At 69.4% G+C, this 57,262-nt stretch carries 50 protein-coding genes and 2 pseudogenes (1 of these 52 cut by a window edge); 23 read left to right on the top strand and 29 right to left on the bottom strand.

The annotated features are described in order from the left end of the window. The first annotated feature begins 23 nt into the window (after nt 1–23). Nucleotides 24–851, top strand: a complete 828-nt coding sequence (locus tag J7F03_RS25775) for a polysaccharide deacetylase family protein (RefSeq protein ID WP_214953452.1) — start codon at nt 24–26, stop codon at nt 849–851. A gap of 60 nt (nt 852–911) precedes the next feature. On the opposite strand, the gene J7F03_RS25780 is transcribed toward J7F03_RS25775, so the two are convergent. Continuing rightward, entirely contained in the window at nt 912–2,051 is a 1,140-nt protein-coding gene (locus tag J7F03_RS25780; protein ID WP_214953454.1) for a serine hydrolase domain-containing protein, read from the bottom strand. Nucleotides 2,052–2,246: 195 nt separating this feature from the next. Between J7F03_RS25780 and J7F03_RS25785 the strand changes: the two genes are divergently transcribed. Next, a complete protein-coding gene (locus tag J7F03_RS25785) occupies nt 2,247–2,876 on the top strand; it encodes a hypothetical protein (protein ID WP_214953457.1) in 630 nt (209 codons plus the stop codon). A gap of 85 nt (nt 2,877–2,961) precedes the next feature. Here the strand turns inward: J7F03_RS25785 and J7F03_RS25790 are convergent, their stop codons facing one another. From J7F03_RS25790 to mgrA, 4 genes are all read right to left on the bottom strand, one after another. Continuing rightward, nucleotides 2,962–4,254, bottom strand: a complete 1,293-nt coding sequence (locus J7F03_RS25790) for an extracellular solute-binding protein (RefSeq protein ID WP_308379965.1) — start codon at nt 4,252–4,254, stop codon at nt 2,962–2,964. Nucleotides 4,255–4,568: 314 nt separating this feature from the next. Next, on the bottom strand, nt 4,569–5,186 hold the full coding sequence (locus J7F03_RS25795; protein ID WP_214953459.1) for an SMI1/KNR4 family protein: 618 nt from the start codon (nt 5,184–5,186) through the stop codon (nt 4,569–4,571). 59 nt (nt 5,187–5,245) lie between these two features. Continuing rightward, nucleotides 5,246–5,689 carry a DUF192 domain-containing protein gene (locus J7F03_RS25800; RefSeq protein ID WP_214953461.1) on the bottom strand — a complete coding sequence of 148 codons (444 nt, stop codon included), beginning with the start codon at nt 5,687–5,689 and terminating at the stop codon, nt 5,246–5,248. A gap of 351 nt (nt 5,690–6,040) precedes the next feature. Next, on the bottom strand, nt 6,041–7,078 hold the full coding sequence (gene mgrA, locus J7F03_RS25805; protein ID WP_214953462.1) for an L-glyceraldehyde 3-phosphate reductase: 1,038 nt from the start codon (nt 7,076–7,078) through the stop codon (nt 6,041–6,043). Between the two features lie 127 nt (nt 7,079–7,205). On the opposite strand from mgrA, the gene J7F03_RS25810 reads away from it, so the two are divergent. The 5 genes from J7F03_RS25810 (at nt 7,206) to J7F03_RS25830 (ending at nt 13,340) form a co-directional block, all read left to right on the top strand. Next, nucleotides 7,206–7,967 carry an isoprenyl transferase gene (locus tag J7F03_RS25810; RefSeq protein WP_214953541.1) on the top strand — a complete coding sequence of 254 codons (762 nt, stop codon included), beginning with the start codon at nt 7,206–7,208 and terminating at the stop codon, nt 7,965–7,967. 415 nt (nt 7,968–8,382) lie between these two features. Continuing rightward, nucleotides 8,383–9,699 carry a PhoH family protein gene (locus tag J7F03_RS25815; RefSeq protein WP_214953464.1) on the top strand — a complete coding sequence of 439 codons (1,317 nt, stop codon included), beginning with the start codon at nt 8,383–8,385 and terminating at the stop codon, nt 9,697–9,699. A 408-nt stretch (nt 9,700–10,107) separates the two neighbouring features. Beyond that, entirely contained in the window at nt 10,108–10,824 is a 717-nt protein-coding gene (locus J7F03_RS25820; protein ID WP_214953543.1) for a transglycosylase SLT domain-containing protein, read from the top strand. A gap of 134 nt (nt 10,825–10,958) precedes the next feature. Beyond that, nucleotides 10,959–12,362 carry an AI-2E family transporter gene (locus tag J7F03_RS25825; RefSeq protein ID WP_214953466.1) on the top strand — a complete coding sequence of 468 codons (1,404 nt, stop codon included), beginning with the start codon at nt 10,959–10,961 and terminating at the stop codon, nt 12,360–12,362. Nucleotides 12,363–12,626: 264 nt separating this feature from the next. Further along, nucleotides 12,627–13,340, top strand: coding sequence for a hypothetical protein (locus tag J7F03_RS25830; protein WP_214953467.1), 714 nt, complete (start codon nt 12,627–12,629; stop codon nt 13,338–13,340). Between the two features lie 64 nt (nt 13,341–13,404). Here J7F03_RS25830 and J7F03_RS25835 read toward each other — a convergent pair whose 3' ends face one another. Both J7F03_RS25835 and J7F03_RS25840 read right to left on the bottom strand, forming a co-directional pair. Next, a complete protein-coding gene (locus J7F03_RS25835) occupies nt 13,405–13,944 on the bottom strand; it encodes an alkyl hydroperoxide reductase (RefSeq protein WP_214953469.1) in 540 nt (179 codons plus the stop codon). 3 nt (nt 13,945–13,947) lie between these two features. Next, nucleotides 13,948–14,502, bottom strand: a complete 555-nt coding sequence (locus J7F03_RS25840; protein ID WP_214953472.1) for a peroxiredoxin — start codon at nt 14,500–14,502, stop codon at nt 13,948–13,950. A 135-nt stretch (nt 14,503–14,637) separates the two neighbouring features. Here J7F03_RS25840 and J7F03_RS25845 point away from each other — a divergent pair, with 135 nt between their 5' ends. Next, on the top strand, nt 14,638–15,585 hold the full coding sequence (locus J7F03_RS25845) for a hydrogen peroxide-inducible genes activator (protein ID WP_214953474.1): 948 nt from the start codon (nt 14,638–14,640) through the stop codon (nt 15,583–15,585). Nucleotides 15,586–15,762: 177 nt separating this feature from the next. Here J7F03_RS25845 and J7F03_RS25850 read toward each other — a convergent pair. Both J7F03_RS25850 and J7F03_RS25855 read right to left on the bottom strand, forming a co-directional pair. Then, nucleotides 15,763–16,047 (bottom strand): annotated as a pseudogene (locus J7F03_RS25850) (ATP-binding cassette domain-containing protein); the annotation flags it as partial. After that, nucleotides 16,044–16,568, bottom strand: coding sequence for a PadR family transcriptional regulator (locus J7F03_RS25855; protein WP_214953476.1), 525 nt, complete (start codon nt 16,566–16,568; stop codon nt 16,044–16,046). The pseudogene J7F03_RS25850 and the gene J7F03_RS25855, both read right to left, overlap by 4 nt. A gap of 140 nt (nt 16,569–16,708) precedes the next feature. Between J7F03_RS25855 and J7F03_RS25860 the strand changes: the two genes are divergently transcribed. Next, nucleotides 16,709–18,196, top strand: a complete 1,488-nt coding sequence (locus tag J7F03_RS25860; RefSeq protein ID WP_214953479.1) for a DUF2079 domain-containing protein — start codon at nt 16,709–16,711, stop codon at nt 18,194–18,196. Between the two features lie 53 nt (nt 18,197–18,249). Here J7F03_RS25860 and J7F03_RS25865 read toward each other — a convergent pair whose 3' ends face one another. The 3 genes from J7F03_RS25865 to J7F03_RS25875 all read right to left on the bottom strand — a co-directional run bounded on the left by J7F03_RS25865 (nt 18,250) and on the right by J7F03_RS25875 (nt 20,464). After that, complete coding sequence (locus J7F03_RS25865) at nt 18,250–19,188, bottom strand: peptidylprolyl isomerase (protein WP_214953481.1); 939 nt, start codon at nt 19,186–19,188, stop codon at nt 18,250–18,252. Nucleotides 19,189–19,250: 62 nt separating this feature from the next. Further along, entirely contained in the window at nt 19,251–19,466 is a 216-nt protein-coding gene (locus tag J7F03_RS25870) for a hypothetical protein (protein ID WP_214953545.1), read from the bottom strand. Nucleotides 19,467–19,549: 83 nt separating this feature from the next. Further along, nucleotides 19,550–20,464 carry an SPFH domain-containing protein gene (locus J7F03_RS25875; protein ID WP_214953483.1) on the bottom strand — a complete coding sequence of 305 codons (915 nt, stop codon included), beginning with the start codon at nt 20,462–20,464 and terminating at the stop codon, nt 19,550–19,552. 240 nt (nt 20,465–20,704) lie between these two features. Between J7F03_RS25875 and J7F03_RS25880 the strand changes: the two genes are divergently transcribed. After that, nucleotides 20,705–22,945: a transglycosylase domain-containing protein gene (locus tag J7F03_RS25880; protein ID WP_214953485.1), complete on the top strand. Its 2,241-nt coding sequence runs from the start codon at nt 20,705–20,707 to the stop codon at nt 22,943–22,945. A gap of 89 nt (nt 22,946–23,034) precedes the next feature. On the opposite strand, the gene J7F03_RS25885 is transcribed toward J7F03_RS25880, so the two are convergent. From J7F03_RS25885 to J7F03_RS25895, 3 genes are all read right to left on the bottom strand, one after another. Continuing rightward, nucleotides 23,035–25,113, bottom strand: coding sequence for a serine/threonine-protein phosphatase (locus J7F03_RS25885; RefSeq protein WP_308379966.1), 2,079 nt, complete (start codon nt 25,111–25,113; stop codon nt 23,035–23,037). A 251-nt stretch (nt 25,114–25,364) separates the two neighbouring features. Continuing rightward, a complete protein-coding gene (locus tag J7F03_RS25890) occupies nt 25,365–26,108 on the bottom strand; it encodes a DUF402 domain-containing protein (protein ID WP_214953487.1) in 744 nt (247 codons plus the stop codon). A gap of 111 nt (nt 26,109–26,219) precedes the next feature. Then, nucleotides 26,220–27,635 (bottom strand): aspartate ammonia-lyase, encoded by a 1,416-nt coding sequence (locus J7F03_RS25895; RefSeq protein WP_214953489.1) that lies wholly within the window; start codon nt 27,633–27,635, stop codon nt 26,220–26,222. A 107-nt stretch (nt 27,636–27,742) separates the two neighbouring features. On the opposite strand from J7F03_RS25895, the gene J7F03_RS25900 reads away from it, so the two are divergent. Next, entirely contained in the window at nt 27,743–29,272 is a 1,530-nt protein-coding gene (locus J7F03_RS25900) for a ricin-type beta-trefoil lectin domain protein (RefSeq protein ID WP_214953491.1), read from the top strand. A gap of 129 nt (nt 29,273–29,401) precedes the next feature. On the opposite strand, the gene J7F03_RS25905 is transcribed toward J7F03_RS25900, so the two are convergent. Beyond that, entirely contained in the window at nt 29,402–30,175 is a 774-nt protein-coding gene (locus J7F03_RS25905) for a glycerophosphodiester phosphodiesterase (protein WP_214953494.1), read from the bottom strand. 100 nt (nt 30,176–30,275) lie between these two features. On the opposite strand from J7F03_RS25905, the gene J7F03_RS25910 reads away from it, so the two are divergent. Next, entirely contained in the window at nt 30,276–30,752 is a 477-nt protein-coding gene (locus J7F03_RS25910) for a hypothetical protein (RefSeq protein WP_214953496.1), read from the top strand. A 43-nt stretch (nt 30,753–30,795) separates the two neighbouring features. On the opposite strand, the gene J7F03_RS42090 is transcribed toward J7F03_RS25910, so the two are convergent. Further along, on the bottom strand, nt 30,796–30,918 hold the full coding sequence (locus tag J7F03_RS42090) for a hypothetical protein (RefSeq protein WP_285440491.1): 123 nt from the start codon (nt 30,916–30,918) through the stop codon (nt 30,796–30,798). Here J7F03_RS42090 and J7F03_RS25915 point away from each other — a divergent pair. Continuing rightward, entirely contained in the window at nt 30,911–32,479 is a 1,569-nt protein-coding gene (locus J7F03_RS25915) for a recombinase family protein (protein ID WP_214953498.1), read from the top strand. The genes J7F03_RS42090 and J7F03_RS25915 overlap by 8 nt on opposite strands. 2,227 nt (nt 32,480–34,706) lie before the next feature. Further along, complete coding sequence (locus tag J7F03_RS25920) at nt 34,707–35,111, top strand: hypothetical protein (protein WP_214953551.1); 405 nt, start codon at nt 34,707–34,709, stop codon at nt 35,109–35,111. On the opposite strand, the pseudogene J7F03_RS42740 reads toward J7F03_RS25920, so the two are convergent. Next, nucleotides 35,066–35,176, bottom strand: a pseudogene (locus J7F03_RS42740) (transposase); the annotation flags it as partial. The gene J7F03_RS25920 and the pseudogene J7F03_RS42740 sit on opposite strands and share 46 nt — an antisense overlap. 1,451 nt (nt 35,177–36,627) lie before the next feature. Between J7F03_RS42740 and J7F03_RS42095 the strand changes: the two are divergent. Together J7F03_RS42095 and J7F03_RS25935 are read left to right on the top strand one after the other, a co-directional pair. Continuing rightward, nucleotides 36,628–41,214, top strand: a complete 4,587-nt coding sequence (locus J7F03_RS42095) for a DUF6531 domain-containing protein (RefSeq protein ID WP_214953500.1) — start codon at nt 36,628–36,630, stop codon at nt 41,212–41,214. A 9-nt stretch (nt 41,215–41,223) separates the two neighbouring features. After that, nucleotides 41,224–41,556, top strand: a complete 333-nt coding sequence (locus J7F03_RS25935) for a hypothetical protein (RefSeq protein ID WP_214953502.1) — start codon at nt 41,224–41,226, stop codon at nt 41,554–41,556. 317 nt (nt 41,557–41,873) lie between these two features. Here J7F03_RS25935 and J7F03_RS25940 read toward each other — a convergent pair whose 3' ends face one another. From J7F03_RS25940 to J7F03_RS25950, 3 genes are all read right to left on the bottom strand, one after another. Continuing rightward, nucleotides 41,874–42,398 (bottom strand): DUF6879 family protein, encoded by a 525-nt coding sequence (locus tag J7F03_RS25940; protein WP_214953504.1) that lies wholly within the window; start codon nt 42,396–42,398, stop codon nt 41,874–41,876. Further along, nucleotides 42,382–42,588: a hypothetical protein gene (locus J7F03_RS25945; protein WP_214953506.1), complete on the bottom strand. Its 207-nt coding sequence runs from the start codon at nt 42,586–42,588 to the stop codon at nt 42,382–42,384. The genes J7F03_RS25940 and J7F03_RS25945 overlap by 17 nt, the downstream gene beginning before the upstream one ends. A gap of 235 nt (nt 42,589–42,823) precedes the next feature. Then, entirely contained in the window at nt 42,824–44,518 is a 1,695-nt protein-coding gene (locus J7F03_RS25950; protein WP_214953507.1) for a fumarate hydratase, read from the bottom strand. A gap of 150 nt (nt 44,519–44,668) precedes the next feature. On the opposite strand from J7F03_RS25950, the gene J7F03_RS25955 reads away from it, so the two are divergent. From J7F03_RS25955 to J7F03_RS25965, 3 genes are all read left to right on the top strand, one after another. Continuing rightward, the gene (locus tag J7F03_RS25955) at nt 44,669–45,334 is read left to right on the top strand and encodes a DUF1707 domain-containing protein (protein ID WP_214953508.1); all 666 of its coding nucleotides are present in this window, start codon (nt 44,669–44,671) and stop codon (nt 45,332–45,334) included. A gap of 71 nt (nt 45,335–45,405) precedes the next feature. Then, nucleotides 45,406–46,005 carry a TIGR03086 family metal-binding protein gene (locus J7F03_RS25960; protein ID WP_214953510.1) on the top strand — a complete coding sequence of 200 codons (600 nt, stop codon included), beginning with the start codon at nt 45,406–45,408 and terminating at the stop codon, nt 46,003–46,005. Between the two features lie 161 nt (nt 46,006–46,166). Beyond that, nucleotides 46,167–46,541: a WhiB family transcriptional regulator gene (locus J7F03_RS25965; protein WP_374104390.1), complete on the top strand. Its 375-nt coding sequence runs from the start codon at nt 46,167–46,169 to the stop codon at nt 46,539–46,541. A gap of 80 nt (nt 46,542–46,621) precedes the next feature. Here the strand turns inward: J7F03_RS25965 and glpX are convergent, their stop codons facing one another. Then, complete coding sequence (gene glpX / locus J7F03_RS25970) at nt 46,622–47,653, bottom strand: class II fructose-bisphosphatase (protein WP_214953512.1); 1,032 nt, start codon at nt 47,651–47,653, stop codon at nt 46,622–46,624. A gap of 211 nt (nt 47,654–47,864) precedes the next feature. Here glpX and J7F03_RS25975 point away from each other — a divergent pair, with 211 nt between their 5' ends. Beyond that, nucleotides 47,865–48,389 (top strand): DUF4245 domain-containing protein, encoded by a 525-nt coding sequence (locus tag J7F03_RS25975; protein ID WP_251072499.1) that lies wholly within the window; start codon nt 47,865–47,867, stop codon nt 48,387–48,389. Nucleotides 48,390–48,488: 99 nt separating this feature from the next. Here J7F03_RS25975 and J7F03_RS25980 read toward each other — a convergent pair whose 3' ends face one another. From J7F03_RS25980 to J7F03_RS25995, 4 genes are all read right to left on the bottom strand, one after another. Further along, complete coding sequence (locus tag J7F03_RS25980; protein WP_214953516.1) at nt 48,489–49,079, bottom strand: malonic semialdehyde reductase; 591 nt, start codon at nt 49,077–49,079, stop codon at nt 48,489–48,491. Between the two features lie 94 nt (nt 49,080–49,173). Then, complete coding sequence (locus tag J7F03_RS25985) at nt 49,174–49,410, bottom strand: exodeoxyribonuclease VII small subunit (protein ID WP_214953518.1); 237 nt, start codon at nt 49,408–49,410, stop codon at nt 49,174–49,176. A gap of 69 nt (nt 49,411–49,479) precedes the next feature. Then, nucleotides 49,480–50,718 carry an exodeoxyribonuclease VII large subunit gene (xseA, locus tag J7F03_RS25990; RefSeq protein ID WP_214953520.1) on the bottom strand — a complete coding sequence of 413 codons (1,239 nt, stop codon included), beginning with the start codon at nt 50,716–50,718 and terminating at the stop codon, nt 49,480–49,482. A gap of 9 nt (nt 50,719–50,727) precedes the next feature. After that, nucleotides 50,728–52,140, bottom strand: coding sequence for an APC family permease (locus J7F03_RS25995; RefSeq protein ID WP_214953522.1), 1,413 nt, complete (start codon nt 52,138–52,140; stop codon nt 50,728–50,730). A gap of 98 nt (nt 52,141–52,238) precedes the next feature. Here J7F03_RS25995 and J7F03_RS26000 point away from each other — a divergent pair, with 98 nt between their 5' ends. After that, nucleotides 52,239–53,243: a 4-hydroxy-3-methylbut-2-enyl diphosphate reductase gene (locus J7F03_RS26000; RefSeq protein WP_214953524.1), complete on the top strand. Its 1,005-nt coding sequence runs from the start codon at nt 52,239–52,241 to the stop codon at nt 53,241–53,243. 49 nt (nt 53,244–53,292) lie between these two features. Then, a complete protein-coding gene (ppgK, locus tag J7F03_RS26005) occupies nt 53,293–54,039 on the top strand; it encodes a polyphosphate--glucose phosphotransferase (protein ID WP_214953526.1) in 747 nt (248 codons plus the stop codon). Between the two features lie 49 nt (nt 54,040–54,088). On the opposite strand, the gene J7F03_RS26010 is transcribed toward ppgK, so the two are convergent. After that, nucleotides 54,089–54,559, bottom strand: coding sequence for a DUF6542 domain-containing protein (locus J7F03_RS26010; protein WP_374104391.1), 471 nt, complete (start codon nt 54,557–54,559; stop codon nt 54,089–54,091). 169 nt (nt 54,560–54,728) lie between these two features. Between J7F03_RS26010 and ychF the strand changes: the two genes are divergently transcribed. Then, complete coding sequence (ychF, locus tag J7F03_RS26015; protein WP_214953528.1) at nt 54,729–55,817, top strand: redox-regulated ATPase YchF; 1,089 nt, start codon at nt 54,729–54,731, stop codon at nt 55,815–55,817. A 108-nt stretch (nt 55,818–55,925) separates the two neighbouring features. Here the strand turns inward: ychF and J7F03_RS26020 are convergent, their stop codons facing one another. Together J7F03_RS26020 and J7F03_RS26025 are read right to left on the bottom strand one after the other, a co-directional pair. After that, entirely contained in the window at nt 55,926–57,047 is a 1,122-nt protein-coding gene (locus tag J7F03_RS26020) for a site-specific integrase (protein ID WP_214953529.1), read from the bottom strand. A 22-nt stretch (nt 57,048–57,069) separates the two neighbouring features. Then, a protein-coding gene (locus tag J7F03_RS26025; RefSeq protein ID WP_214953531.1) for an HAD domain-containing protein crosses the window boundary here: on the bottom strand, nt 57,070–57,262 show its 3' end. The gene runs 329 nt beyond the window's last position; the window shows 193 of its 522 coding nt (coding positions 330–522); its start codon lies off the right edge, out of view — the gene reads right to left on this strand; it ends in the stop codon at nt 57,070–57,072.

Raw genomic sequence — 57,262 nt, forward strand, 5'->3', positions numbered from 1 at the left:
CTTGATGATCAAAGCAACGGTTCATGGCGCGCACGCACATGCAGGGCATACGGGCACGGATGGCCGTCGTCGGGGCGGCCGTGGCGGTGGCCGCGACGGTGTGGGGAGTGACGGCGATCGTCGATCCGGGCCGCGACACCAACCACGAGAACGTCTCCCGGCAGACGGACGACCCCGCGCCGGGAGGCGGCGCCACCGACCCGCAGGCGCCCGGCAATCCGGGGCGTCAGGTCCCGGACGGCATAGCCCACGCGTCGGAGAGCGGCGGCGACGCGGTCAACATAACCATCGACGACGGACCCGACCCCAAGTGGACGCCGAAGGTGCTCGAGGTCCTCGCGAAGTACGACGTGAAGGCGACCTTCTGCATGATCGGCCCGCAGGCCGAGGCCCACCCCGACCTGGTCAAGAAGGTCGTCGCGGGCGGCCACCGGCTCTGCGACCACACCATGGACCACGACACGGCGATGGACAAGAAGCCCCTCGACTACCAGCGCCGGCAGATCCTCGACGCGAAGAAGCTGATCGAGGACGCGGCGGGCGGCGGGGCCAAGGTGGAGTACTACCGGGCCCCCGGCGGCGCGTTCACCCCCGAGAGCAGGGCCCTGGCCGCCGCCAACGGCATGCGCCCGCTGGGCTGGAACATCGACAGCAAGGACTTCGAGAAGCCGGGGGCCGCGACGATCGTCAACACGGTCAAGGGCGAGATGAAGAACGGCCCGACCGTCCTCTTCCACGACGGCGGCGGCAACCGCACCCAGACCGTGGAGGCCCTCGACCAGGTGCTGGCCTGGCTGAAGGAACAGGGCCGGCCCACCGGCTTCCCGGTGGTCACCGGCCCCAGCTCCTGAGCCGGCCTCAGGGCCCCAGCGGACCCGGCACCCTGAGCCACCATCAGCCGCTGGCCGCCCTCAGCCCCGCGCCACCTTCAGGACCGCCGCCGTCAGGGGGCCGTTCTCCCCGGCGGCACCGCCGGGGAAGGCGAAGCGGCGGCGGGTGTAGCCGTACGCGACGCCCGTCACCGGGTCGGCGAAGCCCTGGGCGCCCGCCGCGCCCGAGTGCCCGAAGGCCTCCGGGCCGACCGCCGGCTGCCGCTTGAAGCCCAGGCCGAAGTGGTCGGCCTCACCCGTCACCAGGTCGGGGCCCAGCTCCGCCCCGTGCGAGCGCGCCACCTCGGCCGCCGTCCGCGCGGTCAGCAGCGCGGGCCGGCCGTCCAGGACGCCGATCGCGGCCGCGTACATCCCCGCGACGGCCCGCGCGGAACCGATGCCGCCGGCCGAGGCCGGGCCGAGGGCCCGTACCCGCGGGTGATTGGCGAAGGCGACCAGGTCCGCCGGCGGATCGCAGTGCAGGTTGAAGGCCACCGGCAGCAGCTCCGGAGCAGTCGCCGCGCCCTCGGCGCCCTCGGCCTCCTGCTCCGGCGTGGGCACCATCTCCAGGACCGGCCGCCAGCGCCCTTCGTGCGCCTCGGGCAGTCCCATGTACAGGTCCAGCCCGAACGGCGTGCGGATCCGCTCCTCGTACAGCTCCTGGATCGAGCGTCCCGTCGCCCGGCGCACGACCTCGCCGGTCAGCGCGCCGATGACGTAGGCGTGGTAGCCGTACGCCGTCCCCGGCTCCCAGTACGGCCGCTGCCCGGCCAGCCGCTCCGCGATCAGCGCGTCGTCAGCGAGCTCGTCGTAGTCGAAGCCCTCGGCGGTGTTGACCAGTCCGGACTGGTGCGCGACCAGCTGCCGCACCGTCAGCCGCTCCTTGCCGTCCCCGGTGAACTCCGGCCAGTACGCCGACACCGGCCGGTCCAGCTCCAGTACGCCGTCCTGCGCGAGCAGGGCCACCACCAGGTGGGCCGCGCCCTTGGTGACCGAGAAGACCCCGCTCAGGGTGTCCGCGCCGGTGTCCTCGCCCGCCCAGAGGTCGACCACGCGCCGGCCCCGGTGGTGCACCGCGAGCTGCGCCTCCGGCGAGATCCGCTCGGCGGCCACGAAGGCCTCGAACTCCTCGCGCACCGGCTCCCAGCCCGCCGCCACCGTGCCGCTCACGTCCACAGTCATCGTCTTCTTCCCCCCGGTCGGGCCGGTGCTGCGGACCGGCTTCCGCACACGCCAACACGGAGTCGATCACCGGATATTCCGGCCCGCGCGGCGGCCCCGGTACCGGCCCGCGCGGCGGACCGCGCCGCCGATCTCGTACGGGTGAAAGGGCGCCCGGCGTCGTTCCGGCCCGCCGGAGGCCCCGTTGGGCCGGGCATGAAGCGCACCCGCATTGCCGCTCTCGCCCTCGCCACCGCCGCGGCGGCCCTCGCCCCCGCCCTCTGCCAGGGGTCCGCCACCGCCGCCGACGGCACGGCGTACCTCCAGGACCCGAGTGGAGGGGAGAAGGCGATGAAGTCGATGTGGACGAAGGACGACATGCACAAGGTGGAGGCGCAGTTCCGCTTCCAGCCGGGCATCCGGTACAAGACGGTGACCCGGCCCGGCCCCAAGGGTGCCGAGGACTTCGAGCGAAAGGTCCCCGACCCCAAGACCCTGGCCTGGGAGCCGGGGTACGAGTTCGCGTGGTCGGTCGCGGACTCGCAGGGGGTGAAGAAGATGCTGACCACCAAGGACGGCAAGCACCCGATCGTCGTGCACGCCGTGCTGCGGAGCGCGAACCGCGCCAAGGCCGCCGAGGTGCACCAGGAGCTGACGAACCGGCCGGCGACGGGCCGGGCGAAGGTGCCGGGCGGCAAGCGCATCGCATGTGACACCGGGAAGTACACGGTGGAATGGTCGGTGACCCGCACCGGCTACGGCACCCTCACCGGTTCTCTGGCCTGGGACTCCGACTGCGAGCAGTACCGCACGGCGTTCACCCCGCACAACCAGGGCGCCGGCTGAGGGCTGTCCGGGCGGTGGGCCGGCCGCCCCGCGCACCTTGTGGGTGCGCGGCGGGCGACGGGGCCGCGGCTCGGAGAAGGAGGGCTCAGTGCTTCTTGGAGGCCTCGCCCGCCTTCGAGGCGATCTCCTCCAGGACGGTCTTCGGGTCGCCGCTCGGGTCCACGGCCCGCCCGATGTTGCGCTTGATGGTGTCGCTGACGGTCACCCAGGACGGGTCGTTGACCGGGTAGAGCTGGGCGCCGCGCAGGGCGGTCAGGAACTCGGTGTCGGTCTTGTCCATGCCGCCGCTGCCGGCCAGGGTGCGGGAGGCGGAGACGGTCGACGGCAGCAGGTGGTAGCGGCCGGCGAAGTCCGAGAGGTTCTTGTCCTGGTAGAGGAAGTCCAGGAACGTGCCGATCTCGGCGCGGTGGCCGCGCTGCTTGAACGCCATCATCCAGTCGGCCACGCCGACGGTCGGCGTGCTCTCCCCGGAGCCGAGCATGTCCGAGATGGGCATCGCGACGGGACGGACCTCGATGCCCTTGGCGCGCGCCTCGTGGGCGAGCGACGGGTAGCCGTTGACCATGCCGACCTCGCCGCGTGTGAAGGCCGCGAAGGCGTCGGCGCGGTTGAGCTGGGACGGCGGGGTGGGGCCGAGCAGGCCGGGGGCGACCAGGTTGTCCTTGATCCACTTGAAGGTCTGGATGTTCTGGTCGGAAGCCAGGCTGTAGTTCCCGCTGTTGTCGGCGTAGCCGCCGCCGTTGCTGAGCTCCCAGATCATCGCCTCGGCGTGGGCCTCCTCCGGGCCCAGGGGCATGGCGTACGGGTACTTCACGCCCTTGTCCTTGAGCGCCTTGGCGGCGGCCTTGAGGTCTGACCACGTCTTGGGGGATTCCTTGAGGCCGGCCTGCTTGAACAGGGCCTCGTTGAGGAAGAGCAGGCGGCTGCTCGCGACGAAGGGCAGGCCGTAGAGGGTGTTGCGGACGGATCCGGCCTCGGCGAGCGGCTGGAGGAAGTTCGCTTCGGCGGTGACCGAGAGGAGTTCGTCGGCGGAATAGAGCTTGCCCTGCGCCGCGAAGTCCGAGTAAGCGCCCATGAGGGCCATGTCCGGCGCGTTGCCGGCCTTGACCATACGGGAGACTTCGCGGTCGATGTCGGCCCACGGAAGCAGCTGGACCTGGACCTTGATACCGGGGTTGGCGGCGGTGAAATCAGCCGTCACCTTGTCCCAGAACTCCTTGGAACTGTTGGCGGTGCCGTCGCCGTATTCGGCGGCGACGAGGCGGAGCGTGTTGCCGTCACCTGCGTCGCTTCCGTCCGAGCCGCCGCAGCCGGCCAGCGGTATCAGCAGACCGAGCACGACCGTGGTGGCGGCCGTGCCGAAGATTCTTCGTCGCACGGGTGTATTCCCCTGATTTTCTTTTGAGGCGCGTTATTACTTATGAGTCACTCCGGGCTGTGGTGTCCCTCCGTGGCCCGTTGGCCGGAATTCTCTCCCGGGCAAGGGTGATTGGTTCCATTGGGTCGGCACTTGTGGTCAATGCTCCAAGTACGGCATTTCCGAATGGTGTTTTCCGATATGTGATCACCAATTCGGACGCGCGTAGACATGCCGAAACGCCCGTTTCCGGCCGCGGAACGGGTTGAAGGGGACTCGGGGGAGCGAGGGGGGAGCGGGAGGAGCGGGTGGCGGGAGCGGGGGAGGGTCCGGCGTCAGTCGGAGAAGTCGCCCGCGTACGGGTCGGGCTCGCCCGTCTCGGGGTTGCGGCCCTCCTGCCAGCGCCGCTGGGCCTTCTGCCAGTGCACGAAGCTGAGGTGGCCGCCGTCCCAGAAGGTGATGCTGACCGGGCTCACGTCGAACTCGTCGGAGCACAGCCGGTACAGGAACTCGCCCATGCCGTACGGGTACACGGCGAAGGAGTCGGCGGTGTGGCGGCCCACCACCAGGACGGGCCAGCTGTCCGGGTCCGGATCGGTCGTCAGCCAGCACAGGATGTCGGAGCCGCCCGTGACTCCCCAGGCGAGGATCGACTCCGGGTCCACGTCGAAGGCGGCCCGGCCGCCCTCGGCCTCCCAGATCTGGCGGGCGTTGGCGGTCTCCTCCGCCATCTGCGCCGGGTCCCACTGGAGCCCGGGCTTGGGCAGCGGCAGCAGCACGCTCGCCTCGCCGTTGATGGAGCCGGCGCCGAAGCGGCCCATGAAGGCGATGAAGTCGGCGGGGAATCGGCTGCCCCAGACGGCCTCGGCCGCCTGCCAGTCGATGTCCTCGTCGGCTCCGTGAGTCGCCGGCATGATCTGCTCCAGCGCTTTGATGCGCGCGTTCTCCGTCATGCCGCTCCCCTGCCACCCCAGCTCAACCGCCCCAACCTACCGCCGGGGCGGGACCCCGCCTAGCGCGAGTCGAGACGGACCCGGAGGGTGGACCCTACGCGCAGCCCCCAGGCGGCCATGGCCCCGGCCTCGGCTTCCAGGACGTGGCGGGAGCGGAGCCGGGGGAGTCCGAGCCGGCCGGGGGGCATGGTGGTCAGCGCGATGACCCTGAGCCGTCGGTCCAGATAGGCCACGTCGATGGCGAAGCGCATCCGGAACGTGTGCACGCTCGCGGCCGGGGTGAGGAGCATCGCCCCGTCGATCCCGTCCCGTCCGAGCAGCCCCCGCGTCCGGGCCGCGTAGGAGGCGGCCACCTCCACGCGCACCTCCGCGCGCACCTCCGCGGGCACCTCCACAGGGGCGCCGGCCGGCGCTCCCGGTACTGCCCCCGCCCCCGCCGGCCCCGGCGCCGGGCCGAGGTCGAGCGTGGCCCCGCCGTCGCGCCAGTGCCCCCTGATCCGCATGCCGGTCAGCGTAGGGGGTGTCCCGCCGATCAGGCCGGGTCCGCGGCTGATCCGGCCTGAGCGGCAGGACACCCCTGGGCGTCAAGCCGGCGCCCGGACCCGAGGTCCCTCCTGGGGGGTACGGCCGCCCAGGGCCGAGTACCGGCTCAGGCCGGGCCCCGCATGCCTCGTAGGGCGGTTTCGGCTCACCGGAGTGCTGCTGGACGGCTCCGGAGCGTAATCGTGTCGCGGCAATGCACGCAGCGGGCTTTACGAAGGGTTATGGTGGAACCCCCCCCTCGGGCCGGTCCGTATCCCCCCCACGGACCGGCCCGTTTTTTGTGCCCCGGACCCGACGGGCAAAGCCGCAGGTCAGTCCCGCTGGGCCCAGATGTTGGCGCCGGGGGTGGACACCGCGAAGGAGTCGATCTCCTTCAGCTCGTGCTCCGACAGCGGTGCGCCGGACAGGGAAGCCACGTTCTCCTCGAGCTGCTTCACGCTCGACGCGCCGATCAGCGCCGACGTCATCCGCTCGTCGCGCAGCACCCAGTTCAGCGCCAGCTGCGCCAGCGTCTGGCCGCGCCGGGCCGCGATGTCGTTCAGCCCGTTCAGCCGGCGTACGACGTCCTGCGACAGCAGGGCCGGGTTCAGGGACTTGCCCTGCGTGGCCCGCGAGCCCTCCGGGATGCCCTTGAGGTACTTGCCGGTCAGCAGGCCCTGCGCGAGCGGCACGAAGGAGATGCAGCCCATGCCGGCCTCCTCCAGGGTGTCCAGCAGGCCGTCCTCCTCCGTCCAGCGGTTGATCATGGAGTAGGAGGGCTGGTGGATGAGCGGGCGGACGCCCATCTCCCGCAGCAGCCGGGCCGCCTCCGCCGTCTGCTCCGCGGTGTACGAGGAGACGCCCACGTACAGGGCCTTGCCCTGCTGGACCGCGGACGCGAGCGCGCTCATGGTCTCCTCCAGCGGGGTGTCCGGGTCGAAGCGGTGCGAGTAGAAGACGTCGACGTAGTCGACGCCCATCCGCTTCAGCGACGCGTCCAGAGACCCGAGCAGGTACTTGCGGCTGCCCCACTCGCCGTACGGCCCGGCGTGCATCAGGTATCCGGCCTTGGTGGAGAGCACCAGCTCCTCGCGGTGGGACGCGAAGTCCTGCGCGAAGATCTTGCCGAAATTGAGCTCGGCCGAGCCGGGGGGCGGGCCGTAGTTGTTCGCGAGGTCGAAGTGGGTGACGCCGAGGTCGAAGGCCCGGCGCAGGATCGCCCGCTGGGAGGCCAGCGACGCGTCGTCACCGAAGTTGTGCCAGAGGCCGAGGGAGATGGCGGGGAGCTTCAGGCCGCTGCGGCCGGTGCGCCGGTACTCCATGGAGTCGTAGCGCGAGGGCTCTGCCCGATAGGGATTGTTTTCAGTCACGTTGTCCTCCCTATCACGGACTCGTGACATGACCGAGTTGGGTACCCGATCCCGCCGCGCAGTAATGTGGCGGACTCGGGGGTACCGCATGTCGCACGGGGGCATCGCACGGAGGGGCTGGAAGATCGTGAAGCTGCGCGACCTGGTGTACAGGCTCTACGCACGCCGGGTGGAAGGCCGCCTCGACCATGATGCGGCGCCCAAGCACATCGGCGTCATTCTGGACGGGAACCGCCGCTGGGCGAAGGCGTCCGGAGGGACCACGGAACAGGGCCACCAGGCCGGTGCCGACAAGATCTCCGAGATGCTGGGCTGGTGCACCGAGACGGACGTCGAGGTCGTCACCCTGTGGATGCTCTCCACGGACAACCTGGACCGGCCCGAGGTCGAGCTCCGCCCGCTGCTCAACATCATCGAGAACACGGTGCGCGGCCTCGCCGCGGACGGCCGCTGGCGCGTCCACCACGTGGGCAACCTCGACATCCTGCCCGCCGGGACGCAGAACGTCCTGAAGGAGGCCGAGGAGGCCACCCGGGGCGTCGACGGGATACTCGTCAACGTCGCCGTCGGCTACGGCGGCCGCCAGGAGATCGCCGACGCCGTCCGCTCGCTCCTGCTGGAGCACGCGTCGAAGGGCACCTCCTTCGAGGAGCTCGCCGAGATCCTCGACATCGACCACATCGCGGAGCACCTCTACACGCGCGGTCAGCCCGACCCGGACCTCGTGATCCGCACCAGCGGCGAGCAGCGGCTGTCCGGATTCATGCTGTGGCAGAGCGCGCACTCCGAGTACTACTTCTGCGAAGTCTTCTGGCCCGCCTTCCGCAAGGTCGACTTCCTGCGCGCCCTGCGCGACTACGCCGCCCGCCACCGGCGCTACGGCGCCTGAGTCACCCGCGCGACTCCTCGTACGGCACCTGACCTGCGGGTGTCTGACGCCCCCTCGGCACCCCACGGCGCGCCCGGACCCTTCCGCGGCGCGCCGTCTCCGTGCTCCCGTACGCCCCTCCCCGCCTTCGGGACCCTCCGCGCGAGGCCTTCACCAGGGATTCACCGAGCGTCCGTCATATGCCATGGCATGGCTGGACCCATTCGGGGAATACCCCTTGCAGGTCGACGCCCGATCCACGGGTGTCGAGTCTCAGCGGACGGCATGGGGTCGTCCGCCCGGGAGGCCCTTTGCATCAGGACGCACGTGCGGTTCGCACGGACGGAGTGGAGGGCCGGAAATCGGCCCGCGCATGGGTGCCGATGACCGGTCCGGTCTTCATGGCCCGACCTCTTCCGAGGGGGTACGTCCTTCCGTGGTGACCAGCACAAAGCGCCGCCTGCCCGACAGGCGGACCTACGTCCTCGACACCAGCGTCCTGCTGGCAGACCCCAACGCGATCTCCCGCTTCGACGAGCACGAGGTCGTGCTCCCGATCGTGGTGATCACCGAGCTGGAGGCAAAGAGGCACCATCCCGAACTCGGCTACTTCGCACGTCAGGCCCTGCGCCTGCTCGACGACTTCCGGGTTCGCTACGGTCGCCTCGACGCACCCATCCCGCTGGGCGATCTCGGCGGCACCCTGCGTGTCGAGCTCAACCACTCCGACCCGAGCGTGCTCCCGGCGGGCTTCCGACTGGGGGACAACGACTCGCGCATCCTCGCGGTCGCCCGCAATCTCCAGGCCGAGGGATACGACGTCACGGTCGTCTCGAAGGATCTCCCGCTGCGCATCAAGGCCTCCTCCGTGGGGCTGATCGCCGAGGAGTACCGCGCGGAGCTCGCGATCACCGATGCCGGCTGGACCGGCATGAGCGAGCTGGCGCTCTCCGGCGAGCAGGTGGACCTCCTCTACTCCGAGGAGCGGCTCCACGTGCCGGAAACGGCGGAACTGCCCGTGCACACCGGACTGGTCCTGCAGTCCGAGCGCGGCAAGGCGCTCGGCCGCGTCACCGCCGACGGCAACGTGAAGCTCGTACGGGGCGACCGCGAGGCCTTCGGGCTCCACGGCCGCAGCGCCGAGCAGCGGATCGCCCTCGACCTCCTCCTCGACCCCGAGATCGGGATCATCTCGATGGGCGGCCGGGCCGGCACCGGAAAGTCGGCACTGGCGCTGTGCGCGGGCCTGGAGGCCGTGCTGGAACGGAGGCAGCATCAGAAGGTGATGGTCTTCCGGCCGCTGTACGCGGTCGGCGGCCAGGACCTCGGCTACCTGCCCGGGGACGCGTCCGAGAAGATGAGCCCCTGGGCGCAGGCGGTCTTCGACACCCTCTCGGCGGTCGCCGGGCGCGAGGTCATCGAGGAGGTGCTGACCCGGGGGATGCTGGAAGTCCTGCCGCTCACGCACATCAGGGGCCGCTCGCTGCACGACGCCTTCGTGATCGTGGACGAGGCGCAGTCGCTGGAGCGCAATGTCCTGCTGACCGTTCTGTCCCGGATCGGGGCCAATTCGCGGGTCGTTCTGACCCACGACGTGGCCCAGCGGGACAATCTGCGGGTCGGCCGCTACGACGGAGTCGTCGCCGTGGTCGAGAAGCTGAAGGGGCATCCGCTCTTCGCGCACGTCACCCTGACCCGCTCCGAGCGCTCCCCGATCGCCGCGCTGGTCACCGAGATGCTGGAGACCCTGTAGGTCGAAACAGGGCGAAAACCCCGGTAAAAAACCCATAGCGGGAAGGCGAGTTGGCGCCGTCCGGCAAAGGCCCGAAAGCCTAGCCGGACGGCGCCTTCGCGCACAGGGCTTCGACGAAAACAACGGTGTCCTGCCAGGTGTGACCTTTCCCACGCAACGGATAATTGCCCTGCGGTGTCGCGGTCCGGCAGAGTCTGTTTTCCGTCAGGCCCCGCATACGGCACACCTGTATCTCCCGTGAGATGCGCGCAGTACCACTAACTCCACAACTGATCGCCGTATGCCGCCCGGAGCATCACGAGGCACTCCCGCAAGGGAGTTGCCCACGGGCCCGCGTCTCCAGTGACCGCACCACCATGGAGGCCAGTGTCGAGGGGCACTCTTGCGCCCGCGTGGTCACTGCGGACGCTGCTGGAAGGACACCGTGTGAGCCGGATCTCGGTTCGGGGGTTCGCTGTGGCTTCGGCCACGGCGGTCACCACCGTCGGCGCAGTCGTGGGCGTTGCCACTGGCGACCCCGCCTCGAACGATCTCGAGACGACCGCGTCCGGGACGACTCTCCTCACCGACATCCCGGTCGGCGAGCAGGCTCAGGTCCAGAACGCGTCCCTGACGCAGCAGGCCGACGCCATCGCCCACGCCGCCGACTCCGACGCCAAGCGCTCGGCCGAGGAGGCGGCCCGCCTCCAGGCAGCCCAGGACGCCAAGTCCAAGAAGGCCGACGCCCAGAAGGCCGCGGACGAGAAGGCGAAGAAGGAGCGGGACGAGAAGGAGCAGGCTGCCAGCCGTTCCGCCTCCCGCGACGGAGCCGACTTCGCGCTCCAGCCCTCCTACACGGTCGCGCAGGTCAAGGCGATCGCCCAGCAGATGGTCCCGGCGGGGCAGTTCCAGTGCTTCTCCAAGATCATCAACCAGGAATCCACCTGGAACTACCAGGCCGTGAACAAGTCCTCGGGCGCCTACGGTCTCGTCCAGGCCCTTCCCGGTTCGAAGATGGCCTCGGCCGGCGCCGACTGGCGCACCAACCCCGCCACCCAGATCGAGTGGGGTCTCAACTACATGAACGTCCGCTACGGCAGCCCGTGCGGAGCCTGGAACTTCCACCAGGCCAACGGCTGGTATTAGACACCGGGCACGAAAGGCGCCCCCGCGCCTCAACCTCGAGGAGCCCCGCACCGTCCTACGGTGCGGGGCTCCTCGCGTGTACGGTCTTTCGAGGTGTGTCCGGGTATGCGGTGCGGCGGGGGGAAGGGAACGACATGGCGAAGACGGCAGGCTGGCTCGGCCGGCTCGGGAGCAAGCTGAGCCACGTGGAGGCGCGGCTCGCGGAGCGGCGCGCCGAAGTCGAGGCCGAGACCTCCGGTGATCTGCCGCTGCGTCCCGCCGGCCCCGTGCCCGCCGTGACCGCAGAGGGGCCCGGCGGCGCTTCGGCCTCCGCTTCCGCCGCGTCCGCGCCGGCGGGCGCCGAACACCCCTCCGCGGGCTACGCCGTCCCGCTGCGCCCCGACCCGGTGAGCGTCATCCCGTGGGGCGTGCGCGTCGCCGCCGAGGCGAGCTGGCGGCTGCTGCTCCTCGCCGGGATGCTCTGGGTCATGATGAGGGTGATCAGCGAAGTCCGCCTGGTCGTCCTCGCCTTCGCCGCCGCCCTCCTGGTCACCGCCCTGCTCCAGCCGTTCGTGGTCCGGCTGCGCCGGCTCGGCATGCCGCGGGGGCTGGCCACCGCCGTCACCGCGATCCTCGGCTTCGTGGTCATCGGACTGGTCGGCTGGTTCGTGGTCTGGCAGGTCATGGACAACCTCGACCAGCTCTCCGACCGGGTCCGCGACGGCATCAACGAGCTCAAACTCTGGGCGCTGGACAGTCCGTTCCACGTGACCGAGAAGCAGATCAACGACATCGCGAAGAACCTCAGCGAGACCATCGGGACCAACACCGAGCAGATCACCTCCGCCGGCCTGCAAGGCGTCACGGTCCTCGTCGAAGTGCTGACGGGCATGCTGCTCGCGATGTTCTCCACGCTCTTCCTGCTCTACGACGGCAAGCGCATCTGGACCTGGACGATGGGCCTGCTCCCGGCGGCCGCCCGCCCCGGCGTGGCCGGCGCCGGTCCGCGCGCCTGGCGCACCCTGACCGCGTACGTGCGCGGCACGGTCCTCGTCGCCCTCATCGACGCCATCTTCATCGGCCTCGGGCTCTACTTCCTCGACGTGACGATGGCCGTGCCGCTCGCCGTCTTCATCTTCCTGTTCGCCTTCATCCCGCTCGTCGGCGCCGTGGTCTCCGGAGCCCTCGCGGTGGTCGTCGCGCTCGTGACCCAGGGGCCGTTCACCGCGCTGATGGTGCTGCTGGTGGTCCTGGCGGTGCAGCAGATCGAGGGCCACGTGCTCCAGCCCTTCATCCTGGGCCGGGCGGTACGGGTCCACCCGCTCGCGGTGGTGCTGTCGGTGGCGGCCGGCGGCCTGATCGCGGGCATCGGCGGGGCGGTGGTCGCCGTCCCGCTGGTCGCCGTCACCAACACGGTGGTCGGCTACCTGCGGGCCTACTCCCGCGACCAGCTCCACCCCGGGCCCGCCCCGGTCGGGCCCGCGCCGCACGGGGCGACGGCCCTGAGCCGGACGCCTTTCGAGGCGGGGCAGACGCGAACAGGCGACAACCGAGCCTGAGTCCGACGGCGGGAGCTCCGGCTCGCCGGGACCGCCCGCCGCCGCTGCGGTACGCGCCGACGCCGCGCCCGTGCCAGGGGCGAAGCTGCCCCGGCCCTGGCTCCCGTACGACATCCAGGTCTCGGTGCGGCTGCACGAACGGAGCGGCCGAGGGGAGCGGCAAAGGCACCGAAACCCGACCCCGACACGATCCGGGCTGCGATGATCGACGACATGCACGTCCTCATGGAGGCGCTGCGCACGTAGTCGCGGGAGGGGCGGGGAATGATCGGCGAGCCCGAGATCGACGGGGACTGGGACACCGCGGGGCCGGCCGCGGTGACGGAGGTGGAGCCTGAGCCTTCGCGCGAGCGGGTACGGGGCCCGCGCGCCCCGTGGCTGTGGGCGCTGGGCGGGGTCGTGGTGGCCTCGGCGGTGTGGGCGGGCGCGCTGGCCGCGCAGGATCGTTTCTCCAGCGCTCCGCGCATCGACTACCGGCACTCCGGCGACCTGTGCAAGGAGGTCGACTTGAAGGTGCTCGGCCAGACCGTCGGCCGGACCTTCGAGGGGCGGCAGAGCGGCGAGGGCGTGGACCCCGCGCAGGACTGGGCGTATTGCCACGTCGGCATGCGGTACGAGAAGGGATCCGTCCTGTACGCGACCCAGGTGCTCGTCGAGCTGCACAAGAAGGGCGACCCCGCCGAGGAGTTCGCCAGCGGCCCGGGAACGACCCCGGGGACCCGGCTGAACCTCGGGGAGCGCCGCGAGGTGCCGGGGCTCGGAGACCGGGCGGTGCTCGACCCGTACTACGCGGACAGCGGGAAGCGGCTCATGGTGCTCGACGGAGGGGCTGTCTTCACGGCGACCGTGGAGTGGTACCAGCAGACGGCGGACGAGGGCGGCGTGGTCCCCGGCGGCGCCGCCGGCGTCGACGAGGACGCGATCGAGGCGGCGATGATCGAGGACGTGCGGGCGTTGATGGCGAAGCTGCGGCGCTAGGAACGCAGACACGTGAAGGGGCCCCACGACCGGAGTCGTGGGGCCCCTCCTTCCGTACGGGGTGTCACTCGCCCGCGAGGGCGGCCTCGGAGTCGAGGGTGACGGCGACGGCCTGGATCACCGAGGCGATCTTGAAGGCCTCCTGGACCGTCTCGCGGTCGACGCCGGCCTTGCGCAGGACCTGTTCGTGCGAGTCCAGGCACTGGCCGCAGCCGTTGATCGCGGAGACGGCGAGCGACCACAGCTCGAAGTCGACCTTCTCCACGCCCGGGTTGCCGATGACGTTCATCCGCAGGCCCGCGCGCAGGTTGCCGTACTCCGGGTCGGAGAGCAGGTGGCGGGTGCGGTAGAAGACGTTGTTCATCGCCATGACCGCGGCGGCGGACTTGGCGGCGGTGTACGCCTCGGGCGACAGGGCCGCCTTCGCCTCCGGCTCCAGCTCACGCAGGACGCGCGGGGAGCGGGCGGCGATCGCGCAGGACAGGACCGTGCCCCACAGCTGCTGCCGGGAGAGGGTGTCCTGGTTGCCGATGACCGAGCCGAGGTTCAGCTTCAGGTCCTTGGCGTAGTCCGGTACGGCGGACTTCAGGGAGTCGAGGGACACGGGTCACTCACCGGCCAGCAGCGCGCCGGCGTCGATGGTGTTGTCGCCCTTGGTCCAGTTGCAGGGGCACAGCTCGTCGGTCTGCAGGGCGTCGAGGACCCGCAGGACCTCCTTGGGGTTACGGCCGACGGAACCGGCGGTCACCATGGAGAACTGGATCTCGTTGTTCGGGTCCACGATGAAGACGGCGCGCATCGGCAGGCCGTCCGCGCCGAGGATGCCGAGGTCGGCGCAGAGCTCGCGCTTGATGTCGGACATCATCGGGAAGGGCAGGTCACGCAGGTCGGCGTGGTCCTTGCGCCAGGCGTGGTGCACGTACTCGGAGTCGAGGGAGAAGCCGAGGATCTGGGCGTCGCGGTCGGCGAACTCGTCGTTCAGCTTGCCGAAGGCGGCGATCTCGGTCGGACACACGAAGGTGAAGTCGAGCGGCCAGGAGAACATGATCTTCCACTTGCCCTCGTAGGTCTTGTGGTCGATCTGCGCGAACTCGCCGCCGGCCTCGAGCGAGACGCAAGCGGTCAGGTCGTAGGTGGGGAACTGGTCGCCGACAGTGAGCACGTGCTCTCCTTGCGGAAAGGAAAGTAACCCTTTTGGGGGCTTTCCAAGGGGGTTGGACGGATCTCACATGCTGACACACCTGCATTGATTGTGGAAATAGCTAGTCTAGAGACGAGTGATCGGAGGTGCCTATCAGTGGCTGTGAGTCATAGGGGAGCGAAGCAGGCGACGCTCGCGCAGCTGCGGGCCTTCGCCGCCGTCGCCGAACACCTGCACTTCAGGGACGCGGCCGCCGCCATCGGCATGAGCCAGCCCGCCCTGTCCGGAGCCGTCTCGGCGCTGGAGGAGGCGCTCGGGGTGCAGCTGCTGGAGCGGACCACGCGCAAGGTGCTGCTCTCGCCCGCCGGGGAGCGGATCGCGGTCCGCGCGCGGTCCGTGCTCGACGCCATGGGCGGACTGCTGGAGGAGGCCGAGGCGGTGCGGGCCCCCTTCACCGGGGTGCTGCGGCTCGGGGTGATCCCCACCGTGGCCCCGTACCTGCTGCCGACCGTGCTCGGGCTCTTCCACCGGCGCTACCCCCGCCTCGACCTCCAGGTGCACGAGGAGCAGACGGCCTCGCTGCTGGAGGGGCTGGCCGGCGGACGGCTCGACCTGCTGCTGCTCGCCGTTCCCCTCGGGGTCCCCGGGATCACCGAACTGCCGCTCTTCGACGAGGACTTCGTACTGCTCGTGCCCCGCGAGCACCCGCTCGCCGGACGGGCGGACATCCCGCGCGAGGAACTGCGCGGCCTGCACCTGCTGTTGCTGGACGAGGGCCACTGCCTGCGCGACCAGGCCCTCGAGATCTGCCGGGACGCGGGGCGCACCGCCGGGGCGGACGTCACCACCACCGCGGCCGGGCTGTCCACCCTCGTGCAACTGGTCGCGGGCGGGCTGGGAGTCACACTGCTGCCCCGCACCGCGCTCCGGCTGGAGACCGCCCGCAACGAGCAGCTGGCCACCGGGTACTTCGCCGAGCCCGCGCCCTCGCGGAGGATCGCCGTCGCCATGCGCACGGGAACAGCCCGGCAGGAGGAGTTCCGGGCCGTCGCCGACGCACTGCGCGAAGCCGTACGCCCGCTCCCCGTCTGGCTGACGGACTAGGGAACGGGCGTACGGGACCGCGTGCGCGGCCCGGGGCCGGCTACTCCGTACGCAGCCCGTCCGGGCGCATGAGCCGTAGCAGCGCCGGCAGACTGAGCAGGGTCACCAGAACGCTCACGCCCCCGCCGATCCCGGCCATCGCCGTGACCGGGGCCCAGTCGATCCGCACCGGAACGGCCGGCCGAACTGGAAGACGAAGCCGAACTCGCTGCGGCGCAGGGTGCTGCGCTCGGCGTCGTTCATGGCGGAGAGCCTGCGTCCGGCGTAGGTGATGGTGCCGGAGTCGGGGGTGACGATCCCGGCGAGGCAGTGCAGCAGGGTCGACTTGCCGGAGCCGGAGGGGCCCATGACGGCGACGACCTCGCCGGCGCGGATGGAGAAGTCGGCGCCGTCGAGGGCGTTGGTGGTGCCGTACGCCTTACGCAGGCCCGTGGCGCTGAGCAGGGTGCCGGACGGGGTCATCGGCGTACCTCCTGGGCGAGCTGGTCGAGGCGGGCCGCGGCGAGTTCGAGCCACCGCAGGTCGGCCTCGAGGTGGAACAGGGCGTGGTCGCAGACGAGTTGGTCCGCGAGGTCCCCCTCACGCTTGCGCTGGGTCAGGACGCGCATCAGGCGCAGGTGCTCGGAGCGCTGGGTGTCCAGGAGCTGCTGGGCGCCGCGGCCGGTGAGGAGGGCCAGTACGACCTTGGTGTAGAGGGTCGACTGGAGGTAGGGCTCGGGCTTCTCGGGCTGGGCGAGCCAGCTCTCGACGTCGGTGATGCCGGCGTCGGTGATGGCGTACCGCTTGCGCTCGGGACCGCCGCCGCTCTCGATCCCGTCGACCTCGACGAGACCGTTCTTCAGGAGCCTGGACATGGTCGAGTAGACCTGCCCGTAGGCGAGCGGTCGGTCGTGGCCGAATCTCTCGTCGAAGGCCCGTTTGAGGTCGTAGCCGTGGCGGGGGCCGGCCTCCAGGAGGCCGAGCAGGGTGTGACCGATGGACATGCCGGTGACTATACACAAGGTGTATACGCACGATGTATAGCGCCACGCGCAGCCGGCGGTGTCTGCCATTCGAAGGAATCTGCCCACACGGGAGACAGCTCCGGGCCCGGCCCGTGACGTTGCTGGCATCTTGAAGGTTCATGCGAGCACCCACCGGCAACGCCGCCGCCCTCCCACCGCAGCAGACAGGCATCGAGGAACGGACCACGCCGAAGCCGTCCAAGGAAAACCGCCCCGAAGCCGACTGGTGGATCTGGGCCATGGCGGGGGCGCTGTTCTTCGCCTACATGGCCCTGTCCCTGCGGATCCACGAACGCCTGCTCTCCCGCAGCTTCGACCTGGGGATCTTCGTACAGGTCGTGCGTTCCTACGCATCGGGGCACCTGCCCGTCTCCGAGGTCAAGGGGCCGGACTTCCCGGTCCTGGGAGACCACTTCTCTCCCGTCCTGGCCCTTCTGGCGCCGCTGTACTGGCTGTGGCCGTCGGTGAAGGTGCTGCTCGTGGCGCAGGCCGCGCTGGTCGCCGGGAGCGTGCTGCCGCTGGCCTTCTGGGCCCGCCGGACGCTGGGCTCCGCGGCCGCCGCGGTCATCGGCACCTGTTACGGCGTCTCGTGGGGCATCGCGAGCGGGGTCTCCTCCGACTTCCACGAGTGGGCCTTCGCCCTTCCGCTGCTCACACTCTCCCTGACGGCCCTCGGCAGCGGCCGGCTGCACGCCGCCGCGTACTGGGCGCTGCCGCTCCTGCTGGTGAAGGAGGACCTCGGTCTCACGGTGGCCGTGATCGGCCTGGTCATCGCCTGGCAGGGCGGGCGGGGCGGCCGCAGGCTGGGGATCCTCACGGCAGCGGCAGGCGTGGCAGGCACCGGGCTGGCCCTGCTGGTGCTGAGCGCCTTCCACCCCGGCGGGTTCGCCGGCTACCGCCTCTCCCACAACCCCGGAGGCGGTGCGGCCGGCGGGTCGGAGGGTGGCGCGCTGGAACTCCTCCACCAGCTGACGCTCGGTCTCATCACCCCGCAGGAGAAGGTCACGACCCTCATCCTCGTGCTGGCTCCCACCCTGTGCCTGGCCCTGCGCTCTCCGCTCGTGCTGATCGCCCTGCCGTCCGTGCTGTGGCGCCTCGCCTCGAACTACCCGGACCACTGGAGCACCCGCTACCACTACTCGCTGCTGCTCATGCCGATCGTCTTCGTGGCATTCGTCGACGCCCTGCACCGGCGGGGTTCCGGCGGTCGCAGTCTGTACCGCTATCTGGCGGGCTCCGCGGCGGTCACCTTGCTGCTGCTGCCGCACTTCCCGTTGTGGCAACTGGTCCAGCCGGCGACCTGGGAGACCGATCCCCGTATCGCGGTGGCCCACAGCGTGATGGACGAGATCCCCGACGGCGCCACGGTCCAGGCGTCGACGTATCTGGTGCCCCACCTCGCCGACCGCACCAGCGTCAGCCTCTACGGCTGGCCGGACAGCCGCCCCCATCCGGAGTGGATCGTCGTCGACACCAAGGTCGCACCGCAGCTGCGGTGGCCGCTGTCGGTGGTGGAGGAGTCCATTGCCCTCGACCGGGCGCGGAACGAGGGGTACCGGATCGCGGCCCAGGAGGACGGCTTCGTCCTCCTGAACCGCCGGTCCTGAACCGCCGGCCCCGGTACCGGGCCCCGGTCCTGAACCGTCGGGCCCGGGGCCGCTCAGCCCTGGCCGGTCTGGCGGACCGTCACCGAGCGGATGACGACGGGCTGCTTGGGCCGCCCGTCGGGGGCCCCGTCCTCCGTGCCGTTCCCGGCGATCTTCCGCAGCACGTCCAGTCCGCCGACCACCCTCGCGAAGGGGGTCCAGTCGGGCTGCATGCGGAAGTCCGGATCGGCGTAACTGACGAAGAACTGGCTGCCGTTGCGGCCGGGTGCCGCCTTCGACATCGCGACGGTGCCCGCCGGATAGGCGGCGCCGTCGAGATTCTCGTCCCGGAAGAAGTAACCGGGGTCGGCCCTGCCCAGTCCGGCGGGGTCGCCGCATTCCAGTACGAAGATCCCGCGCGTGGTGACCCGGTGGCAGGAGCTGCCGTCGAAGTACTTCTTCCCCGCGAGGAAGGAGAAGGAGGTGGTGGCGCAGGGCGCGGCCTCGGTGAGCGCCTCGATGGTCACCTTGCCCTGGTCCGTGACCAGCTCGGCCCGGTACGGGCGGACCCGCGCGGGGTCGTGCACGGGCAGGCCGAGGCCCTTGGCGCCGCCGCCGGTGGCGGTGTACGAACAGGCGCCGGACGCGGGCGGCTCGGAGTCGGCGGGGGTGCCCGTGAGGGAGATCGCCGTCCAGGTCAGTCCGCAACACACCGCGGCCACCGCGACGGCGGTGGCCGCATTCCGCGTGGTGCGCCGGCGGCGGGCACTCTTCGCGGTGCCGGCCGCTTCCTCGGTGCCGGCCGTTTCCGCGGTACCGGCCGTTTCCGCGGTGCCGGCCGTGCCGACCGTCTCGGCCGGTTCCGCTGTGCCTGCCGTGCCTGCCGTGTCCTGCGCGTCGGACGCCGCACCGGCCCGCACGCCGGCTTCCGCTTCCGCTCCGGCTCCCGCGTCCGCTCGCGCGTCGATTCCCGCGCCGGCCTTCGCGTCGGCTTTCCCGCCGGTCCATTTCATCCGAGCCTCGAATTCGGTGAGAGACCCCCCGGGGGTGACGCGCAGAGCGTACCGAGGCGGCTTCAGGAATCCGGAGAGGCGCGGGGACGGCCGCGCGGCGGGATGGGACCCGCCCCGCCCGGGAGGCGGCCGGCCTCGGCCAGGGCCCGGCGGAGCAGGAACTCGATCTGCGCGTTGGCGCTGCGCAGTTCCTCGCCCGCCCACCGCGCGAGCGCGTCGTGCACCTGCGGGTCGAGGCGCAGCAGCACCTGCTTGCGGGCCTGGCGCCCGGCCTTCACCGCCGGCCCCTCGGCCGCGCCGTCCCCGCCGGCTCCGGAGGGGTCCGGGCCTTCGCGGGGCTCCCTGGCGCCGTCGGCGGGACTCACTGGTAGAGGGTGCCCGTGTTGACGACCGGCTGGGCCGCGCGATCACCGCACAGGACCACCATCAGGTTGGACACCATCGCTGCCTTCCGTTCCGGGTCGAGGTCCACGATGTCCTGCTCCGCGAGGCGGGTGAGGGCGAGTTCGACCATACCGACCGCGCCCTCGACGATCTGCGTGCGCGCCGCGACGATCGCGCCGGCCTGCTGGCGCTGGAGCATCGCGGAGGCGATCTCCGGCGCGTACGCGAGGTGGGTGAAGCGGGACTCGATGATCTGGACGCCGGCCGCCTCGACGCGGGCCGACAGTTCGACGGCGAGCTTCTCGGTGATCTCCGCGGCGTTGCCGCGGAGCGAGAGGCCGCCGGCCTCGTGGGCGTCGTAGGGGTACTCGATGGCGATGTGCCGCACGGCCGCCTCGGTCTGGGTCTCGACGAACTCGGTGAAGTCGTCGACCTCGAAGACGGCTCGCGCGGTGTCCTCGACGCGCCACACCACGACGGCGGCCAGCTCGATCGGGTTGCCGTAGGCGTCGTTGACCTTCATGACGGCCGTCTCGTGGTTGCGCACCCGGGTGGACAGCCGCCGGCGGGAGGTCAGCGGGTTAACCCAGCGCAGACCGTCGGTGCGGACCGTGCCGCGGTAGCGGCCGAACAGCTGGACCACGCGGGCCTCGCCCGGCGCGACCGTGTTCAGCCCGCCCATGGCGATGAAGGCGGCGACGGCCAGGAGTATCCCCGCAGCGATCAGACCCCCCTTGGCGCCGGAGCTGCCGGCCACCGAGCCGAGGGCGATCAGGCCCGCCCCGCCGGCCACTCCCGCCAGGCCGAGCAGCAGCGCGAGCCCGCCGCCCACGCTGCGCGCGGGGAACTCTCGTACGCCGCTCTCGGTCACACCTGTCGTGCTGGTCATCATCTGCCCCGTTTCCCTCGGTGGCGGCCGGTCGGACCACCTAGCAAAGTGATATCACTTTTTCGGGCGGATGGCAGCCCCCGGCAACCTCGGGGGGTTCGTGTGCGTCGGTTCCATTGGGACGGGTGCTGATTCTCACGTCCGGATTGACCGGTATTGATCCCGGTTGGCCAGTCTTTGTCACAGCCTGCGGTGTTAGCTTTCTGAGCTGACGTCGGGGGGTAATCGAGCGGAGCGGGAGCGATGGGCCGAGCAGAAGCGCGAAAGGCGCAGCAGCAGCGCGGTGCGCGACGAGCGCCGCGCGGGCGCGTCAAGGGCAAGGGCGGCGGGAAGGCCGGCAAACGGACCGGCATACGCCGCTTCTTCACCTGGAAGAAGATCCTCGGAACCTTCTTCGGTCTGATGCTGCTCGGGATGGCGGCACTGATCGGCCTCTACTTCTACGTGGACCCGCCGAACCCCAACGCCGACGCGCTGAAGCAGAACAACGTCTACAAGATGGCCGACGGCTCGATCCTGGCCCAGGTCGGCGGGACGAACCGGCAGATCGTGCCGATCGAGAAGATCCCGAAGGACGTGCAGACGGCCTTCATCGCGATCGAGAACAAGTCCTTCGAGAAGGACCGGGGCATCGACCTCAAGGGCATGGCCCGCGGCCTGTTCAACACGGTCACCGGCAAGGGCGCGGCCGGCGGTTCGACGATCACCCAGCAGTACGTCAAGAACTTCTACCTGACCCAGGACCAGACGCCGACCCGCAAGCTGAAGGAGATGGTCATCTCCCTCAAGGTCGACCGGAAGATGAAGAAGCCCGAGATCCTCGCGGGCTACCTGAACACCAACTTCTACGGCCGCAACGCGTACGGCATCCAGGCCGCCGCCCAGGCCTACTACGGGGTCGACGCCGACAAGCTGACCCTGGAGCAGGGCGCCTACCTCGCCGCCGTCCTCCAGGCCCCCAGCCAGTACGACTGGGCGACCGCCGGCCCGAACGGCAAGCGGCTGGTCATGGTCCGCTTCAACGCGGTCCTCGACAACATGGTCGAGATGGGCGAGCTGGACCCGGCCAAGCGCAAGGCCATGGCGTTCCAGGAGCCGGTCAAGCCCAAGGCCGCCCCCGGCATGGACGGGCAGAAGGGCTACTGGGTCCAGGCCGCCGACGAGGAGCTCAAGCGGCAGACCGGCATGACCGAGGCCCAGCTCAAGGCCGGCGGCTGGGAGATCACCCTCACCATCGACCCGAAGAAGCAGGCAGCCCTGGAGGCGGCCGTCCAGGACGAGCTGGAGTCCAAGCTCGACCGCAAGGGCCGCCCCGTCGACGCCGCCGTGCAGGCGGGCGCCACCTCCGTGGACCCCAAGACCGGCGCGATCGTCGCGATGTACGGCGGCACGGGTCTGGCCGACCAGTACGCGAGCAACGCCATGCGCAAGGACTACCAGCCGGGCTCGACCTTCAAGCCGATCGTGCTGGCCTCCGCCCTGGAGAACAAGGCGACCACGCAGGACGGCAAGCCGATCACCCCCAACGCCCTCTACGACGGCACCAGCAAGCGCCCCGTCGTCGGCAGCAGGACCCCGTTCAACCCGGAGAACCAGGACAACATCAACTACGGCAACCCGATGATGACGGTGCAGTCCGCCACCAACTCCTCGGTCAACTCCGTCTACGCCCAGATGATCGTCGACGTCACGCCGCAGGCCACGAAGAAGACGGCCCTCGCGCTCGGCATGCACGACCGCGAGGCCTGGCCCGAGGACAGGCCGGCCATGACGCTCGGCACCATGAGCGCCGACACCGTGGAGATGGCCGGCGTCTACGCCACCTTCGACAACCACGGCAAGAAGGTCACGCCGAGCATCATCAAGTCCGCCGAGCACAAGGACCGCGAGTACAAGCCGGTCCGCGCCATCGGCGACCAGGCCATCAGCCGCAAGACCGCCGACACCGTCACCAAGGTGCTCACCGGCGTCGTCCAGGACGGCTCCGGCAAGGCCGTGAGGAGCTCGGCCTACGAGGCCGCGGGCAAGACCGGCACCAGTGAGGACAACAAGTCCGCCTGGTTCACCGGGTTCACCCCGGACCTCGTCACCGTCGTCGCGATGTTCGGCGAGGAGCCCGGCACCCACAAGCAGGTCAGCCTGACCGGCACCGCCGGCGGCGGCCGCGCGGGCGGCTCCAGCTTCCCGGCCGCGATCTGGAAGCAGTACACGCTGGCCGCGCTCAAGGGCCAGGACACCGGCTCCTTCGAGCTGGACGAGGCGGAGATGGGCAAGGCGCAGACGCCGAGCACCAGCAGCTCCCCGACGACCTCGCCGAGCCAGTCCGAGACCACACCGCCGCCGAGTATCCCGACGCCGACTCCCACGCCGACGCCGACCCGTACGCCGACGCCGACTCCGACGCCGACCCCCACGCCGACTCCGACGCCGACCCCGACGCCGACGAAGACGCCGCAGAAGCCGGACACGGTGCCCCGGCCGTAGGCCCCGAGCCCAGCCTGCAACACCAACACCAACACCAACGCCCCCGCAGTCGCGGGGGCGTTGGTGTTGCAGGCTCTCTTCCATCCGGGTCAGCGCCGGTCGGGACCTCCCGGCAGCGCGAGCTCGAACCAGACGACCTTTCCGCTGCTCAGCCGGGTGGCGCCCCATCGGCGGGCCATCCGGTTGACCAGGAACAGGCCGCGGCCGCCCTCGTCGGTGTCCCGCGCCCGGCGCTGGCGCGGCAGCTGCGGGGAGTCGTCGCCGACCTCGCAGCGCAGTACGTCCGTACGCAGGAGCCGGAGCGTGACAGGCCGCTCGGCGTACCGCACGGCATTCGTCACGACCTCGCTGACCAGCAGTTCCAGGGAGTCCTGGAGCTCCTCCAGCCCCCAGCGGGCCAGAGCGCGGCGGGCGAACCGGCGCGCCCGGCCCGGAGCGGTCTCCTCCGGGTCCAGGAACCAGTACGCCACGTCACTGGGCGCGATCCCGTCGAACCGGGCCGCGAGCAGCGCGATGTCGTCGTCGCGGTCGCCCGGGCCCAGCATGTCCAGGATGTCGTCGCACAGCGCCTCCAGCGGCGGCGGGTGGTCCAGGCCCGTCAGCTGCGCGGTGGTGGCGAGGCGCTCGCGGAGCTGCTCGATGCCGGTCCACACGTCCCGCAGCCGGGACTCGACCAGTCCGTCGGTGTACAACACGAGGGTGGCCCCGGCGGGGGCGTCCAGCTCCACGGCCTCGAAGTCCACGCCGCCGACGCCGATGGGGGCGCCGGGGGGTACGCGCAGCACCTCGGCGCGGCCGCCCAGGTGCAGCAGGACCGGCGGCGGGTGGCCGGCGTTGGCGATGGTGATCCGGTGCGAGACCGGGTCGTAGACGGCGTAGAGGCAGGTGGCCATCCGGTCGGAGCCCAGGCGCTGGGCCTGCTCGTCCAGGTGGTGCAGGACCTCGGCGGGCGGCAGGTCGAGCTGCGCCAGCGTCTGGGCCGTCGTACGGAGCTGTCCCATGATCGCGGCGGACGTCATGGAGTGGCCCATGACGTCACCGACGACGAGCGCGACCCGGCTGCCGGGCAGGGGTATGGCGTCGTACCAGTCGCCACCGACCCGGGCCGTCTCGGCGGCGGGCAGGTAGCGGCTGGCCAGGCGGACCCCGGTCGGCTGGGGGAGGCTGTCGGGCAGCATCGTGCGCTGGAGCTCGTCGGCGATGTACGCCTCGCGCCCGTAGAGCACGGCCTTGTCGATGCCCAGCGCGGTGTGGGTGGCCAGCTGGGCGGCGACCAGGAGGTCGTTCGTCTCGAAGGCCGGCCGCTCCGGAGTACGCAGGAACACCGCCGCGCCGATGACGCGGCGGCGGCCCCGCAGCGGGGCGAGGATGGCCCGCTGGCCGCGCGGTACGGGGTGGTCCGCGCCCAGCAGCTCCGGCAGCGCGGCCCGGGCGGCGGCGGAGGACCCGAAGACGGGCCGTACGCCGCGCAGCACCTCGGCGAGCGCTCCGCCGGGGCGGATCTCGCAGAGCTCGGCCGCGGGCAGGTCGCCCTGCGGGCCGACCAGGGCCAGCTGGCTGAAGTCGAGCTCGCCGTCCGCGGTCGTCGCGCCGGCGGCGCCGGAGGAGGTGAACTCGTCGATCGGCCGGAGCCGGTCGGTGCGCCGGAGCCTTAAGACGACCGGTCCCACCGGCCGCTCGTCGCCCACGGGCAGGGGGTCGCGCAGGTAGACGAGGATGGCGTCGGAGAAGGTCGGCACGGTGGCCCGGCACAGCCCGAGCACGATCTCGTCGAGGTCGATCCCGCGCGCGATCCGCCGCGTGGCCGCGCCGACGAACCGCAGCCGGTCGCCTTCGCGGCGCGCGACGGCCTCCGGCGCGTTGCCCTGGGCGGGCGCGGAGCCGGACGCGGTACCGGGCGCGGCACCGGAGGCGCCCACGTCCTGGCGGGCCGCCGCGGCCGCGCCGCGCGCCGCCTCGGCGTCGCGGGAGGCGCTGTCCGCGGCGGAGGACGCGCGGGGGCGGGGGAGTCCGGAGCCGGGCTGGTCGGGCCCCTGGATCTGCGCATGCGTGCGTACGGCCTCGGCGGCCGGGACCGGGGCCTTGCCGTGGCCCAGCTCATCCGTACGGCCGCCGGAGGCACCGGCAGTCGGCTGTGAGCCCTCCTGAGAGGTGGGGTACTCCGTCACGCGTGGCATTCCGTCCGTTTGCGCTCGATGTGCGCTGCACTCAACTCGGTCAGTCGCGGTATACCCGCTCAGCGGCGGGGACACCATCACCCCGCGGTTCCGCGTCCCGCTCGTTACCTCTCGTTGTGCGTCGGCCTCCGGTCAAGTCCCGCGTGCGGCACGAGATTTACGGGTGGACGATCTCGCGGCGACGCCGTGGGCGGCCGCGGAGGACGATCCTACGTTTGCCCCCCGGGGGCGCATCAAGGGTCTCATGACGTCATATGCGCCGGGGTGCGGTCCCAGTCCTTCGGCAGCGCCGGCACTTCCCAGGACGGGTCCGGTCGCCAATCCTGCCAGTCGTCGGAGAACGGCGGCCCCCAGGCCTCGATCACGTCCACCGCCGCCCGCCCGGCTGCCCGCACCCGGTCCGCCTGTTCCCGGTCCATCAGCCCGGACCGCTGCGCCTGCGCGAACTCGTCCTCGTCCCGCCACTTCCACGTGCGGTCCGGGTAGACGGAGATGTCGAGGTAGTGGTCCTCGGAGTCGATCCCGCCGGACCACCGCGTACGCGGCTCCTCGAGGTTCACGTACCAGCTCTTGAAGCGCCAGCCGTGCTCCCAGAACAGCCACACCGACCACGGGTCCCCGGGCCGCGCCAGCTTCAGCACGCCCGCACCGAACCAGCGCGACCGTACGGTGGTCCGCGGCGCGGTGTACCGGGTGGCGAGCGGCTCCTCGTGGACCGGGGTCCCGTCGGCGAGCACCGGCTTGACGCACTCGGTCCCGGGGGCCATCCACACGGCGAGGAGCTCGTCGGTGTCGCTCACCACGGTCACGGGCCGGCAGATGTGCACGGCACCCTTCAGTCCGGGCGCGTGGTCGCGGTAGCGCCAGAGGACCTGCTCCCCGGGCGCCCAGTGGCCGCCCCGTTCCGCGCCCCGCTCCGATCCCCGTGCCGAGCCCCGCGCCGCACTGCGCGCGCTGCCGCCCCCGCGGCCTCCGGTACCTGTCATGCGCAGATCTTAGGGCTGGGGCCCGGAGGATCGCTGCGGTGCAGGTCACCGAGGTGTTCGGGGACGGGAAACGACCGGATCCGGACCCCGTGGCGGGGTGGGGCGCCCGGGTCAGGGCCGGGTCATCCGCAGCACGTCCAGCGCCTCGTCGAGCTGTTCCAGGGTGAGGTCGCCGCAGTCCACGTAGCCGGACTCCAGGACGACCTCGCGGATCGTCTTGCGCTCGGCGAGGGACTTCTTGGCGACTTTGGCGGCCTCCTCGTAGCCGATGTAGCGGTTCAGCGGGGTCACCACGGAGGGCGAGGACTCGGCGTACTCCCTGGCCCGGGCCGTGTTGGCGGTGATTCCGTCGACGGTGCGGTCGGCCAGCAGGCGGCTCACGCTGCCCAGCAGGCGGATGGATTCCAGGAGGTTGCGGGCCATCACGGGGAGCATCACGTTGAGCTCGAAGTTGCCCGCCGCGCCCGCCACCGCGACCGCCGTGTCGTTCCCCATCACCTGGGCGGCCACCATCAGCGCGGCCTCCGGAACGACCGGATTGACCTTCCCGGGCATGATCGAGGAACCCGGCTGGAGATCCGGGAGATTGATTTCAGCCAATCCGGTGCGGGGACCCGAGGCCATCCACCGGAGGTCGTTGCAGATCTTGGTGAGCGAGACGGCGACCGTGCGGAGCATTCCCGAGGTCTCCACCAGCGCGTCCCGTGCCCCCTGGGCCTCGAAGTGGTTCCGGGCCTCGGTCAGCGGCAGCCCCGTGGCCGTGGCCACTTCGGCGATCACGGCGGCGGAGAATCCGGGCGGGGTATTGATCCCGGTGCCCACCGCGGTCCCGCCCAGCGGGAGTTCGGCCAGCCGGGGCAGCGCCGCGCGCAGCCGCTCGACGCCGTAGCGGAGCTGGACCGCGTACCCGCCGAACTCCTGGCCCAGGGTGACCGGGGTGGCGTCCATCAGGTGCGTCCGCCCGGCCTTGACCACCACGGCGAACTCGGCGGCCTTGCGCTCCATCGAGCCGGCCAGGTGCTCCAGGGCGGGGATCAGCTCGCCGGTGACGGCGGCGGTGGCGGCGATGTGGATGGAGGACGGGAAGACGTCGTTGGAGCTCTGCGAGGCGTTGACGTGGTCGTTGGGGTGGACGGCGCGGCCGAGCCGCTCGGTGGCCAGCGTGGCGATCACCTCGTTGGCGTTCATGTTGGACGAGGTGCCGGAACCCGTCTGAAACACGTCGACGGGGAAGTGCTCGTCCCAGCGGCCCTCCGCGACCTCGGTGGCCGCCGAGACGATCGCGGCGGCGATGTCCTCGTCGACCACGCCGAGCCGGGAGTTGACGGCGGCGGCCGCGGCCTTGATCCGGGCCAGCGCCTCGATGTGGGCGCGCTCCAGACGCTGTCCCGAGATGGGGAAGTTCTCCACCGCGCGCTGCGTCTGAGCTCGCCATTTGGCGTGCGCGGGCACGAGTACGTCGCCCATCGAGTCGTGCTCCACGCGGAACCCCTCGGGGCCCGCGCCGGTCTGCTGATCGTCGGTCATCTGTGGCGCCTCCTCAAAAAGTTGAGCAATTGTCTTGTTCGGACTGTTCCCAACTCGCCTACTGACCAGTAAATACCGGGGGTAACACTGAGATCGGGGAGGCATTCATGGCACGTGTCCGTACACAATCCAGGCTCAGATCTACCTTCGCCGCCGTCGCGGCGGTCGCGGCCGCCCTCGGGGGCGTCACCGCCATCACCCCCATGGCCCACGCGGCGACCGCCGCCGGGTCCTCCGCGACACCCCTCACGCCCGAACTGGAGGCCATCCGGGCCGCCGAGGCCGTCAAGATCTACGGCGACTCCGCGATCCGCCCGCTCGCGGACCGCAAGACCGGCCTGATCTCGCTCGGCGACAGCGAGATCTCGGGCGAGGGCGTCGGCAACTACGACCCCGCGACCAACACCTCGGCCAACCAGTGCCACCGATCGCCGGACACGGCGATCCACCGCACCGGCATCGCCGCCGACTACACCTTCAACGTGGCCTGCTCCGGCGGCTACACCGGCAACATCAGGATCGGCGGCAGCAAGCAGTACGCCGACGAGCTGGTGCAGAGCGACAGCCTGGCCATCAAGGCCCGCAACACCAAGATCAAGATGGTGGTGCTGGTCGCCGGGGCCAACGACGACCTGCAGTTCGGCCCCGTCATGACCGACTGTGTCACACGCTGGGTGCTCAGCCAGGGCACCTGCGAGCCGAAGTACGGGCCGGGCTGGCAGGCGCGCGTCGACGGCCTGAAGCCCAAGGTCGAGTCGACGATCGGCAACCTCAAGACGGTCATGCGCGACGCCGGTTACGCCGACTCCGACTACAGGTTGGTCGTCATGGGCTACCCCAGCCCGATCGGCCCCGACTTCAACGACAACCCCGACTTCCCCGGCAAGCTCCCCGGAGGCTGCGCCGGCTACGACTCCGACGCCGCCTGGGGCCGCAACTACGCGGTGCCCACCTTCGAGAAGGGCATGCGCGCGGCCGCCCTCGCCGCGGGCGCGACCTACCTCGACAACTCGCGGCTCTTCCAGGGCCACGAGGTCTGCATGGAGGACACCTGGGCCCGCGGGCTCTACCTCGACCTCGGGGACCACTTCCCGTGGGACGAGAACACCGCCCGGCAGTCCTTCCACCCCAACTACCGCGGCCACGGCGCCTTCGCGTCCTGCCTGACCCAGCTCTACGCCTCCGGCCTGCGCGAGGCCTCCTGCGCCGACCCGGCGAGCACCGGCACCCCCGTCCTGCAGGCCGGGGCCTGGGACGACCTGTACAAGCCACTGAAGAACGAGGCGACGGGCAACTGCGTCGACTCCAACGGCGGTTCCAGCGCCAACAACACCAAGGTCCTCGGCTGGGACTGTCACGGCGGCCGCAATCAGGGCTGGTGGTACGACTCCGTGAAGAAGTCGATCCACATCGAACTCACCCATGACCGCTGCCTCGACGCCCCCGGCGCCAACTACGGCAACGGCACCGCGATGATCATCTGGAACTGCCACGGCGGCGCCAACCAGCAGTTCGTCCGCGACGGAGCCACCCTCCGGCCCGCCGCCTCCCCGGGCATGTGCCTGACGGTGGCCGCGGCCCACGAGCCGCTGCGCCTGCAGACCTGCAACGGCTCGGCCAACCAGCGCTTCGTGTAGCCCCCGCCAGACCCGTACCCGCCAGACCTGTACCCGCCAGACCTGTACCCGCCAGACCCGTATCCGTCAGACCTGTACCCCCGTCAGATCCGACCCCCCACACCCGGCCGGCGCACCCCGGCCGGGTGTTCACATGTCCTGGAGCAGCTTGCGTACGTCCCGGGGCCGGTTGGTGATGATCGTGTCCACGCCCAGGCGCACGCAGAGTTCCACGTCCTCGGGCTCGTCCACGGTCCACACGCGCACCCGAAGCCCCTTCGCCTTCAGCCGGCCCACCAGCCCCGGATCCTGCCGGACCAGGTCGATGCCCGGGCCCGCGTGGGTGGCGTACGGGGGACGCACCGGGCGGATCCCGCGCTCGATCAGGTACACGGCGGGCAGCCCGGGCGCGAGCCGGTGCATCCGGGTCAGGGCGCTGCGGGAGAAGCTCATCACCTCGACGCGTCCGGTGGAGCCGTCGGCCAGCCCGTAGTCACGGAGCATCCGCACCAGTTCGGCCTCCAGCCGCCCGCCCGCGCGGGAGGGGTGCTTGGTCTCGACGGCGAGCCCGACGGGGTACGGCGCGGCCAGCGCCTCCCGGAGCAGGTCCTCGAAGAGCAGCACCCGGGCCCCGGTGTGGCCCGGCCCCTTCCAGGCGCCGAAGTCGAGGGCGCGCAGCTCCTCGTACGTCATCTCGGAGACGACCCCGCGCCCGTCGGAGGTCCGCTCGACGCGGCGGTCGTGCACGCAGACGAGCTTGCCGTCGGCGCTCAGCCGTACGTCGCACTCCAGCGCGTCGGCGCCGTCCGCGATGGCCTGCCGGTAGGCCTCGATGGTGTGCTCGGGGTGCTCGTGGGAGGCCCCGCGATGGGCGATGACCCGCGTGTCGCGGGCGGTACGGAGGGAGGAGGGTGTCGCTGCCATGCGGAAATCCTTGCAAACCGGGGTGAACGGGCTGGTGCGTGCCTGTGTCCCCGACGTTAACCGGATGCGGATCCCCGCCCGGGCGCGGGAGGGTGTCGCCATGCCGGAATCAGGTCGGGCCCTCCTCGTCCGTACGCCGTGCCCGCACTGCGTCCACCACGCCTGGCAGCGGATCGACGGCGGTCGGCTGCGCTGGGAAGCCGAGTGGGAGTGCGACCGGTGCGAGTTCGGGGGCCCGCCCGACGCGTGCAACCTCGACTACGGCTGGGGACGGGCACCCGACCACGTCCGCGCGGCCATCGTCGCGGCCGAGGGTACGGTCCTGCTCCGCGTGGACGCCCCCGGCGGCGCGGCCCTGAAGGTCTTCCGCGACACGCTCGGAATGACGATCCCGCAGGCCCTGACCGCAGCCCGCAGCGGCTACCCCGCCACCCCGACGGAGGCCCGCCACCTGACGGCCCTCCTCCACGAGTCCGGCTTCTCCGCCCGTACGGAACAGGGCCAGGGCTCAGGCCTTCACGGCGTCGGGGAGTCGACGGCACCGCCTACCGCGAGGCGGGGCCGAAGGGTGCCGTAACCGGGGCGGGGAGCAGCCGCCCTGCCCCGGTTGCGGCGACGTGTTACGCCAGGCCCGGGCCGCGGACCGGGATGTGGGTGAACGTCGGCTCCGGGGCCGGGTTCTGGAAGAAGTCGCTCGGCTTGTTCTGCTCACGGGAACTCCCGTAGCATCCGGCCGTGATCAAGCACCCGAGGGTCCTGGGGAACGTCCGGCTGTCCATCCTGAAGGACGACACCACCAGCCCCGAGAAGCAGCGGCACGCCGTCGAACACTGGACCGCCGGGCCTGCCGTCGGCGGCCGGATAGTCGGTTGGGCTGAAGACCTGGACGTGTCCGGGGCCATGCACCCGTTCAAGCGCCCCGGCCTCGGTCCCTGGTTCGCCGAGCGGGCCGACGAGTGGGACGTGTTGGCGGTGTGGAAGCTGGACCGGCTCAGCCGGAAGGCTGGCCACTTCGCGGAAATCTTCGAGTGGTGCCAGCAGCACGGTAAGGCCATCGTTTCCGTGACTGAGGGCATCGACATGAGCACCCCTATGGGGAAGATGTTTGCTCAGATCATCGCGGCCTTTGCCGAAGGCGAGCTGGACACGATTCGTGCCCGCGCCCTTTCCGGTTCGGCAGCTCGTAAGGCCAAGGGCGTGTGGATTGGCGGCGTCGAGCCGTACGGATACCACTTTGAGCGCCAGGAAGGCGGGGGAAAGAGGCTCGTCCCGGATCCGAATTATGCGGAGCTGTTCCGTGAAATTGTGCGGCGCCTGAGGGGTGACTGGTCCTCGTACAAGATTGCTGTTGATCTGAATAAGCGTGGCGTCCCTACGTGGCGGGATCATCTCCGAATCATAAAGGGGGAGGAGCCGAGGGGAGTTGCGTGGACGGCGAACGCTATTCGCGCCATCGTCATGAATCCCACGGTAGCAGGGATCTATACGCACAAGGGTGAGAACGTCGTCGATGAGAACGGCGACAGTGTTCGGATCACCGATAGTCCCTTGATGGAGTTTGCGGAGTGGTCAGAATTCGTAGCCGCTCTGAAGAGCGATCGACCAGTTCGGCGTGCTACGCCTTCGCGCTCGATGCTCGGCGGTGTAGCGGTTTGCCAGACCTGTGGTTCTCGAATGTCTTCCAATAAGAAGGTGAAGGCGAATGGCACCGTTCACCACTACTACGGTTGCAACAACGTCAACACGGGAACCTGTGCGAGCCCCAACCGTATTCGCCGGGACGATCTGGATACCGCTGTCGCTTCGTTCATAAACGTGACGCTCGGGCCGCTGCCTGTCATGGAGAGGGTCGGAAATTCGATCAGTCAGGCCAAGGTGGAGCTTGATGAGGCCGAGACGATTCTTGACCGGTTGGAAGCTGACTACCTTGCCGGACGCCTGAAGACGGATGTTCAGATTGAGCGGTATTGGGGGCAGCACGGTTTCCAGTCGGCCAAGGTCGAACGGCTGAGAGGCGAAATCAAGACTGCTGAGGATGCCCCGGCCTGGAAGTCGACTGGGCGTACCTACTCCGAGGAGTGGGCCACGAAAGACGATGAGCAGAAGCGTGTATTTCTGCAACGGCACAGAATTGCCGTGACTGTCGGAAGCACCGAGGGCGGTTCTCGCCGTGTGCTCGTTCGAGTGCCTGAAGTGGCCGAGATCGCCGAGGAGACCGGCCTGCATGTCCCCGAGGGCTACGAATGGACTGCTCCCGAAGCTGAGTTCATTCTTCCGGCCCGGAAGGCTTACAAGCGCAGCTAGCGATCTCTAGCCCCCTTCGGCCCCCGTTGCGTGTAAACGCTTCGGGGGCCTCTTCATGCCCTCTTCTTGAGTCCGCCACCCTCCGGGGGGTACAACTCGACCAACACCCCACCAGGAGAGGACGCGTCGGTACCCGCATGGCTTATCGCTCCGATGCCGCTAAGGCACGACACGGCCAATGGGTCTTCACTCTGGCCACGGCTGAGGCTCCCGGGGCCGACATCCTCAAGGCCCACAGGCTCACACGCAGGGACGCGTGGCCCAACTTCACGCGCTTCCTCATAGCAGTTGGTACCCGCTGGGGAACCTGGGGCGAGGACGTACGGCCTTCGCTCGACCGAATCCAAGAGGCAACCGGTATCGACAGGTCGAAGGCCAGTCGATGGCTGCACACTGCTGTACACCTCGGCTATCTCTCCGTGGCCCGTCAAGGGTTCCGTGGAGTCGCCACGACCTATCGAATCGCCATTCCTGGCGAGACGGCGGAGAAAGCCCCTCACGGCCCTTCTGACGCCCCTTGGGCACCCAGGCCGGCTGAGGGGCCCGAAAGGTGCCCCGCGGCCATTCCAGGGCCGCTTAGCGAGCCCGCGCCGAATGAGACCCGCACGCTCAGTTGGGATGACCTGAGTATGGAGGCCCGGGCGGTATTCCTGTCGGCTCCCGCCGAGCGGCAGCAGCAGTGGAAGCCGGAGTGCGGCGACTATGACGACGCCGTTACGGCGGCCGTGGCGCATAACCCTTACCTGCCCGTGTAGCTCCCTGCCCCCTGTCTTACAGGGGGAGTCCAATGAGATAGAGGAGTAGTGCCGCTGTGTCAGAACAGCGGTGCCGCTGCCTCACAGCTACGCCTTCACTGTCTTACATTCCTGGGCTTTCTGAGACGTAACTAGTAACTAAGAACTATAGACCCCTTCGGGGTCTGTTAGCTTCTCGCAAGCTCGTAGCTATGCCCTGGCCGATCCACAGACCCGGACAGCCAGGCTCCCTAACGGGGCCTGACTTCAGCCAAGGTTAAAGCGAAGCTGCGGAGCAGGCGGAGCGAGAGCTAGAGACTCCTGCGGCCTGTAGGCCTTCGGAGTCTTTAGACGGCCAAGAAAAAAAACGCCTTTGGTCCCGGGGCCCCGAAAGGGTGCCCCCTGTTCTCTTGGACTTCCCTCTGTCAGGGAAGGCACACGCGGCCCACTGCGGGCCGAGTGGGAGGGATGCAGGGCTAACCGCTCGCTGGCCCTTCACCCGGCCACTCACGGCCGCGCAGGAAGTCGCAGCAGCCGTGAAACACGGTGGAGGGGGGATCGAAAAGATTGGACGCATCTCTTTCTGCACCCGCCTCTTTCCCTCTTTTCGCATGCCTGAGGACATCGGACGGCGTTGGCGACGCGTTCCGACGTATCCGCACGTCAGGCCACGGATTTACCCGGCATGCCTAGGGACATGCCTGAGGACATTTTGAGGACTGCTGTCCTCAACCATGGAGAGGAGATCGGCAGTGACCCGATGCCCGTATTGCAGGACTCAGCTTCTGGCCAGGGCCGGGAACGGCAACGTGAGGGCGACGTGTGGCGGTCCTGAATGCTCTAAGGCTCGGGAGCGAGAGCGTAAGCGCACGGTCCGCACTAAGGCCCGTGGGGACGCTCCTGCGGTCCTTTCAATCCCCCGGCCGGCCACGGAATCCGAGGGGGCTTTCCTGGCGCCCTGGAGGCAGGTGTACGCCTCCGAAATGGAGGCGTGGGCTGATTGCTTGTTCACGGGCGGCCTCGAAGGCTTGGGCGAATTTTCCCCGGATGTGCAGAACGAGCGGGCGGCGATGCTTTCGGTCGTAAGGGGTTCCGTCTCTTAACAGGTCTACATCTACTGAAGGAACCGCTTAGGAACCTTCTTGCTAGGTCCGGGGCGAGTCTGGCGCGGCCTCCTGCTACTCCAACAGGGGGCCGCGCCTTTCTCATGCTCGGAACTTCCTGAAAGCGTCCCGCGGAGCGGAGAAGGATGAATGTCTACCTGACTTGTTGGACGTGTCGGGAGAGCTTCGCTCGATACCTGGTGTCAGGTGCTCCACCGAAATACTGCGGCGCAGATTGCCGCCTTATCGCGAAGCGTGCGAGATAGCGAGCCGAATACGAATCTCGCGCAGAGGCGCGAAGGCTCGCAGTAAATCCCTGAGCCTTCTGCCGAAATTTGAGCACACAAGCAGGCTGCTCGGCATCCGCCGAAGCGGCCCTTTTTATGCCCAGTGGCGGAGAAGATTTTGAAGCCTGAGCTTCGTAAGATATTCGAGACCGCCGAGGCCGAGGAGCGCGGTTTCAGCTCGCGAGAGATCGCCGCTGTCATTAACTCGATTCCGGCCGAAGAGCGCATGGCGCGTACTGAGGTACTGGCCGCCATTAACGGCGAGCACGGTTCTACTTCTGCCGAGACCCGCGAAGCAATCGCTTCCACTCTCAAGGCAATGGAGATGCGCGCGGCTGATGCCCGCGAGGACCGCGACCGCTCCGATTGGGAGTCTGAGGTCCGCGCTCTTACTGAGCGCTCCGGGATCGCGGCTCTGCCGGTTCCTGTAACCAATACAGGGCGGGGCACAAGAACGGGGCTCACACCCTCGAACTGCTCCCGCAGCCGTTCGGGGTACGGACCGTAGCGGCCGATCGGCAGGTACGGCTCGATGAACTGCCACTGACCGTCGGTGAGTTGCCTGCGTGTCACGACCCATTCCTACTGGGTCCCACCCCGCGAAGGAGGCAGAACCCAGCAACTGATCACAACCTCACACAGGCCCTTCCGGCCTGGTTTTCCCATAACCCTCAGCCGCGCGTGGCCCGGACCGACTGGTCCGGGCCACGCGCTTGCCTGTGGGGGAATCCCTGCTCGACCACCGTGAACGAGCGCAGGTTGTCGGCACCGCGCCCGCGCGCACAAGATCCCGGCCGCCACCGACCACGCCCAGATGCACGTCGTGGAGGCGTGGCTGTCCTCGTACTGGCCTGAGGAGCTGTTCACCGACGGCGTCCGCCCCGGCCCTGGCCTGCCGCCCTCTCGCCACCATGGCTCCGCCTGATGGCGCGGCGCCCCGCTCCGCGGCCCACGAGTTCAGCAGCGGCAGCCCGCCTCGTTCTCCGACGCCCACGCCTGTGCCGGGGACTTCCGGGTGGTCAGCCCGGACAAACTTCGTGTGTACGCCGCCACCGTGCGCCAACAAGTCGGCGAGCATCGATTTTGAGAAAATGTCTGAATATAGCTGGTCACAATTTGATGTTGATCGGAATATCTACGCGATCAGGGCGTGCGAGTCCTGTAATGATCATGACGGCCATGCCCTAGTACGGGAGGGTCAGGCCATTCGAAGGGGAGGGATAAACATGCGGATTCGCATGCGTGGGGGCCATACGGCCGCAGTCGGCGCGATAGTTTTGTCGCTGCTGACGGGGGGAGTGGCTACCGGAGTTGAAGTGCACCGCGTCAGCCCAGTCGAGGAGGCGTCCACCGTTGCCTCTGAGGCGGGGGAGACGCGGACTTCCAAGCCGCTAAACCCATCGAAACCCATGACCGCCGAGGAACGGCGGGCGCAAGTCGAGGGGCTGAGAAGTCACCCTGGCTCGGGCTATCTGTGGGTGGACGAGAAGGGCAAGACGCGAACCGGATCCCCAGCGTCGACCAGCGCGCCGAAATCGGTCCTGATTGCGTCGCAGCCTCGAGTTGAGGCGATCGGTGGGGCGGCGCCACCAGCTCCTCCCGCGAACTTCAGGATAAAGCCGATCAAATTCTGGGGGTTCCCCATGGAGTGGGGGGACCTGGAATGGGATAACCCTGGATCTGAGATATGGGCCACTCATACTGCATTCTATCGCGTATCCGATAATGCCCTGCTGAACGAAAACTGCTCTGCGGCTACAGTGCCGTGGCCCACCGGAGGTTACGGCAATAAGGATTACGCTCAGCAAGCTTTGGATCAAGAGTACTATGTTAAAGTTTCAATATCGCGTGAGAATCTAACCAATGATAAATGGTGGGAACCCTGGGGCTGTGGAACTAACTGGAGTGCGGAAGCGAAGTCTCCGGCCATGCCCACTCAAGTGCCTCATAAGGAGCTTCCTCCCGAGGAGCTCACAGGTTGCGTTTGTGTCGATGCCACTGGCCGCCCTCCCATTCTCGGCTACATGGGTGACCCGGTAAACACCTCTACCGGAGCCTTGTCGGAGACCTCGCTGGACGCCAGCGTGGCGGCTCCCGGCATCCCGATTAGCTTGGGAAGAACTTACAACTCGGCCAACGCTACCTCCGGGTCACTAGGGAAGGGGTGGTCGTTCCCATACGACACGCGCCTGTCGGTATCTGGTGCTACCGTCACCTATGTTTCTGACACCGGCGTTCAGGCCAAATATGTTGAGGAATCTCCGGGGATTTATAAGGGTGGTTCTGTAGGAGTTGCATCGGTTCTTTCCGGCTCCGTCACTGCTGGATTTAAATTGACCACTCCGGCGGGCAAGGATCTGCGGTTTGACGGTTCCGGGCGCCTTGTAGCTTGGACGGATTCTGCTGGGCGCGGTCTTTCGTTCTCCTATAATAACGCCGGCCTGGCCTCCGCCACGGACGCGAACGGGCGCATTGCCAAGTTCACTCTCGATGGCACTACTCGGCTGCTGACGGGAGTCGAGCTGCCTGATGGGCGGACTCTCACCTACAGGTATACGGCAGGTCAGCTGGCGTCAGTCAAGGGGGTAGACGGGGGCACTGTCAACTACAACTATGAGCTGCAGGGCTGGCTGGCCGGCGTGACGGATCCTGCCGGCAACAAGGTCATGCAGACCACCTACGATAACTCAGGGCGGGTAACCAAGCAGATTGATGCAGGGGGGAAGGAAACCGACTTCACCCGCGCCGTCCACGAGAACTCTTTCAAAGACTCCAACGGTGGCATCTGGACCGACATCTACAACGGCAGTGTCCTGAGCACGCGCATTGATCCGTTCGGCAACGTCACTAGCCTCGTCTACGACGACGCTCTGCGCTTGATCTCTGCCGTCGACGCGCGTGGCAATCGTACGAAGATGTCGTACGACGCGCGCGGGAACCTGCTGAGCAGGGCCGAGAGTGCGCTCACACAGACGTGGACGTACACGGCGAGCGACAAGATCGCTTCGTACACAGATGGGCGCGGGGCGAAGACCACGTACACGTACGACGGCAAGCAGCAGCTGACCGAGGAGAACGGTCCGAGCGGCAAGCGGACGTACACCTACGACGCTCTGGGTCAGGTTAAGACCACGACATCCCCGGGCGGCAAGGCCAGCGCGTTCGCCTACGACAACAAGAGCAACCTGACGTCGGAGACCTCTCCGTCGGGCGCCAAGACCACATACACCTACGACGCCGCAGGCAGACTTCTGACCTCCACGGAGCCTCTTGGAAACGTGGCGGGCGCAGACCCGGCCAAGTACACCACCACCAACGCGTATAACGCGGCTGGCCGTCTGGAGAAGACCACCGACGCCGCGGGACGCGTGACGTCATTCGAGTACGACGCGAACGGCAACCAGATCAAGGCGACGGACTCTGCGGGCCGGATCACCACCACCACCTACGACAAGTTCAACCGGCCCGTCACGGTGACCGCGCCTGGGGGCTCTACCACGACCACGGCCTACGACGCGGTCGGCAACGTCACGTCGACGGTCGATGCCGTCGGTGGCAAGAGCACCTACAAGTACGACAAGGCGAATCGCCTGGTCGCTACGACGACTCCCCGGGGTAATGTCTCCGGCGCGGATCCGGCGAAGTACACCACCACCTACGGCTATGACGCGAACGGGAACCAGACACAGAGCGTCGACCCGAAGGGCGCGCTGACCACCACAGAGTTCGACGGGTCGAACCGTCCAGTCTCGATGACCGACCCGCTGGGGCGAGTGACCAAGAAGAAGTACGACAGTGACGGCAACGCCGTCGAGGTCACCGATGCCCTGGGCAAGGTCACCACTCTCACCTACACGGCATCCGGCCAGCTGAGCACCGCCAAGAACCCCTTGGGAAAGACCGCCACCTACACGTACGACGCAGACGGCAATCGTGCCAGCGCCACCTCGCCGCTGGGCCACAAGATCAGCTGGACCTATGACGCCAACGGGCGGGTAGCGACCCAGACCGCTCCCCAAGGCAACGTGACGGGCGCCGATCCGGCGAAGCACACCACCACCTACACGTACGACGCGGCCGGCAACCCGACGAAGGTGACCAACCCGCTCGGCGGCACACAGACCTTCACCTACGACACGCTCGGGCAGCGGACCGCCGCAACCGATGAGAACGGCAGGACCACCCAGACCGCCTACGACACTCTGGGCCGTATTCAGACCGTCACCGCTGCGGACGGCGGCCAGACGGCATACACCTACGACGCCGCCGGCAACATCAAGACGCGAGTAGACGCCAACCAGCGCACTACCACCTACGGCTACAACGCGGCTCAGCAACTGACCTCAGTGACCGACCCGCTGAATCGCACGGTCCGATACGGGTACGACGCAGACGGCAACCGAAAGACCGTCACGAACGCCCGCGGCACCGTGACCACTACCGTTTTCGACGTGGTTGGCCGCCCGACCGCCGTCGATTACGCGGACACCACCCCCGACGTCACCACCGCATACGACGCCGTCGGCAACCGCAAGACGGTCACCGACGCCACCGGCACCCGCACCTTCACCTATGACGCGCGCAACCGGCTCAAGACCGCATCGGTGCCCGGCCAGACCAACGGCTTCTCCTACACCTACAACGACGCAGGTCAGCTCACGACCCGCACCCTGCCCCACGGCCGAGCCACCACATACACCTACGACGACGACGGCAACCGCCGCACCGCCACAACCGACAGCGCGACCATCACCTACAGCTACGACCCCGCCGGACGCCTCACCACCACCCAGCTGCCCGCGTCGAACGGCTACACCGAAACCCGCACCTTCGACACCGCGGGCCGCATGACCGGCATCGCCAGCGCGAAAGCCGGCACCACGCTGACCAGCCGGCAAGCAACCCTCGACGCCGCAGGCCAGCCCAAGCGCATCGACGCCGTGAACCTCAGCCTCGGCAATCAGACCATGGCCGAGTCGCGCTACCACACCTACGACAACGCCGGCCGCCTGCTCACAGACTGCACCTCGACCACCAAGTCGGACACCTGCCCAGCGGGATCCCCCACCACTACCTACACCTACGACAAGGCCGGCAACCGCACGACCACCCTCGAGGCCGACGGCAAGACAACGGCCTACAGCTACGACGCGGCCGACCAGCTCACCCAGACGGTGCAGGGCACCACCACCGTGGCCTACACCTACGACGCTGACGGCAACCAGGTCACGGCAGGCGCAAACGCCTACCGCTTCGACGCGCAAAACCGCCTGACGGCGATGACCCAGGGCACCAAAACTTGGGCGACCTTCGCCTACGACGCGGACGGCAACCGAGCAAAGCGCGACACCACCACCCGCGCCTGGGACATCAACAACAGCCTCCCGCTCCTCGCCGCCGAATACAGCAGCACCGGTGCGATGAACGCCGACTACACCTACAACCCCCTCGGGGAAATCGAATACGGACACGCCCAGAAGTACCCGGCCCCGGCGCCCGTCTACTACCACCGAGACCTCGTCGGCTCCATCACCGACCTCACAAACCCCAACGGCACCACTGCGACGGAGTACGACTACACCGACACCTTCGGTACCGGAGGCCCCAAAACCGGCGACGCCGAAGCACCCAGCAACAACTTCGGCTACACAGGCCAGTACCAGGAACTGATCGGCGGAGAAGAAGGCGCACCCAGAGAAGCCCTCGGCTACAACCTCCGAGCCCGTTCGTACGACCCGACAACAGGCCGCTTCACCACCCGCGACCCCTACACAACAGGCCAGGAATCCCCCGCAGAATCGCCCTACGCCTACGTGGGCAACGCACCGACCAGCCGCTTCGACCCCGCAGGCACATGCTGGTGGATCCCCGGCAGCGGAAAACAAAGCTGCTGGACGACCGAAATCCCTGGAACTTCATCAATTCCCCTTTCCACCAGCATGAACTGGATCGTCAACTCAACCATAGACTCCTGCACCTCAGGCGCCGACTACGCAAAGGCGAACGGCAGGACGGGCTGGACCGGCTGCATCGACGAGTTCACTGGTGTGGGCTCGACACGACGCGGTATTGATTCCTTCCAGCAAGGCGACGCCGTCAATGGAACCGCTCAGTGTCTCGGCGGGATCGGACAGTTCGGCCTGCTCGTGCTTCCCGGGCCGAAGATGGGCTCAGGAACTGTCCGGGTCGGCGCGGCGGGTGGCGTGGCTGGTGATAGCGCGCTCACCATCCCCGCGCCTCGTGCCCCCCTCGCACTCCCGCCAGCAGGGCCAGCGCTGCCAGGAGTGACGAAACTGTACGGACCGTTCCACCGAAAGGGGAGCCCTACCCAGACCATGAAGGATACGCAGAAGGTACTGAATTCTGGTGAGTTGTGGGGGCAGACACCCAGAAACGCAACGCAGCCGGCAGCGCAAGCACACAACGGCCCACTTCCTCACGACGCCGTCCCAGGAGGCTTTGAATTTTACACTTCGGTTAAGCCCACAGGTATCAGCTACATGACCAAATATGTTTCATGGGAAGTCGGGAAGAGTCCTGGCGTAAGGGAATTTCAAATCGGAATCGTGGACTGGGCCGCGATTCCTGTCTTTGTGACTCAATGGCGTTAGGGAAATGTGATGAGGCAAATCGCGGTAGCGGAAATGGCTGGAGGTCGACTCCTAGTCTATGTGGGCCACTTCGACATTGGGGCAGACAGTATTCCTGAAGCGTGGGGTGAAGGGGAGAGATTCGAAGATGAATGGGATCTCGGCCCCCGTCAGTTCTACTGCTGGCAGCTCAAAGACGGTACTTACGTTTCCTTGGAAAGGGTTGAAAACGCAATCGTTCCAGGATTCAGCTTCAAGGTGCGAGCAGACACTGAGAATGCTGACACCATGAGAGCCGTACTGCGGAACTTCCTCGAAGAATCCGGTCTGTCTGAGGACAAGATTGTGGAGAGAATGTTCTAAACGCTTGGGTGCCCCGTCGGAGCAAGACGCCCCGACGGGGCCTGTGGGCCAACTCCACACCCCGGGGCGAGCGCGTGGACTGAGGTTGATCCCTGGGAGTAGACGCCGGTCTTCATGCGACGAGCAGAGCGCGTGTCGTGATCCACCAGGTCTCCAACGGCGCCCTGACCGTCGTGGCCGGCCCAGGAAACCGGCGCAGCCCAGGCCCTTCTGGCTGGTATCGCCGACGAGACCGCGCGCTGGATCCACCAGTGCCTGGTGTGGCTGTACGAGGTGCTGGTCAGCCGCCTGTAAAACGCGACGCGCCCCCTGGTGTCCTACCACCAAAGGCCCTTCACGTACTCCTCGAAGGGCACCGACTCGCTGACCGCGATTCGCTGGTACTCGACGAACGGGGACACGTCCCCTTCGAATACCTCGCGGCTGATCTGTCGCCCGTCCGCGTAGTAGTTCATCAGCACAACCTCGGAGTGGTCGAACAACCAGAAATCCTGAATCCCGCGCAGGGGATTCTCTCGGTTGGTGACGTCGAGGATGCGGATCTGCTCACCGGCCAGGGCGTGCGGTGCGTAGTACTGAGAGAACTCGAATCGCAGGTAATTCGAGAGAGGGCGGGTCACGATGTGCACACGCCCCTGTGAGCGCCCTTCTGCGACCTGCTGACCTAGGCGGTCGGTGTACTCGTTTGAGACGCCCCCGGGGTCGATGCGGGTCCCGGCCATGAATGCCGCGAACTCTTCCGCTTCTTTCGGCATGAGGTACTGGGGCAGCGTTTCAAGCCTCCAGGCTTCCTGCTGGAAGTCTCGGAATTTCGCCTGCCAGGCTTCACCATCCAAGAGCACGAACGGCCTCCCGCAGCACGCTTTCCGGGATCTCCACAAGCCCTTCCCCCTGCGGCGGCTGGAAGATGTTGGTTACGTCGCCCTGCACGACGAACGAGCCACTGGCGGTGCGGTAGACGTTCGGGTAGTCGTCCTTGCCGCAGGTGCCGTTTCCGTTGCCGGTGAGCCGGGTCAGTTCCTCGCGAGCCATGCTGAAACCCCCTTGTCCTGGCCCCGGTTGGGGCCGCCGGTAACGACGCTACGGAGGTTGTTCGCAGGCGTCTATGCGGCCTCGCCAATATTCGCGTTGTCGGGTAGAGGATCTACGTCGGCGCTTGCGCGCCCCAGCGCGGCCCCCTGCGGGGCGAATAGGAGCCGCACGCCCGAGGACGGCAAGAGCCCCCGGCGGTGGGCGCCAGGGGCTCTCTGGGGGCGGGAGTGCTGGGCTACGCCAGACCGGGACCGCGTACCGGGATGCTGGTGAACGTCGGCTGCTCGGGTTCCCGCGAAGTGAAGAAGTCGTTGCCCTTGTCGTCGACCACGATGAAGGCCGGGAAGTCCTCGACCTCGATCTTCCAGACCGCCTCCATGCCGAGCTCCTCGTACTCCAGGACCTCGACCTTCTTGATGCAGTCCTGGGCCAGGCGCGCCGCCGGGCCGCCGATGGAGCCGAGGTAGAAGCCGCCGTGCGTGCCGCACGCGTCCGTCACCTGCTGGGAGCGATTGCCCTTGGCCAGCATGACCTTGGAGCCGCCCGCCGCCTGGAACTGCTCGACGTAGGAGTCCATGCGGCCGGCCGTGGTCGGGCCGAAGGAGCCCGAGGCGTAGCCCGCGGGGGTCTTCGCGGGGCCCGCGTAGTAGACCGGGTGGTCCTTGAGGTACTGCGGCATCTCCGCGCCCGAGTCCAGCAGCTCCTTGATCTTGGCGTGCGCGATGTCGCGCGCCACGACCAGCGGACCGGTGAGGGACAGGCGGGTCTTCACCGGGTGCTCGGTCAGGGTCGCCAGGATGTCGTCCATCGGCTGGTTCAGGTCGATCGAGACGACGTCCGCCGTCCCGGCCAGGCCCGCGGCGGAGCCGCCATCGAGCTCGGTGTCCGTGGTCTCCGGGAGGAAGCGCGCCGGGTCCGTCTCCAGCTGCTCCAGGAAGACGCCCTCGGCGGTGATCTTCGCGGTGGCCTGGCGGTCCGCCGAACAGGACACGGCGATCGCGATGGGCAGGGACGCGCCGTGGCGCGGCAGGCGCACGACGCGGACGTCGTGGCAGAAGTACTTGCCGCCGAACTGCGCGCCGATGCCGATCTTCTGGGTGAGTTCGAAGACCTGCTGTTCGAGGGCCTCGTCGCGGAAGCCGTGGCCCAGGGGGGAGCCCTCGGTCGGCAGCTCGTCCAGGTAGTGCGCGGAGGCGTACTTCGCGGTCTTGAGCGCGTGCTCGGCCGAGGTGCCGCCGACCACGATCGCCAGGTGGTACGGCGGGCAGGCCGCGGTGCCCAGCGAGCGGATCTTCTCCTCCAGGAACTTCATCATGGAGGCCTCGTTGAGGACCGCCTTGGTCTCCTGGTAGAGGAAGGACTTGTTGGCGGAGCCGCCGCCCTTGGCCATGAAGAGGAACTTGTACGCGCCGCCGTCGGTCGCGTACAGCTCGATCTGCGCGGGCAGGTTCGAGCCGGTGTTCTTCTCCTCCCACATCGTGACCGGGGCCATCTGCGAGTAGCGCAGGTTCAGGCGGGTGTAGGCGTCGTAGATGCCGCGGGACAGGGCCGCCTCGTCGGCGCCCTCCGTCAGCACGTTCTGGCCGCGCTTGCCCATCACGATCGCCGTGCCCGTGTCCTGGCACATCGGCAGGACGCCGGCCGCCGCGATGTTCGCGTTCTTGAGGAGGTCGAGGGCGACGAACTTGTCGTTCGCCGAGGCCTCGGGGTCGTCGATGATCCGGCGCAGCTGCGCGAGGTGCGCGGGGCGCAGGAAGTGCTGGATGTCGTGGATCGCCTCTTCGGCGAGCTTGCGCAGCGCCTCCGGCTCCACCTTGAGGAACGTACGGCCGTCGGCCTCGAAGGTCGAGACGCCTTCGGAGGTCACCAGCCGGTACGGGGTGGTGTCCTCGCCCAGGGGCAGCAGGTCGGTGTACGCAAACTCTGGCATGACGGCAGTCATTCCCTCACTCGGCAGACGGCGCTGGCGACCAATTGGCAGCGCGGTAACCAGCGTAGGACCTCTGCCGGTCCCTTTGGTTGTGAGGTAAGGCTCACTGGGCAGTATCGCGATCTATCGTGTCTCGCTATGCTGGGTGTCGTGGACCTGGAAAAGCACCCCTCCGCCCCCGCGCCCGCCGCCGAGCTGCGCGCCTCCGACGCCGACCGGGACCGGATCGCGCAGATCCTCGCCGACGCCCTCGCCGAGGGCCGGCTGACCTCGCAGGAGCACTCCGAGCGCCTCGGCTCCCTGTACGCCCTGAAGACGGTCGGTGAGCTGGACGTGCTGGTACGGGACCTGCCCGCACCCGGCGGCGCCCCGGGGCGGGAGCCCGCGTACGCCGCGGGGGCGGCCGCGGGTCCGCCGGCGGGCGCCCCGGGCGAGAGCATCGTCGCGGTGTGCAGCAGCTCCTCCCGCAAGGGGCGCTGGCGCCCGGGTGCGAACACCCGCGCCGTCTCCGTCCTGGGCGACATCACCATCGACCTCACCCAGGCCGTCTTCGAGCAGCAGGTCACCGAGATCAACGTGACGTGCGTGCTGGGCAACGTCGAGATCCTGGTCCCGGAGAACGTCACCCTGCGCGGCTACGGCAGCGGGGTCCTCGGCAACGTCGAGGTGCACGGCGAAGGGCGCGGAGAGAGCGATCCGCACGCACCGGTCGTGATCGTCCGCGGCTTCGCACTGCTGGGCAACGTCGAGGCCCGCCGCAAGTCCGGCGCCCGCCTGGTGGACCTCCGGGGGCCGCACCGGCGCAGCGAGGGCTGAGGCGCCGACACGACGGCAACCGGCGCCGGAATCCGGCAGGTTGGCCGGAGGGCGCCCTTAAGGTCGGGCCCATGACCGCATCCGAGTGGGACCTGCTCGACCAGGCATACGCCGCGCTGCCCTCCGTCGTCGACGGCATACCGGACGACGGACGGCACAGGCCGACGCCGTGCGACCAGTGGAATGTCGGCCAAGTGCTCCAGCACGCGGCGGGCGACCAGCTCGCCTACGCGGCCCGCCTCACCGGCGGGCCCGGACCGGCCGAGGACCCCTTCGCCCCCACCGGCGCCCTGAGCGGCACCCCCGCCGAGCTGCTGGAGCCGGCCCTCGAAGCCGCCGCCGAGGCCTTCGCCGGGGTGGAGCCGGGCACGGCCGAGGTCGCCGTCCCGCTGCCCCCGTTCACCGTGCCCGCCGAGACCGCGGTCGCCGCCGCCGCCCTCGACGCAGCCGTCCACGCCTGGGACATCGCGGTCGCCACCGGCCAGATCTCCCCGCTGACCCCCGCCCTCGCCGCGGCCCTGCGCCCGGGCGCGCAGGTGCTCGCCGAGCCCCTGCGCGGCTTCGCCTACGCCCCGGCGCTCACGCCCGCGCCCGACCCGGAGGCCGACCCGGCAGGCTCGCTGCTCGCCTTCCTGGGCCGCCGCGCCGACTGGACGCCGCCCGTGGCGTGACGGCGCGGGGCGGCGCGGGGGGCGTGCGGGGGCCGTGCGGGGCGGCGTCACGTTTCGGTCGAACCGTCCGGATCGGCGGCACTCGGTGCATAGGGGCGCGCACAGCGGGTAGGGACAGGTGCATCGTCTCTCGCTCGCGTATACGTCGTCAGGAGTAGACCGTGCCGCATCCGCCGCGCCAGTCCCTGCAGGTAGCCGCCGTCCAGAGTCTTCAGGGGCGCCCGGCGGCGGCCGTGCCGAAGCCGCGGGTGCCGGCCAGGGAAGCGGACGGCCCATGGCACGCGGACGCGGTGTGCCGACGCGACGAGGCCGGGCTGTTCTTCGCTCCCTCCAAGGAGCCGACCGCCGCCCGGCTGTCCCGTGAGGAGGCCGCCAAGCGCGTCTGCGCCCGCTGCCCCGTCATGGTCGCCTGCAGGGAGCACGCGCTGCTCCAGCCGGAGCCCTACGGCGTCTGGGGCGGCCTCACGGCCGCCGAGCGCCGGGTGGTGCTGGCCCGGCGCCGCCGCCGGGCGGTCGAGCTGCGCGAAGCCTCGTAGGCCCGCACTTCCTCCTGGAAACACGGAAGGGGCGTCCCCGCCGCACGCGGGAACGCCCCTCTTTCCATGTGGACCGGTGCCTACTGGGCGCGGTCGAAGTCGATCGCGCTGTACGCGCGGAGCTTCGAGAGCCGGTGGGTCGAGTCGATCTGCCGGATCGTGCCCGACTTCGAGCGCATGACCAGCGAGGAGGTCGTCGCGGTCTCCGAGCGGTAGTGGACGCCGCGCAGCAGCTCGCCGTCCGTGATGCCGGTGGCGACGAAGAAGACGTTGTCGCCGGAGACCAGGTCGTTGGTGTGCAGGACCCGGTCCAGGTCGTGGCCCGCGTCGATCGCCTTCTGGCGCTCGGCGTCGTCCTTCGGCCACAGCTTGCCCTGGATGGTGCCGCCGAGGCACTTGATGGCGCACGCCGAGATGATGCCCTCGGGGGTGCCGCCGATGCCCAGGAGCAGGTCGACGCCCGTGCCCTCGCGCACCGCCATGACCGAGCCGGCGACGTCGCCGTCGGAGATGAACTTGATGCGGGCGCCGGTCTCGCGGATCTCCTTGACGATGCCCTCGTGGCGGGGGCGGTCGAGGATGACCACGGTGACGTCTTCCACGGCCATGTTCTTGGCCTTGGCGACGCGGCGGATGTTGACGGAGACCGGGGCGTTGATGTCGACGAAGTCGGCGGCCTCGGGACCGGTGACCAGCTTCTCCATGTAGAAGACCGCGGACGGGTCGAACATGGTGCCGCGGTCGGCGGCGGCCAGGACGGCGATGGCGTTCGGCATGCCCTTGGCGTTCAGGGTGGTGCCGTCGATCGGGTCCACGGCGATGTCGACCTCGGCACCGGTGCCGTCGCCGACCCGCTCGCCGTTGAAGAGCATCGGGGCTTCGTCCTTCTCGCCCTCGCCGATGACGACGACGCCGTTCATCGAGACGGTGGAGATCAGGGTCCGCATCGCGTTGACCGCGGCGCCGTCGGCGCCGAGCTTGTCGCCGCGCCCGACCCACCGGCCCGCGGCCATGGCGGCGGCCTCGGTGACCCGGACGAGTTCCAGGGCGAGGTTGCGGTCGGGGGCCTCCGGAGAGACTTCGAGCTGGGGCGGCAGGTTGTGCTCGGTCATCGGAGCGCACCTTTCTGTACGGCGACGGCCGGGAGTGAGGGTCCCTGGACTCTATCGGTACGTCGACAAATTGAGCAGACCGGGTCACGTATGAGCGGCATATCGGTCAGACGTTTGTCCTGAGCGGACATCTTGCGGGCCGCGGGGCACGCCACGCCGACCCCGGCGACGACCGCCGCGGGCGATGCGGGACGATGGTCCCGTGGCAGGTATGAGAGGCAAGCAGACGGTCCGGGACATGCTCCTATCGCTGGCGGTGCTCGGCCTCGTCGTGGGTGCGATCTACATCTTCATCCCACATGACGAGAAGGCCGACCCGACGAGAGTGGTCGACTACCGCGTCGAAACGCTCACGGCCCGGCGCGCGGCCCCGTACCCCCTGGCCGCCCCCGTCGGGCTGCCGGCCCAGTGGCGGGCGACCTCGGTCTCGTTCGAGCGGAAGAACGCCAACGGCTGGCACCTGGGCTTCCTGGACCCGAAGGACCAGTACGTGGCGGTCGAGCAGTCCTCGGACGCCTCGGCCGCCTACATCGGCAGGGTCACCCAGAAGGCGACGGCCACCGGGCAGACGCAGCAGGTCGGGGACCGGGCCTGGGAGCGCTGGGACGGAGAGAAGTACGACGCCCTCGTGCGGCAGGAACAGGGCCACGTCACGGTGGTGACCGGGACCGCCTCCTTCGAGGAGCTCGGGGCGATGGCCGCGGCGCTGGAGTTCAAGCAGGGCGCGCAGCAGTAGGCGCCGCGTACGTGAGGCGAGTACGCCAAAAGGCCGCGCGCCCCGGAATCCCGGGGCGCGCGGCCTTTTTCACGTACTACGGCACTGCCGAGGCGGGGCTCAGACGGTGGTGACGACCTGGTCGAACTCCAGGCGCGGGGAGCGCGGGAACCAGGCGTCCTCGCCCGGCTTGCCGATGTTGACGACCATCAGCGGGGTGTGGTCGTCGTCCAGGAACTCCTTCTGGAGGCCGGCGAAGTCCAGACCGGTCATCGGGCCGGCGGCCAGGCCGGCGGCGCGGACGCCCACGATGAAGTAGGCGGCCTGCAGGGAGGCGTTGACCAGCGCGGACTGCTCGCGGACCGGGCGCTCGGAGAAGAAGGCGTCCTTGGCCTGCGGGAAGTGCGGGAGCAGCTGCGGGAGCTCCTCGTGGAACTCGTTGTCCGCGGACAGGATGGCGACCAGCGGGGCGGCGGCGGTCTTGGCCTGGTTGCCCTCGGCCATGTGCTTCACCAGGCGCTCGCGGGCCTCGGGGGAGCGGACCAGGGTGATGCGCAGCGGCGTCTGGTTGAAGGCGGTCGGGCCGAACTTCACCAGGTCGTAGATGGCCTGGACCTGCTCCTCGGTCACCGGCTCGTCGGAGAACGTGTTGGCGGTGCGCGCATCACGGAAGAGGAGGTCCTGAGCGGCGGCGTCGAGAACGAGAGACATCGGAAAGCCTTCTTCTGTACGGGACTGAAGCGATGACTCGACACTACGACCAGATAGATGAAAGTTCAACTAAATCCCGAGGTGGTGACCGACGTCACTCCGCGCCGCCTTCCGGGCCGTCCTCCCCGGCCTCGCGCGCCGCGAGCGCCGAGTCCAGCCGTGCCCGGGCGCCCTCCAGCCAGTGCCGGCACACCTTCGCGAGCTCCTCCCCGCGCTCCCAGAGTGCGAGGGAGTCCTCCAGCGACGTGCCGCCGGCCTCCAGCTTGCGGACGACCTCGATCAGTTCGTCGCGCGCCTGCTCGTACCCCAGCGCCGTTTCGGTCCCGGCCATTCCCGATCCCACCTTCAATGTGTAGTGCAACGAATTTGTTGCGGCTGTGTGCCGTCGTCCCGCTCCGCGCTACGAGGGCTCCTCGGCGACCCGCACCGGCTCCTCGGCGACCCGCACCGCGAACTCGCCCTCCGCCACCCGCGCCCGCAGCACGTCGCCCGCCGCCACCTCCTGCGGTGAGCGCACCACGTGCCCGTCGGCCCGCTGCAGCACCGCGTACCCGCGCTCCAGCGTCGCCGCCGGGGACAGCGCCACCACCCGGGCGAGCGTGTGCGCCAGCTCCGAGTCGGCCCGGTCCAGCAGGTGCCCCAGCGTCCTGCGGCCGCGCGCCAGCAGCGCGTCCACCTCGGCCTCCCGGGTCTCCACCATCCGCTGGGGGTGGACGAAGACCGGCCGCGCGAGCGCGTGCGCGAGGCCCCGCTCCTCCCGGTCGACGAGGGCCCGCACGGCGCGCAGCCCCCGGCCCTGCAGCTGGCGTACCCGCTCCAGCTCCTCACCGACGTCCGGCACCACCTTCTTCGCCGCGTCCGTGGGCGTGGAGGCCCGCAGGTCCGCGACCAGGTCCAGCAGCGGGGAGTCCGGCTCGTGCCCGATCGCCGAGACCACGGGGGTGCGGGCCGCCGCCACCGTCCGTACGACCTCCTCGTCGGAGAAGGGCAGCAGGTCCTCCACGCTGCCGCCGCCGCGCGCCACGATGATCACGTCGACCCCGGGCAGCGCGTCGAGCTCCTTGACCGCCTGGATCACCTGGGGCACCGCGTGCACCCCCTGGACGGCGACGTTGCGGACCTCGAAGCGGACCGCCGGCCACCTGCGCCGCGCGTTCTCCAGCACGTCGCGCTCGGCCGCCGAGGCCCGGCCCACCACCAGCCCGATCAGCTGCGGCAGGAACGGCAGCGGCTTCTTGCGGTCCAGAGCGAAGAGCCCCTCGGAGGCGAGCGAGCGCTTGAGCTTCTCCAGCCGGGCGAGGAGCTCGCCGATGCCGACGGGCCGTATCTCGGTCGCCCGCAAGGACAGCTGCCCGCGCGGGGCGTACCACTCGGGCTTGGCGAGTACGACGACGCGCGCGCCCTCCGTCACGGAGTCCGCGACCTCGTCGAAGACCTGGCGGAAGCAGGTCACGCTCAGAGAGATGTCGTGCGAGGGATCGCGCAGCGTGAGGAAGACCACCCCCGCTCCCGGCCGCCGCGAGAGCTGCGTGATCTGCCCTTCCACCCACACCTGGCCGAGCTTGTCGATCCAGCCCCCGATGAGCCGGGACACCTGACCGACCGGCAGCGGCGCGTCAGCCGACGTATTCAGACCCATGCACGCAGGCTAACCGCCGGAACTGACACCGGCGTCGGGCCCGGACCCCTGATCGTCCGCGCGTCGCCCGCGCTGGGCCACCAGCACCCCCAGGCCCGCCACCAGCCACACCGCCCCCACCAGCTGCGCCGTCCACGAGGCCTCGACGATCACCGCGATCGTCACGGCGGCGCCCAGGACCGGGACCACCAGGTGCTTGAACCACTGCGGGGCGCCGTCGCGCCGCTTGACCACGAACCAGCCGACCACCGAGGCGTGCAGCAGTGTGAAGGCCGTCAGCGCCCCGATGTCGACCACCGAGACCAGGTGGTCCAGGCCGTCGTCGCGCCGGGCCGCCCACACCGCGGCGATCAGCGTGACCGTCGCCGCCAAGAGCAGGGCGGGGCGCGGCGTGCCGTGCGAGGTCCGGGCGAGCCCGCGCGGCAGCCGCCCCTCGCGGGCCATCGCGAAGAGCAGCCGGCCGGCCGCCGCCTGCCCGGCCAGCGCCGCGAAGGCGGCCCCGATCGCCTTGCTGACGGCGACCAGGTCGTGCAGCCAGTGGCCTACGGAAGCCTCCACCGTGTTGTAGAAGGCCGGCCCCTGCTTCGCCGGGTCGGCCGCCAGCTCCGCCGACGAGACGGGCGTGAGCAGGGCCGCCAGGTAGGTCTGGGCGGTGAACAGCACCCCGGTCAGCGCCAGGCAGAACAGCACCGCCCGGGCCACCTTCGCGCTGCCGCCCGTCACCTCCTCGGCGAAGGAGGCGATGGCGTCGAAGCCCAGGTAGGACAGGACCGCGACCGAGACGGCGCCGAGCACGGCGGCCGCCGAGAAGCCGAGCGAGCCGTCGCCGGTGAGCGGGGACAGCCAGCCGCGCTGCGGCCCGTCCTGGACCAGCACGGTCACCGCGGCGACCAGGAAGACCAGCAGGACCACGATCTCCATGGCCAGCACGGCGAAACCCACGCGCGCGGCGGCCCGTACGCCCCACAGGTTGAGCAGGGTGGTCACGACCACGGCCAGCGCCGTCCACACCCACCGGGAGACCTCCGGGACCAGGGCGTTCATGGCGATCCCGGAGAAGAGGTAGGCGACCGCCGGGATCAGCAGGTAGTCGAGCATCGCCATCCAGCCGGCGATCAGGCCGGGGCCCTCGCCCAGGCCCTTGCGGGCGTAGGTGAAGACGGAGCCCGCCTGCGGGGCGACGCGCACCATCTGCGCGTAGGAGAAGGCCGTGAAGGCCATCGCCACCGTCGCGACGAGGTAGACGAGGGCGACGGCGCCGTGCGACTTGGCGTCGAGGGTCCCGAAGACGCCGACCGGGGCCATGGGGGCGATGAAGAGCAGCCCGTAGACGACGAGATCCCGGAATCCGAGGCTCCGCCGCAATCCCGCGCCGGGCGTCGTCTGCGTACCCGGTGGGCCGGGCGTCGTACTGGAATCCATCGCGGACACCATCGTTCCTCCGGGGTAAGGCCGGTACGGACGTTCGGCCCAGTCTGTGCCGAACGGGCGACGTCCGGCCTCCTGAAGACCCCCGTACGATGGAGCGCATGACTGCTGCCGCCCCCGCTCCCGCATCCCGCCGCGTCCTGCTCGCCGCCCCGCGCGGCTACTGCGCGGGCGTGGACCGAGCCGTGATCGCTGTCGAGAAGGCCCTCGAGCAGTACGGTGCGCCGGTCTACGTCCGACACGAGATCGTGCACAACAAGTACGTCGTCCAGACCCTGGAGAAGAAGGGCGCCATCTTCGTCGAGCGGACGGAGGAGGTGCCCGAGGGCTCCATCGTGATGTTCTCCGCGCACGGCGTGGCCCCCGTGGTGCACGAGGAGGCGGCGCGCGGCAAGCTCGCGACGATCGACGCGACCTGCCCGCTGGTCACCAAGGTGCACAAGGAAGCCATCCGCTACGCGAACGAGGACTTCGACATCCTCCTCATCGGCCACGAGGGCCACGAGGAGGTCATCGGCACCTCCGGCGAGGCCCCGGACCACATCACCATCGTGGACGGCCCCGAGGATGTGGCGAACGTACAGGTCAGGGACGAGTCGAAGGTCGTCTGGCTGTCGCAGACCACGCTCTCGGTCGACGAGACGATGGAGACGGTCGACGCGCTGAAGACCAAGTTCCCGCTGCTCCTCTCTCCGCCCAGCGACGACATCTGCTACGCCACCTCGAACCGCCAGGAGGCGGTCAAGGTGATGGGCGCGGACTCCGACCTGGTCATCGTCGTCGGCTCCAAGAACTCCTCGAACTCCATCCGGCTGGTCGAGGTCGCCCTCGACGCGGGCGCGCGGGCCGCTTACCTCGTCGACTTCGCGACCGAGATCGACGAGGCCTGGCTCGAAGGCGTCACCACCGTCGGCCTGACCTCGGGCGCCTCGGTGCCCGAGGTGCTCGTCGAGCAGGTGCTGGAGTGGCTCGCCGAGCGCGGCTACGCGGACGTGGAGCTGGTCAAGACGGCCGAGGAATCGATCGTCTTCTCCCTGCCGAAGGAGCTGCGCCGCGACCTGCGCGCCGAGGCCGCGGAGCTCGCCGCGGGGAAGTAGGCCCGTTCGGGGCAGGGCGGGCCGCCGCGTCATTTCGTACGGTGTGTCCATGCAGATCTTCGGCGTGGACATCGGCGGTTCCGGGATCAAGGGCGCTCCCGTGGACCTGGACCGTGGCGACCTGGCGCAGGAGCGCCACAAAGTACTGACACCGCAGCCGGCCACCCCCGACGGGGTGGCCGGCCGCGTCGTCGAGGTGGTGCGCCACTTCGACTGGGACGGCCCGCTGGGGGTGACCTTCCCCGGCGTGGTCACGGGCGGGGTGACCCGGTCGGCGGCCAACATGGACAAGGCCTGGGTCGGCGTCGACACGGCGGAGCTGCTGTCCTCCCGGCTGGGCGGCCGGCCCGTCACGGTCCTCAACGACGCGGACGCGGCGGGGGTCGCGGAGATGGCCTACGGGGCGGGGCGCGGGGTCGGCGGAACCGTCATCCTGCTCACGCTGGGCACCGGGATCGGCAGCGCGCTCTTCACCGACGGACGGCTGGTGGCCAACACCGAGCTGGGCCACCTGGAGCTCAAGGGCCACGACGCGGAGACGCGGGCCTCGGTGAAGGCGAAGGAGGACGGGGAGCTGACCTGGGAGCGCTGGGCGCACCGGGTGGGGAAGTACCTGGCGCACGTGGAGATGCTGTTCTCGCCGGACCTGTTCATCATCGGGGGCGGCGTGAGCCGCAAGCCGGAGAAGTTCCTGCCGCTGATCGAGGGCGTCCGGGCGCGGATCGTACCGGCGGAGCTGCGCAACAACGCGGGGATCGTGGGAGCGGCGATGGCGGCGATGGCGGCGTCGGCGTAGGGGCGCCGTGCGCGGGGCCGGCGCAGGGGTGGGTGCGGGCGGGGCCGGCTCAGGCGACGCGGCGGGGCATGCGCCGCCTGCCGATGAGCACGGCCTTGCGCACGATCACGATCAGGGCCGCGACGAGCGTCCCGGCGTACAGCCAGCCGGCGTGCAGGGACAGCGCGGAGACCAGCCCCATCACCTCGCCCGCGAAGCCCCCGGAGCCGCCCGACACGGGCCACACCCCGGCGGCGAAGGCGATCGGGGCGGTGATCGGCGCGGTGATCAGGTCGGCGGGCCGCACCCACAGGGCGGTGGCGGCCGCGACGGGCAGGAAGAGCAGCCCGTAGACGAAGAGCGAGGCGTCGAAGAGCAGCCAGACGATCCCGCCGACCAGGAACATCGCGGCGCACGCGAAGAGGCCGCCGCCGAGTCCGGTCAGCCGGGGCCGCGGCAGCCGGCGTACCGGCGCCCGTCCGGGGGTCGCGCCTGACCCGCCGGACGCGGCGGCCGCCGGGGCCATGGGGGCCCGCTCCACTGGGTGACGTACCGTACGCGCCTTGTATCGCTCCACCCCCCAAAACTAGGCGGGGGGCCGCCGATCGCGTGCCCGGACACGCGTACATCCGTGCCCCCTCATCGGAAAGTAAACTGTCCGATGGCCCACTCCCGGGCCGCCGCCCCCTCCAGCTACGGGAAGTCCCAACGTGTCGCTCACGATCGGAATCGTCGGCCTGCCGAATGTCGGCAAGTCGACCCTGTTCAACGCCCTGACCAAGAACGACGTGCTGGCGGCCAACTACCCGTTCGCCACGATCGAGCCGAACGTAGGCGTCGTCGGCGTCCCGGACGCGCGCCTGGCCGTCCTGGCCGGCATCTTCGGCTCGCAGAAGATCCTCCCGGCGACGGTCGACTTCGTCGACATCGCGGGCATCGTGCGCGGTGCGTCGGAGGGTGAGGGCCTCGGCAACAAGTTCCTCGCGAACATCCGCGAGTCGGACGCCATCTGCCAGGTAATCCGCGCCTTCAAGGACGAGAACGTCGTCCACGTCGACGGCAAGGTCTCGCCGAAGGACGACATCGAGACGATCAACACCGAGCTGATCCTCGCGGACCTGCAGTCCATCGAGAAGGCGGTGCCGCGCCTGACGAAGGAGTCCCGCCTCCAGAAGGAGAAGGTCGCGGTCCTCGCTGCCGTCGAGAAGGCCCAGAAGATCCTCGAAGAGGGCACGACCCTCTTCTCCGCCGGCATCAGCAAGGGCACGGAGCAGGGCGACCTCCTCCAGGAGCTCCACCTCCTCACGGTCAAGCCCTTCCTCTACGTCTTCAACGTGGACGAGGACGAGCTGACGGACGAGGCCTTCAAGGCCGAGCAGAGCGCGCTGGTGGCCCCGGCCGAGGCGATCTTCCTGAACGCCAAGCTGGAGGCGGAGCTCATCGAGCTCGACGACGACGAGGCCCTCGAACTCCTCCAGTCGGTCGGCCAGGAAGAGCCCGGCATGGCCACCCTCGGCCGCGTAGGCTTCGCGACCCTGGGCCTGCAGACCTACCTGACGGCCGGCCCGAAGGAAACCCGCGCCTGGACCATCAAGAAGGGCGCCACCGCCCCCGAGGCCGCCGGCGTGATCCACACCGACTTCCAGCGCGGCTTCATCAAGGCCGAGGTCATCTCCTTCGAGGACCTGGTCGCATGCGGCTCGGTCACCGAGGCCCGCGCGAAGGGCAAGGCCCGCATGGAGGGCAAGGACTACATCATGCAGGACGGCGACGTGGTCGAGTTCCGCTTCAACGTCTAATACGTTCGACGAAAGGCCGTCTGACCTGCGGCGGAGCGGGTTGGGCGGCCTTTGCTGTCCGCACAGAGTCCGCAGCGTGCTGACTTCGGTCCGCGCGCGGGGGAGCGGCTACGCCGCTTCGTCGACCTGTGGCGGCTGGGCATCGGCGGACTGGTCCGCGTACGCCTTGTCGACGGCGGCCCGGGTCCGCTCCTCGGAGTCGGGCCACAGGTGGGTGTAGATGTTCAGCGTCATGGCCGCATTGGTGTGGCCGAGGCGCTCGGAGACGGTCTTCACCGACTCGCCGTGCTTGATCAGCAGGCTGGCGTAGTGGTGCCGGAGGGAGTGGGGTCCGGTGCCCTTCGCGATGCCGGCCTTGGCACAGGCGGGCCGCCACGCCCCGTCCATGAAGTGCGTGTAGACCACGGGGCCGCCCTGCGGCGCCGTGAAGATCCAGCTCTCGGGCCCATCGGCGGGGAAGTCCCGCAGGTGGGCCTTCATGGCGTCCACCGCCACGCGGGGGAGCGGAACCGTGCGGTGTGAGCGCGCGGTCTTCGGCGGTCCGACGTACACGCCGTGCTTCGCCGTCTGCTGGATCTGCTGCTCGACGGAGACGGTCGCCTGTCGGACGTCGATGTGCCGGCGCTGGAGGCCGAAGAGTTCGCCCGGGCGGAGCCCGGTGGCGGCGCCCAGCATTACCAGGCCCTTGTAGCGGGCCGGGATCTCCTCAGACAGCGTGCGGACCTGCTCGACCGCCAGGGGTACGACGCTCTTCCGGGGCACGGAAGACAGCTTCGCGTCGGTGCAGGGGTTATGGGGGATCATGCGGTCGCGGACCGCCGCGCGGAAGACCGCATTGACCGTGTTGAAGACGGTCCGTGACGTGCTTGCCGCGAGCTTGTGCGTGGTCGTCAGGCTGGTGATCCAGCTCTGTACGTCGCCGGGCTTGATGGCGCCCAGTGCCCGCTTCTCCCACACCGGGTACGCATAGCAGCGCAAGTGCTGGGCCACGGCCTTGGTCGTCGACGGCCGGTGCGGCTGGCTGGCCCGCCACTCCTCCGCGTACTCCGTGAAGGGCTTCCTCGCCGACCGAGGGTCGACGTACTGCCCGGTGACCACGCTGGTCGTGACCTCGTCGAGCCATCGCTGGGCGTCGATCTTGCGGTCGAAGTGGCGCGCGTGCTCCTTGCCGTCGAGGTCGCGGTAGCGGGCGCGCCATTTGCCATTGGGGCGCTTCTGGATGTTCGCCAAGTGGGTCCTCTTTCCTCGGGGGTTAGTGGTAGTAGCCGCCGCTCTCGGAGAGGTGGCTCGGCTGGAGACCTGTGTAAGGGTCCGGCTGGATGAGGAGGGTGAGGCAGCCGCGGGCCGTGCGTTCGGCAGCCCAAGCGTGGTCGAGGGCGGTGAAGTCGTCGTCGATCCAGACGACAGGTGCTCTGCCGAGCCAGGGGCCGACGTGGTCGCGCTTC

The sequence above is a fragment of the Streptomyces sp. ISL-43 genome (assembly GCF_018614195.1).
Classification (GTDB): Bacteria; Actinomycetota; Actinomycetes; order Streptomycetales; family Streptomycetaceae; genus Streptomyces.

Coding starts and splice junctions, on each gene's coding strand:
- J7F03_RS25880 (WP_214953485.1), top strand. CDS start 20,705: ATGGGCCGAGCAGAAGCGCGAAAGGCGCAGCAGCAGCGCGGTGCGCGA.
- J7F03_RS25995 (WP_214953522.1), bottom strand. CDS start 52,140: ATGGATTCCAGTACGACGCCCGGCCCACCGGGTACGCAGACGACGCCC.
- J7F03_RS25935 (WP_214953502.1), top strand. CDS start 41,224: ATGAGGCAAATCGCGGTAGCGGAAATGGCTGGAGGTCGACTCCTAGTC.
- xseA (WP_214953520.1), bottom strand. CDS start 50,718: ATGGGTCTGAATACGTCGGCTGACGCGCCGCTGCCGGTCGGTCAGGTG.
- J7F03_RS25775 (WP_214953452.1), top strand. CDS start 24: ATGGCGCGCACGCACATGCAGGGCATACGGGCACGGATGGCCGTCGTC.
- J7F03_RS25780 (WP_214953454.1), bottom strand. CDS start 2,051: ATGACTGTGGACGTGAGCGGCACGGTGGCGGCGGGCTGGGAGCCGGTG.
- J7F03_RS25960 (WP_214953510.1), top strand. CDS start 45,406: ATGACCGCATCCGAGTGGGACCTGCTCGACCAGGCATACGCCGCGCTG.
- J7F03_RS25900 (WP_214953491.1), top strand. CDS start 27,743: ATGGCACGTGTCCGTACACAATCCAGGCTCAGATCTACCTTCGCCGCC.
- J7F03_RS25860 (WP_214953479.1), top strand. CDS start 16,709: ATGCGAGCACCCACCGGCAACGCCGCCGCCCTCCCACCGCAGCAGACA.
- J7F03_RS25855 (WP_214953476.1), bottom strand. CDS start 16,568: ATGTCCATCGGTCACACCCTGCTCGGCCTCCTGGAGGCCGGCCCCCGC.
- J7F03_RS25950 (WP_214953507.1), bottom strand. CDS start 44,518: ATGCCAGAGTTTGCGTACACCGACCTGCTGCCCCTGGGCGAGGACACC.
- J7F03_RS42095 (WP_214953500.1), top strand. CDS start 36,628: ATGGGTGACCCGGTAAACACCTCTACCGGAGCCTTGTCGGAGACCTCG.
- J7F03_RS25945 (WP_214953506.1), bottom strand. CDS start 42,588: ATGGCTCGCGAGGAACTGACCCGGCTCACCGGCAACGGAAACGGCACC.
- J7F03_RS25785 (WP_214953457.1), top strand. CDS start 2,247: ATGAAGCGCACCCGCATTGCCGCTCTCGCCCTCGCCACCGCCGCGGCG.
- J7F03_RS25985 (WP_214953518.1), bottom strand. CDS start 49,410: ATGGCCGGGACCGAAACGGCGCTGGGGTACGAGCAGGCGCGCGACGAA.
- J7F03_RS25980 (WP_214953516.1), bottom strand. CDS start 49,079: ATGTCTCTCGTTCTCGACGCCGCCGCTCAGGACCTCCTCTTCCGTGAT.
- J7F03_RS25905 (WP_214953494.1), bottom strand. CDS start 30,175: ATGGCAGCGACACCCTCCTCCCTCCGTACCGCCCGCGACACGCGGGTC.
- J7F03_RS25975 (WP_251072499.1), top strand. CDS start 47,865: ATGAGAGGCAAGCAGACGGTCCGGGACATGCTCCTATCGCTGGCGGTG.
- J7F03_RS25865 (WP_214953481.1), bottom strand. CDS start 19,188: ATGAAATGGACCGGCGGGAAAGCCGACGCGAAGGCCGGCGCGGGAATC.
- ppgK (WP_214953526.1), top strand. CDS start 53,293: ATGCAGATCTTCGGCGTGGACATCGGCGGTTCCGGGATCAAGGGCGCT.
- glpX (WP_214953512.1), bottom strand. CDS start 47,653: ATGACCGAGCACAACCTGCCGCCCCAGCTCGAAGTCTCTCCGGAGGCC.
- J7F03_RS25910 (WP_214953496.1), top strand. CDS start 30,276: ATGCCGGAATCAGGTCGGGCCCTCCTCGTCCGTACGCCGTGCCCGCAC.
- J7F03_RS25890 (WP_214953487.1), bottom strand. CDS start 26,108: ATGACAGGTACCGGAGGCCGCGGGGGCGGCAGCGCGCGCAGTGCGGCG.
- J7F03_RS25895 (WP_214953489.1), bottom strand. CDS start 27,635: ATGACCGACGATCAGCAGACCGGCGCGGGCCCCGAGGGGTTCCGCGTG.
- J7F03_RS25795 (WP_214953459.1), bottom strand. CDS start 5,186: ATGACGGAGAACGCGCGCATCAAAGCGCTGGAGCAGATCATGCCGGCG.
- J7F03_RS25875 (WP_214953483.1), bottom strand. CDS start 20,464: ATGATGACCAGCACGACAGGTGTGACCGAGAGCGGCGTACGAGAGTTC.
- J7F03_RS26000 (WP_214953524.1), top strand. CDS start 52,239: ATGGAGCGCATGACTGCTGCCGCCCCCGCTCCCGCATCCCGCCGCGTC.
- J7F03_RS25825 (WP_214953466.1), top strand. CDS start 10,959: ATGGCGAAGACGGCAGGCTGGCTCGGCCGGCTCGGGAGCAAGCTGAGC.
- J7F03_RS25800 (WP_214953461.1), bottom strand. CDS start 5,689: ATGCGGATCAGGGGGCACTGGCGCGACGGCGGGGCCACGCTCGACCTC.
- J7F03_RS25830 (WP_214953467.1), top strand. CDS start 12,627: ATGATCGGCGAGCCCGAGATCGACGGGGACTGGGACACCGCGGGGCCG.